Raw genomic sequence first — 54,776 nt, 5'->3', positions numbered from 1 at the left:
CGACCGGCAGTAAAGATCTGGCTATCTGGCGCGAAGGGTTGCCTGAAAAAACGCTGTTGGCGCGCGTCCTGCCTGTACCCGAGGTTATTCAGCAATGCGCGGACCTGGGATTTGGCGTCGGTGAGATTTTTGCATTGTGCGGGCCGTTTAGCGCCGAGTTCAACGCTGCGTTTTACCGCCAGTGTCAGGCTGATGTGGTGATCACTAAGGCATCCGGTGCGGAAGGTGGTTATCAGGAAAAAGTTCAACCCTGTCTGGATGCTGGTATCCCCTGCATCGTGATTACACGTCCGGCACCGTTGGTGACGGGAGAAGAGTTACTGGAAAGTCAGGCCGCCTTTGGGGCGCGTTTAACGCGCTGGCTGGCCGCTGCTTAAGGAGTTAGAGATGAAAAAGGCGCTTCTGGTGGTCAGCTTTGGCACCAGCTATCACGACACCTGTGAGAAAAATATTGTGGCTTGCGAGAGCGATCTCGCAGCCAGTTGCCCTGACCGCGACCTGTTCCGGGCGTTTACCTCCGGGATGATTATCCGCAAGCTCAAGCAGCGCGACGGCATTGAGATCGACACGCCGCTGCAGGCACTGCAAAAGCTGGCGGATCAGGGGTATCAGGACGTGGCTATTCAGTCGTTGCACATTATCAACGGTGATGAATACGAAAAAATTGTCCGCGAAGTGCAAAGCATGCGCCCGCTTTTTTCTCGCCTGACGCTGGGTGTTCCGCTGCTGAGCAGCCATGACGATTACGCCCAGCTGATGCTGGCGCTGCAACAGCAAATGCCGGTGCTTGGCGAAAATGAAAAAGTGGTGTTTATGGGACACGGTGCCAGCCATCATGCCTTTGCCGCCTATGCCTGCCTCGACCATATGATGACGGCACAGCGCTACCCGGCGCGGGTTGGGGCGGTGGAAAGCTACCCGGAAGTCGATGTGCTGATTGAAAGTTTGTCTCAGGAAGGGGTGACGGCGGTGCATCTGATGCCGCTGATGTTAGTTGCTGGCGATCATGCCATCAATGATATGGCCTCTGACGAAGAGGATTCCTGGAAAACATTGTTCAATGCGGCCGGGATACCGGCTACGCCGTGGCTCAGTGGTCTGGGTGAGAATCCGGCGGTTCGCGCTATGTTCGTGGCGCATTTACAACAGGCGCTTAATGTGGCGCTGGAGGAAGCAGCATGAGCGGAAAACTGTACGCATTAAGCACCGGACCAGGCGCTTCCGATCTTATCACCGTGCGGGCCGCACGCACGCTGGGTACGCTGGATATTCTCTATGCGCCCGCCGGGCGCAAAGGTGGCGACAGTCTGGCGCTGTCGATCGTACGTGAATATATCGGCGAGCAGACCGAAGTTCGCTGCTGCCATTTTCCTATGAGTGCTGACAGCGCCGAAAAAGAGGCGGTATGGGATGACGTTGCGGCCGCGCTAGTTCAGGAAGTCGAAGCGGGTAAGCAGGTGGGCTTTATTACACTCGGCGACGCCATGCTGTTCAGCACCTGGGTTTTTTTACTCCAGCGTATTGGCTGTCCTGACTGGTTAGAAATCGTCCCGGGCGTGACCTCTTTCGCTGCGATTGCCGCGCGTTCAAAAACGCCGCTCGCCATGGAGCAACAGTCACTGGCCGTGGTCTCCTGTACCGCGCCGGAAGCGGAAATCCAGCAGGCGTTAAAGCAGCATGACAGTCTGGTGCTGATGAAGGTATACGGTCGTTTTGCGCGCATCAAAGCGCTGCTGCAACAAGAGGGTTTGTTGGGCTGTGCATTGATGATGTCTGAAGCCACGCTGCCGGGTGAACAGTGCTGGCGTCATCTCGATGAGGTGAGCGACGATCAGCCGCTGCCTTATTTCTCGACCATTCTGGTCAATAAACAGTGGGAGTATGCACAATGAAGCTTGAACAACAGCTAAAACAGCTGTCTTTCAGCGGGTTGGCTGCGGCGCTATTACTGATGGTTGTTCCTGAACAAGCGTTCGCCATGCACATAATGGAAGGTTTCTTGCCGCCGATGTGGGCGCTGGCCTGGTGGCTGCTGTTTTTGCCGTGCCTGTGGTACGGGCTGGTGCGGCTGCGCCAAATCGTGCAGGAAGATAGTCACCAAAAAGTGTTACTGGCTTTGTGCGGCGCGTTTATTTTTGTGCTGTCGGCGCTGAAAATTCCTTCTGTTACCGGAAGTTGTTCGCACCCTACCGGGGTAGGCCTGGCGGTTATCCTGTTTGGACCGGGCGTGGTGGCAATCCTCGGGGCAATCGTCCTGCTGTTCCAGGCGCTGTTGCTGGCGCACGGTGGTTTGACAACGCTTGGCGCTAACGGCATGTCGATGGCGGTGATTGGCCCGGTAGTGGGTTACATGGTATGGAAAATGGCCTGCCGTGCGGGGTTGCGTCGTGATGTTTGCGTCTTCCTGTGCGCGATGCTGGCGGATCTCGTCACCTATTTCGTGACCTCGGTGCAACTGGGCGTGGCGTTCCCGGACCCATCCGCTGGTGCTACGGGTTCAATCATCAAGTTCATGGGGATTTTCTGCCTGACGCAGATCCCAATTGCGATAGCGGAAGGTCTGCTCACCGTAATGATTTATGACCAGTTAACCAAACGGCAGTTGATTACCGCTCAAGGACATTAACGATGAAAAAGACGCTGATTTTGTTAGGGATGGTAGTGGCGCTGGTGATCCTGCCGTTCTTTATCAACCATGGTGGAGAGTACGGCGGCTCAGACGGTGAGGCGGAGAGTCAGATTCAGGCAATTGCCCCACATTATGAGCCGTGGTTCCAGCCGTTGTATGAACCGGCAAGCGGTGAGATTGAAAGCCTGCTGTTTACGCTCCAGGGATCGCTGGGCGCAGCCGTGATTTTCTACATTCTGGGTTACACCAAGGGCAGGCAACGCCGTGATGACCGGGCTTGACAGGCTTAGCTATCAAAGCCGCTGGTTTCATGTCTCACCCGTGCGGAAATTTCTGCTCTGGCTGATGATGATGATTCTGGCGTTTACTCTGCCCCCGTTGGGGCAGGGTATTGAGCTGTTACTGATTGCCGCGCTGAGCTGCTGGCTGCTGCGCATTTCCTTCTGGCGCTGGTGTCGCTGGATGGCATTACCGTTTGGTTTTCTGACGGTCGGCGTCGTGACCATTCTGTTTAGTTTTAGCCGCGATCCGCAGACGCTGCTGGCCAGCATCCCCGTTGGAAGCTATTGGTTAGGCGTTAGCGATCCAGGGCTTGTCACCGCCAATGAAACCTTCTGGCGCAGCCTGGCTGCGCTGGCGGCGACGTTCTGGCTGGTCCTGAATCTGCCGTTTCCGCAATTAATTATCTTACTCAAACGCGCGCACGTTCCTCGCCTGCTCACTGAGCAGATCCTGCTAACCTGGCGCTTTATTTTTATCCTGTTAGACGAGGCGCTGGCTATTCATCGCGCACAAACGCTACGTTTTGGTTATCGTAGCTTGCCGTTGGGCTATCGCTCGCTGGCGATGCTGGTGGGATTGCTGTTTACCCGCGTGTTGATCCGCTACCAGCAAATGACCACCACACTGGATATCAAACTGTATCAGGGTGATTTTCACCTGTAAGGAAAAGTATGCTTGCCACTTCAGCGCTTTGGTTTCGCTATCAGGATGACCCAATCCTCAAAGGGCTAACGCTGGACTTTTCAACGCATGCCGTCACCGGGCTGGTAGGTGCTAATGGCTGCGGGAAATCCACGCTGTTTATGAACCTGAGTGGTTTACTGCGCCCGCAGGAAGGCGCGGTGATGTGGCAAGGCAAACCGCTGGATTACAGCAAGCGCGGCCTGCTGGCGCTGCGTCAGCAGGTGGCAACCGTATTTCAGGATCCCGATCAGCAAATTTTTTATACCGATATCGACAGCGATATTGCCTTCAGCCTGCGCAACCTTGGGGTGGATGAGACTGAAATCTCCCGCCGGGTGGATGATGCGCTCACGCTGGTCGATGCCCAGCATTTTCGCCATCAGCCTATTCAGTGTTTAAGCCACGGGCAAAAAAAACGTGTGGCGATTGCCGGGGCGTTGGTGTTGCAGGCGCAGTATTTGCTACTGGATGAGCCTACTGCGGGCCTTGACCCATCAGGTCGCACGCAGATGATTGAGATAATCAAACGCATCGTAGCGCAAGGAAACCACGTGGTTATCTCCAGCCATGATATCGATCTTATCTATGAAGTCAGCGATGCAGTGTACGTTTTACGCCGGGGTGAAGTGCTAACGCACGGCTCGCCGGGTGATGTGTTTGCCCGGACGGATCTTATTGAACAAGCGGGATTAACTCAGCCCTGGCTGGTGAAGCTGCATACCGAGCTGGGCTTCCCGCTGTGTAAAACAGAGGCTGAATTTTTTAGCTGTATGCGAGAGAACGCACTGAAGGAGGCGTCATGACGCAGGCAATAATGTTGCAGGGAACGGCATCTGATGTAGGTAAAAGCGTGTTGGTCGCCGGTCTGTGTCGAATTTTTTATCAGGATGGACTGCGTACCGCACCGTTCAAATCGCAGAACATGGCGCTGAACTCTGGCATTACGCCAGAGGGCAAAGAGATGGGCCGCGCGCAAATTTTTCAGGCTGAGGCCGCCGGTATTACGCCAGATGTGCGTATGAATCCGGTGCTGCTTAAGCCGACCAGCGATCGTAAAGCGCAGGTTGTGCTGATGGGCAAAGTGGCAACCGATATGGATGCGGTGAGCTACCACGAGTACAAACCGAAACTACGGGATCAAATCCTGTCTGTTTATAACAGTCTGGCGCAGGAGTTCGATGTGCTGGTACTGGAAGGGGCGGGAAGCCCGGCTGAGATTAACCTGCGCGATCGCGATATCGTCAATATGGGTATGGCTGAAATGGCGCAGTGCCCTGTCGTTCTGGTGGCGGATATCGACCGCGGCGGGGTGTTTGCCTCCATTTACGGCACGCTGGCGCTACTGCACGACCATGAACGCGCCAGGGTAAAAGGGGTGATCATCAATAAGTTTCGCGGTGATGTGGCGTTGCTGTATTCCGGGATTGAGCAAATTGAAGCGCTGACCGGCGTTCCGGTCCTGGGCGTCATGCCATGGCTGGACGTTGATCTGGAAGATGAAGATGGCGTTGCGCTGCAAAAGGGCAAATATTTGCGCACAGACAAACGCGACATCGATATCGCCGTTGTTCAGATACCACACATTTCTAACTTTACTGATTTCAATGCGCTTGCCGCACAGCCGGATGTGCGCGTGCGCTATGTTCGCCAGCCTGAAGAGTTGGCGGGGGCCGATCTGGTGATTCTGCCCGGCAGCAAAAACACCCTGGGCGATCTGGTGTGGCTGCGTGAAAGCGGGATGGCGCATGGCGTGGTGCAATTACATCGTAATAACGTACCCGTAGTGGGGATTTGCGGTGGCTATCAAATGCTCGGCGAAACCATCATTGATGAAGTTGAGTCAGGACTCGGTACGTTGCCGGGTCTGGGCTTGCTCGATACCGTAACGCATTTTGCCCAGCATAAAACCACGACCCTGGTTGAGGGACAAATGTCCTCCTCGCTGCCGGACTGGCTGGCGGGTACCGCGGGATTATCCGTTCGCGGTTATGAAATCCATATGGGCGAAACGGCATTAACCGAGGAATGCCGGTCGGTGATGACGCTGCGTAAAGACGGCGGTAACGTGGCTGATGGCGCGGTCACTGCCGATGGCCTGGCGTTCGGCACCTATCTTCACGGTCTGTTCGACAGCGATGAATTTACCCGTGCGCTGGTTAATGGCCTGCGAGAACGTAAAGGGTTAGCGCCGCTGGATTCCACCTTCCATTACGCGCAATATAAATCGCAGCAGTTTGATCTGCTGGCGGATGCGATGCGGCAACACATCGATATTGAGAAAATTTATACCATCATGCAGCAACACCGGGAGCCAGTATGATGATTCTGGTGACTGGCGGCGCGCGAAGCGGCAAGAGTCGGCATGCGGAAGCGCTGATCGCAGACTCTCCAAACGTTTTGTATATCGCGACTTCGCAGATTTTTGATGAGGAGATGGCTGCGCGAATTCAGCATCATCGTGACGGACGTCCTGCGCACTGGCGGACAGCCGAACGCTGGCAACATCTCGATGAACTGATTACGGCAGCAAACGATCCACAAGAAGCTATTCTGCTGGAGTGCATCACCACGATGGTGACCAACCTGCTGTTTGCGCTGGGCGGTGATAGCGACCCGGATAGCTGGGATTACGCGGCGATGGAGCAATCTATTGAGGATGAAATTCGTTCGCTGATTGCGGCCTGTCAGCGCTGTCCGGCCAGGGTTGTGCTGGTCACTAACGAAGTCGGAATGGGGATTGTTCCGGAGAACCGTCTGGCACGGCATTTTCGCGATATTGCAGGACGTGTGAACCAGCGACTGGCGGCGGCGGCTGATGAGGTCTGGCTGGTGGTATCAGGAATTGGAGTCAAAATTAAATGAGTAAGTTGTTCTGGGCAATGCTCTCTTTTATTAGTCGCTTGCCCGTTCCTGCTCGCTGGTCGCAAGGACTGGATTTCGAGCACTATTCACGTGGCATTGTGATGTTCCCGCTAATTGGCGTGGTGCTGGGAGGGCTGACGGGGCTGGTCTTTATGGCGCTGCAGCCCTGGTGTGGGGTGCCGTTGGCGGCCCTGTTTGCAGTCCTCACGCTGGCGTTATTGACCGGGGGATTTCATCTCGACGGTCTGGCGGATACCTGTGACGGTATTTTTTCGGCCCGTCGACGCGAGCGGATGCTGGAAATCATGCGTGACAGCCGGCTGGGGACTCACGGTGGACTGGCGTTAATTTTCGTGTTGCTGGCAAAAGTGCTGGTGGTGAGCGAACTGGCTTTGCGGGGCACGCCGATGCTGGCGGCGCTTGCAGCCGCTTGTGTCGCCGGGCGGGGTACCGCTGTTTTGCTGATGTATCGACATCGCTACGCCCGCGAAGAAGGGCTGGGCAACGTCTTTATCGGTAAAGTCACCGGGCGTCAAACCTGCGTCACGTTGGGATTTGCAGCGATCCTGGCTGCCGTGCTTCTTCCGGGCATGCGCGGCGTGGCGGCGCTGGTTGTTACGATGGTGGCGATTTTTATTCTTGGGCAGTTATTAAAACGCACGTTGGGTGGGCAGACCGGCGATACGCTGGGCGCAGCCATTGAACTTGGCGAGTTGATTTTCCTGCTGGCTCTGCTCTGAGTCAGCCAACATACTGGAACCCTTATGCAGACTTTAACCTCTTTACTCCACGCAATCCCTTCACCTGATAGTGCTGCGATGCTGCGTGCACAGCAGCATGTCGATGGCTTGCTTAAACCGCCGGGAAGTCTTGGTCGGCTCGAGTCGCTCGCCGTGCAACTGGCCGGAATGCCGGGTCTGAAGGGCGTACCACATGTGAATGGCAAAGCGATGCTGGTGATGTGCGCCGATCACGGTGTATGGGATGAAGGGGTTGCCGTTTCGCCTAAAATCGTCACGGCTATTCAGGCTGCTAATATGACGCGTGGGACGACAGGCGTTTGTGTGCTGGCCGCTCAGGCGGGGGCAAAGGTACATGTGATTGATGTCGGCATCGATGCTGAGCTTATCCCTGGCGTGGTGAATATGCGCGTGGCGCGCGGCTGCGGCAATATTGCACAAGGCCCGGCGATGAGTCGTTCGCAGGCCGAGGAGCTGCTGCTGGAGGTTATTCGCTATACCCATGAGCTGGCCAAAGATGGCGTAACGCTGTTTGGCGTCGGTGAACTTGGTATGGCAAATACGACGCCAGCGGCGGCAATCGTCAGCGTGCTGACCGGCAGCGATGCCGAGGATGTAGTAGGCATCGGCGCTAACCTGCCGCTTTCAAGAGTAGGCAATAAAGTCGATGTTGTGCGGCGAGCAATTGCCGTCAATCAACCGGATCGTAATGACGGTATCGATGTGCTGGCTAAGGTAGGCGGGTTTGATCTGGTCGGCATGGCGGGGGTGATGTTGGGGGCGGCCTCCTGCGGCCTGCCGGTCGTGCTGGACGGTTTTCTCTCTTATTCCGCTGCGCTGGCAGCCTGCCAGATTGCGCCGCAGATTAAACCTTACCTGATCCCGTCACATTTCTCCGCCGAGAAGGGGGCTCGCACCGCGCTGGCGCATCTTGAACTGGAGCCGTATCTCAATATGGGGATGCGTTTGGGCGAAGGCAGCGGGGCCGCGCTGGCGATGCCGATTGTTGAAGCCGCCTGTGCAATGTACAACAACATGGGGCAGCTTGCCGCCAGTAACATTGTGCTTCCGGATGGTAAGGAAGCATAGTTACGTGAGTTCCTGACCCCGCCTTATGGCGGGTTTTTTTATGCGGATTTTAGGCGTAACCCACTAAAACAGATAATAAAAGCTATAATTAACGGATATCTGCTGCGGCGAAGGAAAGGAAAAAGATGCGTCGTGTAAAACTGCTTTGTTCACTCATTATGCTGCTCGTGAGTCAGAGCGCGCAGGCGGTGAGTTATCCGCTCCCGCCTGAAGGCAGTCGCCTGGTGGGGAGCCCTTTGACCATTACGGTACCTTCAGGAAACACTCAGCCGTTGGAAGCTTTTGCCGCGCAGTACGGACAGGGGTTGAGCAATATGCTGGAGGCCAATCCCGGCGTGGATGTTTTTCTGCCTAAGTCTGGCTCTACGCTGGTTGTGCCACAGCAACTGATATTACCGGATACTGTACGCGAGGGGATCGTAATCAACGTCGCAGAAATGCGCCTTTACTATTATCCCGCTGGCAGCAATACGGTTGAGGTTTTACCCATTGGCATTGGCCAGGCGGGCAGAGAAACGCCGCGTAACTGGGTGACGGCGGTAGAACGTAAGCAGGAAGCACCAAGCTGGACGCCTACGCCGAATACCCGGCGCGAATACGCAGCACGTGGGGAAAGCCTGCCGGCGTTTGTTCCTGCCGGGCCAGATAACCCGATGGGACTGTATGCGATTTATATCGGCAGGCTTTATGCCATTCATGGCACAAATGCGAATTTCGGTATTGGTCTGCGGGTAAGTCAGGGGTGTATCCGTTTGCGTAATGACGACATTAAATATCTGTTTGATACCGTACCGGTAGGGACGCGTGTGCAACTGATAGACCGACCGGTGAAATACAGCGTAGAGCCGGACGGTAGTCGCTGGGTGGAAGTGCATGAACCACTGTCACGAAACCGGTCGGAATACGAGTCTGACAGAAAAGTTCCCTTGCCAGTCACCCCCGCGCTGCGTACCTTCATCAGCGGGAATGACGTGGATATGAGTCGCGGAAATCAGGCACTGGAAAGACGCTCCGGCATGCCGGTGAATATCAGTCTGACTCAGACCCATTACTAATTTTCAAGGCGACCCTGTGACCCTTAGCCTGAGTGGGGCGCTTTTTTAATTTGATACTGGCCCATTTTTACCACGCCAATATGGTCTGCCATTAGCTGCGCCTCGTGTTCGCTGTGTGTAACCAGCAGTGCCGTTTGCCCGGCGGCACGCAAAATATCCCGCACCTCGTTGCCAAGACGCTCACGCGTGCGCTTATCAAGGCTGGAGAAAGGCTCATCGAGCAGCAGGATTTCCGGATGCGGCGCCAGCGCGCGCGCAAGAGCGATACGCTGCTGTTGACCGCCGGACAGTTCATGCGGATAACGGCTGGCATGACTGTGCAACTCCACCATTTTTAACAGTTCCGCCACCCGGACCTGCTGCTGCTCACGCGGCATACGTCGTAACCCAAAGGCCACATTTTGTTGCGCCGTCAGGTGAGGGAATAACGCATATTCCTGAAAGACCATGCCGACATGCCGTTTTTCCGGCGGCAGATGAACACCGGAACCGGCAACGCGGCGCTGCGACACATAGATCTCTCCGCTTCGCAGCCGTTCAAATCCGGCAACTGCACGTAACACTGTGGTTTTTCCGCAACCTGAAGCGCCCAGTAGACAGGCGATCTCTCCTTTACGTACCGACATTGAAAACCCGCTCAGCACCGATTGCTGACTGTTGCCGTAGGCAACATGCACATCCTGGAGTCGTAATGCAATTTCTGACATTGTTACTCTCTTAACCACGGCGAGTCATCTGGTGACGCACCAACAAAATAACCGGTAGCGTGCCAGCTAAAACAATCATTAGCGCGGCGATAGCACCTTCTTCATAGGTTCCACGGGCGGCTTCTGCATACAGCAACGTAGCCAGCGTTTCGAAGTTTACCGGGCGCAACAGCAACGTTGTTGGCAGTTCTTTCATGGCATCGGCAAAAACCAGCAGGGCGCTACTCACTAACGCCGGGCGCAGCAATGGGAAATGAACCCGTGCAAATGTGCCGGCACCATTCTCACCCAACAGACGAGAAGCCTGCTCCAGCGAAGGCGGAATGCGGCCCAGGCCGGAATCCAGTGCGCCGATAGCAATCGCCTGGAAACGCATGGCACAACAAATTACCAGCAGGATCCCGGCAGACATCAGCGGCAGGCCGCGAACATCCAGTAAATCTGCCAGCCAGCGGTCGACTGCCATGGCGGGGGTTAAAAAACCAATCGCCAGAATTGTACCGGGAACCGCGTAGCCTAAAGAAGCCAGACGCATTACACCACGGCGAAATCCTGGCATCGCGTTGTCTGCGGCGCTATGCCGCGCGCTCCAGGCCACCAACATACTGACGCAAACCACCACCAACGTGGTTCCCGCGGCCAGTGATAACGTATTTTGTAATGCAGCCAGTAACGAGGAGGATATAGGGCTCTCGTCACCTATACGTTTGGCGCTTTCCCAGATTAAAAACAGCACCGGGGCCAGAAAGCCCAGCACAACTGGCAGCGAAATAACGACACCGAGTAGCCAGCCACGCCAGCCTTGCACGCGGGTGGGTTGAATTTCCCGCAGGCTACGGCTGCTGAATCCCTGTTTTCTGCGGCCATAAAATTCCAGCGTCAGAATAAAGAATATAAACATCAGCATCATGCAGGAGATTTGCGCTGCGGCAGATAAATCAGAGCGAGAGATCCACGTGGTGTATACGGTAACGGTTAACGTTTGTACCCCGAGAAATTCCGACGCGCCAATATCGTTAAGCGTCTCCAGCAGCGCCAGACTGATCCCGACGGCCAGTGCCGGGCGTGCCATGGGGAGTGCAACACGAAAAAAGGTCCCGGTTGTGCTGCAACCCAGCGTACGGGCAGCTTCCAACAGATGGGCCGGCTGGCTGATAAACATGGCGCGGGTTGTCAGGTACACGTAAGGATAAAGTACTAATCCGAGCAAGATTATTGCGCCGGAAAGGGAACGTAAATCGGGCAGACGGAACTGTCGCGGGCTGTCAAAGCCCAGTATAAAACGGATAAAGGTTTGCAACGGGCCAATCGGATGCAGCAGATCGAGCCATGCAAAGGCAACGATGTAGGTCGGCATTGCCAGCGGCAACAGCAGCGCCCAACTGAGAATTTTTCGCCCAGGGAAATCCCATGCCGTTACCGCCCATGCGCTGCCTACGCCAATGACGCCAACCATTATCGCGACACCCGCTAGCAACAGCACGGTGTTTTTGAGCGCTGAAGGCAGTACATATGTCATAAGATTATCCCAGTGGGATAAATCAGCCTGGGTGGCCTGCCAGATCAGCGCAACGATGGGGGTCAGGACGCCAAACGCGACGCACAATGCGCCAAGATGCAACGGCGTTAATAATGACTGCGGCCCGGAAACCAGGCCGCGTAACGTCGGAAACTGCAGCGGTTTATTGATCGAATCCAACTTTATCTACCAGCAAACTAGCTTGTTTACGATACTTCACGATCTCGGTGAGCGGCGTTTTATCGACGTCGATTTCACCGATTGTGGCGCTAATGACCGGGTCAAGCGTTACGCCTTTCAGTACTGGATATTCAAAGTTCGCTTTCGCATACTGCTGCTGGGCAGGCGCGGAAACCAGATATTCCATCAGCTTAACGGCATCGGCTTTATTTGGCGCATAGCGGGCAACGGCAGCGCCGCTGATGTTGACGTGCGTACCGCCATTTTCAAAGGTTGGTTTAACGACTTTAATGGCATCGCCCCACTGACGAGCATCGCTGCCTTCTTTGGCGTTTTTCATATGGCCGACATAATAGGAGTTTGCCAGGCCGATATCACAAATTCCACCGAGGATATCGCGGGCAACATCGCGATCGCCGCCGGTGGCTTTACGCGCCAGGTTAGCCTTCACGCCGCGCAGCCATTCTTCGGTTTTGGCTTCACCATGATGGGCAATCATCGCGGCGATCAGCGCCGTGTTGTAGGGGTGCTGACCGGAACGAATACAAACTTTACCTTTGTATTCTGGGCTGGCGAGCTGTTCGTAATGCCAGTTATCGATTGGCAGCGACTTCTCGGCATACAGTACGCGGGCGCGCATAGAAAGCGCAAACCACTGATTATCCGCGCCGCGCAGATTCGCCGGAATGGCGGCTTTCAGCGCTTCTGACTCTACCGGCTGGGTGACGCCGGCTTCAACTAAATCGATGAGATTTCCGGCATCGACGGTCATCAGCAGGTCGGCAGGGGAGTTTTTGCCTTCAGCCTTAACACGCTCAAGCATACCGTCTTTGATATAGACCGTACTTACTTTGATACCGCTGGTTTTAGTCCAGCTATCAAGTAAAGGCTGGATCAGGCCCGGTTCACGGGTGGTGTAAAGCGTTAACGTTTCCTGAGCGAAAGCCGGCAGGCTGACAGAGAAGAGGAGGGCAGAGGCAAGCGTGATACGGCGCAATCCGGTGCGAGTCAGAGCATTCATCGTTTTTATCCCAGAGTAATTGGAACATACAGTGAACCGAGTCGGGGCTCGTTCTTTTGGCTCGCGTACAATAAATGATAATCACTAGCACTTACAATAATTGCAAAGTTTAAACGATTTACATTTACACAACTTTAATCAACGATGTGATGCGGCATGGAATGGGGAGTTATGGCAGACTGAGCGCTTATAGAGGCAGCTTTTACACAGACGTTAAAAGCAAAAAGCCCGCTTAAGTTTCCTTAAGCGGGCTTCTTAAATTTGGCTCCTCTGACTGGACTCGAACCAGTGACATACGGATTAACAGTCCGCCGTTCTACCGACTGAACTACAGAGGAATCGTGTGAACGAGGCGCATATTACTGACCTCATCATGAGGTGTCAACAGTAAAATTAGCGCGTCATTTCAATTGGTTAATTAATCTTCAAATTCAGTGTTAATGCGTGTTTGGTGAGCGATAATCGTCGTCTCCCCGGGTATCGCGTAACCGCTCCATGGGGTTCTGGCGATAAAACTGGATGAAACGCTGCCATAAGGCAGGAAAACGCGGAGCAAATAATTCAGGAGCACTGAAAAAATACTCGGATAGCACGGCAAAGCATTCAGCAGGATCAGTCGCTGCGTAGGCATCTATACTGCACGCAGTTTCTCCAACCAGATCGATCTCATCCTGAATATTGTTCATTGCAGCATGCAGGTCGTGTTCCCAACCGGCTATATCGCGCAGGGGAATCGCCGGAATACCGCTGGCACGATCGCCATTACGCATATCAAGCTTGTGCGCCACTTCATGGATGATCAGATTAAAGCCGGAGGCATCAAAGGAATCCTGAATATCCAGCCAGTTGAGGATTATCGGGCCTTGTTGCCAACTCTGCCCGGACTGTACCACGCGTTGATTATGCACCAGCCCAATATCGTCTTCCCATTCATCGTCTACGACAAATGGGGCAGGGTAGATGAGAACTTCATGAAACCCGTCGAGCCACTCAATCCCCATTTCCAGAACAGGTAAACAGAATAGCAGAGCAATGCGCGCACTTTTTAGCGGGTCCAGCTCAAACCCCTGAAGAGCGACTAACCTTTTTTGTTGTAAAAAGCGCTCGGCCAGGGCAATAAGTCTGGCTTGTTCTTGCTCGGTGAGATTCACCAAAAGGGGAATAGCCAGGGCGTCGTCCCACGGCCAATCGTCACTCCGGGTTGCTTCTTGTTCTTTCCAGGGCCACTTAATCATCGTTTTGCTCGCAAACTCGTCACTTGAACGAAATTGACGGAACTGGGTCTGTTAAAATGCCAAATTACCTGGCATCATGGCAACCGCCAAAACGGAGAGATGCCAGAGCGGCTGAATGGACCGGTCTCGAAAACCGGAGTAGGGGTAACTCTACCGGGGGTTCAAATCCCCCTCTCTCCGCCACTATTCAAACACTTAGCACACTTCCTTTCAACGACTCATGTCACACTTGGTATAGTGTTGGTATATTCACTTGGTATAAAACTCGCCATCATCATCTTCTGATTTGCCCAATACTGGAAGATCCAGTGTGGGAGAAATTTTCACTTTTCTGTCATAAACCACAACCTGGCTTTCAGTTTTGTGACCTGAGAATAGTTGCTTGTCCTTAGTCGAGCCTTCGTAATCCGATATTCCCTTGGCTTTGAGATCATGAAAAGTACACGGCAGTTTTCTATCTGGTTTTTTTCCTGCTACAGATGACCGTTTCCCGTCCGTCCAAAGTCTTTGCAAGTTCGATGGTGTTATGAAGCCGTTCGGTCCAGACCTTTATTTGCTTAGTCCCGGTATTTCCTTGCTGAATAAAAATGCCTTCCTCGCTTACTTGCGACCATTTGAGTGAAAGAACATCCGATACGCGAGCTGCACATAAGTAAGACATTTCCATTCCAACCCGAAGAGCTGGCGCAGTTTCTTCATAAATTGCCTGATATTCTTCGTCTGTCACGTACACATCACGGGCTTTTAAAGAGAACTTGCGCACTCCCTTGTACGGATTTCCTTTCACATACCCTCGTTCATATCCCCATGAGAAAACACGCGATATCCCGCCGAATTCCTGGTTTGCCTGGTTCATACTGCGTTGGCCACGTTTATCCATATAGATCCTGACCATCTCAATTTTAATGTCATCTGCTCGCATATTCCCGAACACTGGGACAGGTTTTTTCATACGACCTGTAATCAGTCTGCGTCCGTGGAGCCAGTTCAGCAAAAGCTGGGTTGCTGGTGAATAACATCCATAATTTAGAAAATGTCATTACATCTGAACGTTTGTTTAAACAAATATTAATACCCCCTCTATGAGGAGGGGGAAACTATAATTCGTGATTTTTTTTCTGTGACGTAGGTGCAGTTAGATGGAATATTAGATTTAATAAATGACATTGCACCAATTTTGACATTGTCACCAATTTTCACAGAAAGACCAATGATGCATGTATTTGCACCTATGTCAACATTATTACCAATTGTTAACCTTAAAGATTTGCAATCCTTGTCTATTTGTCCTATTACGCAGTTTTGTCTGATAATAAAATTATCCCCAATGTCAACAGAGCCGTGAATAACGATGCCTGAATGGTGCGGGATCAATAAACCTTTGCCTATATTTGCACCCAATCCTATTTCACAGCCAAATCTCTCAATTATCTTGTTATTCAGCTTTATTGCTGCTCTTTTTTGGTATTTCCCACCATTTTTGTACATTTCATTGGCTAGGCGCCACCAAAAAAGGAAGTTTCTGTGTCTTAATTTCTTCTCGCGTAGTAATCTTATGATTGAAAAATACGGTCTCCTTATAATCTCACTCTTCCAATAATAGAATAGTTCTTGTGAACGCCCGAATATTACGAATTTTAAGGCGATAATGTATTTAATCATAAATTTCCTTTAAGTAACATTATGTTTTGTTGAATTATTTTTGTAACTTTAACTTACGCTTAGCTACGATATTTTGATCTGTGTCTATGCCTTAATAAAGGAGTTTAGTTTTTCTTGTGGACCTTCTCTTTCATGACGAAATTCAGATTGTGTTATACCTACCACTTTGTGATGTTTGTTGTACTATTGTTACAAATAATGTATTTGATAAGGGGAGGTTTTGCAACATGCCTGACAGTAAAAATACCGACAAGTCAAAGGCAGGCTTTTTCTTTCATGTCAAGGGGGAGCGAGAAGCTGATGGAGATTTTGGATCATATGAATGCAAAGGAAGTAAGGGGAGCGCTTTATTTCGCCGGTCAGGGTACCCAGCAACAGTGGGCAATTAAAAGAGAGATGCAGTCACCCCGATATACCACCCGCGATGAAGACCTGCTCCGGGTTAAGTAACAGGCTTAATTTAATCTGCCCCCTGATTTTTCACATTTCCGACGGCACGCGTTACGGCGTGCCATATAAATTTATCAGCCGGCACGACACCGTCAACTGCAATTTCCGCTGCTTCTTTCCCTCCAAGATCCTGCCTCATCCATTCGCGCGCGGCTTCCGGTAGCACTACCAACGGTTGTCTGTCGTAAATATCTACCAGTCCTTTGTCGGCCACTGTTTCAGACCGTGCGTTAATTAGCAGCGGTTTATACCACCACCTCGGGCGTATCCCCAAAGTACAGGGTCAAGGTGCAGTTGTTCATCACGTTCACTCAGCAGCAGAACTTTGATGGCAGGTGCCACGTTGAAACGTCCGATGGGTCTGGATCGTATGGAATGTCGCGTTCAGCGTATTCAGAGAGCAGGGCGAGATAGTCTTCACGCGTCATTTCAAGCAATTGCACGCCTTGCTTTCAACGACAGTTCTCATGGATGTCTTTTTCTTTGAGTATCCTCACAAGTTTATCGTTGTAATGCCCGTGTGGTAAAAAATACGCTTCGTATAAAGAAAAAGCCCGCTTTATAAAAAGCGGGCTTGCCTGTTTGTGCATCAATTAGAACTGATAGACTAAACCAACGGCAACGATGTCATCTGTCGCAATACCATTGCTTTCATAGAAGTTGTCGTCTTCGTCCAGCAGGTTGATTTTATAATCAACATAGGTGGACATGTTTTTATTGAAGTAGTAAGTCATCCCCACATCAACATATTTAACCAGATCTTTGTCGGTGTAGCGTGGATTGCCATTGCCGTCGTATTCCCAGCCACCTAAATCAACGCCTTTAGACATCAGGAAAGAAACTGCTGGGCGCAGACCAAAATCAAACTGATATTGAGCGGTCGCTTCAAAGTTTTGCGTTTTATTAGCGATACCGCCAGCAAGTCCATCACCTGAACCGTAATAGGTCATATTGCGAGTTTCAGAATACATGGCTGCCAGGTAAACGTTGTAGGCATCATATTTAGCGCCAACGGTCCAGGCATCTGCTGTTTCACCGCCAGCGTAGCTATTGACATGAGTACTATCGCCACGGCCACGGGAAACCTGGTCATTGGTACGGTCAGAGCTGGAGTATGCGGCACCCAGGCTCAAACCGAAGTCGAAGTCATAGGAGGTAGACATACCGAAACCGTCGCCATTTTCTTTCGCCAGTTTTCTACCTTTACTATTACCAGAACCTTCTTGATTTGCGCTGCTACCTTCGTTGTTACCCTGGTACTGCAAGGCAAAGTTCAGACCATCAACCTGACCAAAGAAGCCTTTATTACGGTAGGTAGCAACACCGTTGGTACGACCGGTCATATAGACGTCGGTCTGGGCATAAGTATCACCCCCAAATTCCGGCAGCATATCGGTCCAGGCTTCTACGTCATAGACGACGCCATAGTTACGACCGTAATCAAAGGTACCGTTCTCACCAAATCCAAAGCCCGCGAAAGCCAGACGAGTCCATGAATCGCCTTTGTCACCATCGGTGCCGTTGGCTTGAATGTTATATTCCCACTGACCATAGCCAGTTAGAATATCGTTGATTTGCGTTTCGCCTTTGAAACCCAGACGTGCATAGGTCTGATCGCCGTCGCTGCCTGCGTCGTCAGAGAAATAACGCAGAGCAGCAACTTTACCGTACAGATCCAGTTTATTGCCATTCTTATTATAAATTTCAGCCGCATTTGCTGCGCTTGCAGCTAATAAGGCAGGGAGAAGCAGTGCCAGTACTTTTCTTTTCATTATGTATTCCCTTTATATAATAATTAAAATGAATGTGTAACACTATCTGAAAGACTACATTTGAATACTATCTATGAAGTTCATTTAATTTTAAATATAATATGTAACAAATGTATTTAAGATATTTCAAAATGTTTCATCATTGCTTTTATATAATTAAAATCGCATGTCATTTGAATTGGCATTATCTATATAAATGTATTTTTATCATATAGTTATGATTTTTATCATTCTATCTTGTTAAATGTATATTATTGATATTCGTTATTTATTTTGAATGCGGTATTATAATTGAACTGCTTGTTTTGAATAATGGATTTATATATTCGTGAGGATAATAATTATTAAGTGAATAATATGTATTGATGATAAAAAAGCGTCGACGGTAGTCTGACATGAGAATTGTTGCTAAGGTGGTTTTCTTTCTGCGAAGAGCGAGAGTATGGAACTACAGTACTGGCAGTCGAAATTTGAAGCCTGGTTACGTGACAATCATTTCGGGCACGACGCTGCCCATGACATCTTTCATTTTCGTCGCGTCTGGATGACGTCACAAAAGTTGAGCATGGATGTGACCGTAGACTGGCTGGTGGTGCTGACGGCGTGCTACTTCCACGATCTCGTCAGTTTGCCGAAGAACCATCCCGATCGTCATCGTTCGTCGGTACTGGCAGCCCAGGAAACGCGTCGCGTTTTGATGCGTGATTTCCCTGATTTTCCACAACAACGATTACCTGCCGTGTGCCATGCTATTGAGGCGCACAGTTTCAGCGCCAAAATCGTACCAGAAACCCTTGAAGCCAAAATCGTGCAGGATGCTGACCGGCTTGAGGCGTTGGGCGCAATTGGTTTAGCACGGGTATTTGCCGTGTCCGGCGCGTTAGGCGTGGCGCTGTTTGATGCGGAAGATCCGTTTGCCCGACAGCGTAGCCTTGATGATAAACAGTACGCACTCGATCACTTCCAGACCAAATTGTTGACGCTGCCGCTGACGATGCAAACTGAACACGGTCGGCATTTGGCGCAACATAATGCTGACTTCTTACTGACGTACATGGCGAAGCTGAGTGCGGAGTTAAAAGGAGAATATGAAATGCTGGATCTTGACGCGATTCAACCCTTTAAGCTGCGTTAGTCGCCAGTACAGCCGCAACGTCAACCGCGCTAATTTATGTTAACCTGTCAGCTATCCATTTCGGCCGGTTAAATGTATGCAGGATAATTATTCAGTAGCAGGTTCCATGAACCCGATGACAGATGATAACGAGGCCGCCGCACAGGTGATTTTGGCTAAGTTGCTTGAAATATATGACGTGAAAACGCTGGTTGCTCATCTGAATGGTGTTGGCGAGAACCGCTGGAGTCCGGCCATCTTCAAGCGAGTGGTTGCCAATGAAACGTGGCATCGCCTCAGCGACGGTGAGTTGGCTCATCTGAACGACTTGCTGCCGAGGCCGCCTGCGCATCATCCACATTATGCTTTTCGCTTTATCGATCTTTTTGCCGGTATTGGCGGCATTCGTCGCGGCTTTGAGGCGATTGGCGGGCAGTGCGTGTTTACCAGTGAGTGGAACAAGCATGCGGTGCGCACCTACAAAGCGAATCACTACTGTAATCCTCACCAGCACCATTTTAATGAAGATATTCGCGATATCACCCTCAGTCATCATGATGGGGTGAGCGACCAGCAGGCGGCGGAACATATCCGCCAGCATGTTCCGCAGCATGACGTGCTGCTGGCGGGATTTCCTTGTCAGCCATTCTCTCTGGCCGGTGTATCAAAGAAAAACGCGTTAGGGCGGGCTCATGGCTTCGCCTGCGATACGCAAGGCACACTTTTTTTTGACGTGGTGCGCATCATTGATGCGCGTCGGCCGGCAATATTTGTGCTCGAAAACGTCAAAAACCTGAAGAGTCACGATCAGGGGAAAACGTTCCGCATCATTATGCAAACGCTGGATGAGCTGGGTTATGACGTGGCTGATGCACACGATAACGGGCCGGACGATCCGAAAATTATCGATGGGCAACATTTTTTGCCTCAGCATCGCGAACGTATTGTGCTCGTCGGCTTTCGCCGCGATCTGAATCTGAAATCAGACTTCACGTTGCGCGATATTGTCTCCCGCTATCCTCAGCGGCGTACGACGCTGGCGGAGCTACTTGAGCCGACCGTCGACGCAAAATATGTGCTCACGCCAGTGCTGTGGAAATATCTGTATCGCTATGCGAAAAAGCATCAGGCACGGGGCAATGGATTTGGCTATGGCATGGTGTATCCCGGCAATCCCGATTGCGTAACGCGCACATTATCGGCGCGTTACTATAAAGATGGGGCGGAGATCTTGATCGACCGCGGTTGGGATATGGCGCTGGGTGAAAAGGATTTTGATGATCCGCACAATCAGCGATACCGTCCGCGCAGGCTGACGCCCAGAGAGTGCGCGCGCCTGATGGGATTTGAATCACCTCAGGGCTATCAGTTCAGGATCCCGGTGTCAGACACACAGGCTTATCGTCAGTTTGGTAATTCGGTGGTCGTCCCGGCATTTGCGGCGGTTGCCAGACTGCTGGAGCCAAAAATCAAACAGGCGGTTGCTATTCGCGAGAAAGAGAAACTGCATGGCAGACGTTCACGATAAAGCGACGCGCAGTAAAAATATGCGGGCGATAGCAACCCGCGATACCGCAATTGAAAAACGCCTTGCCAGCGTACTGACAGAGCAGGGGGTAACGTTTCGTGTGCAGGATGCGACGTTACCTGGCCGTCCCGATTTCGTGGTGGATGATTATCGTTGTGTGATTTTTACCCACGGCTGTTTCTGGCATCATCACAACTGCTATCTATTCAAAGTCCCCGCAACACGAACAGCGTTCTGGCTGGAAAAAATAGGCAAAAATGTTCAGCGTGACGCGCGGGATTGCGAAAAATTGCAGGCTCTGGGCTGGCGCGTACTGATTGTCTGGGAGTGCGCCCTGCGTGGGCGCGAAAAGCTGGGGGATGACGCGTTGTCCGAACGCGTCATCGAGTGGATCTGCGGCGGTGGCGCAAGTGCGCAGATCGACACCCTCGGTATCCATTTACTGTAACGTCTTTTCCGACGGGGTCGCAACGGCGTCCGCTTTAACGGGAAATAGGTATTTACCGAGTGTGACCAGTACCACCGCAAATACAATCACGCCAAGCGCCAGCCATTCGATGGGCGCCAGACTTTCACCTCCTAGGCCGGTACCTAACAGTACGGCGACAACCGGATTAACGTAGGCATAGCTGGTGGCTAATGCCGGGCTGACGTTGCGGATCAAGTACATATACGCGTTGATGGCAATAATAGAACCAAACACGGCCAGATAGGCGACTGCCATAAAGCCTGAAAACGTCGGCATAGTGGTCAACTTTTCCCCGGAAATCAGCGAGGCGCACATCAGCACAATACCGGCGGCTAACATTTCAATGGCTCCGGCCATCATGCCAACGGGTAACGTTATGCGCGAGCCGTACACTGAGCCAAACGCCCAGCTTATCGAACCTATCAGGATTAAAATTGCTCCCCATGGATTACCGCTCAAATTACCACCGCTGTTCAGCATGATGATCCCCGCGAGTCCAATTGCGATCCCCATCCATTCAAGTTTGCGCGTTTTGATGCCAAAAAAGTGGCTAAAACACAGCGTAAACAGCGGGACGGTGGCGACCACCACGGCGGCAATACCGGAAGGCACGTTTTGATGTTCTGCGACGGTGACCAGTCCGTTACCGACAGCCAGCAGCAGGATACCAATTAACGCGGCGTTCAGGAGCACGCGCAGAGGCGGCAGCTTATGTCCGCGGATAAGTAAGAATGCTGTTAATAAAATCCCCGCAGAGAGAAAACGAACGCCAGCCATCATCAACGGCGGCCAGCTTTCAACGCCAATGCGAATAACGAAGTACGTGGAACCCCAAATGATGTACAGCGCGAAAAGCGCACTGAAAAGCGGTAGCAATTGCCTGAAACGCATAATCCCTCACGGTGGAAATAAAAAGGTGCAACATAGTAAACGTCAAAACTATCTTGCTGGCGAGATTTATAATTACGTGCTGATGTTAAAAATTTGTTGACCAGAAAGGTCAGTTTCAGCATTGCGTGTTTTACTTCATACTTATGACTGCAAAAAAATAATATTGAGGGTAAAAATTTTGGCAGGAAGTAGCTTATTGACCTTACTCGATGATATCGCCACTTTGCTGGATGATATCTCTGTCATGGGAAAACTGGCCGCGAAAAAAACCGCGGGTGTGCTGGGCGATGATCTGTCGCTTAACGCGCAGCAGGTGTCGGGTGTGCGGGCGAACCGCGAACTCCCGGTGGTCTGGAGCGTCGCGAAAGGATCGTTTGTTAACAAAGTTATCCTTGTGCCGTTGGCGCTATTGATAAGCGCCTTCATTCCCTGGGCGATCACCCCCTTATTAATGGTAGGCGGGGCGTTCCTCTGTTTTGAAGGTGTAGAAAAAGTTCTCCATACCCTGGAAGCGCGTAAGCACAAAGAAACCCCGGAAGAGCGTCAGCAGCGTCTGACATCATTGGCAGCACAGGATCCGCTCACCTTTGAGAAAGATAAAATCAAAGGGGCGATACGTACCGACTTTATTTTATCTGCTGAGATTGTCGCGATTACGCTGGGGATCGTAGCGGATGCGCCATTGTTGAATCAGGTGTTGGTGTTATCTGGCATCGCGTTAGTGGTGACAGTGGGGGTCTACGGCCTGGTCGGGATTATCGTTAAGCTCGATGATATCGGATACTGGTTGGCAGAAAAGCGCAGTACGCTGGCCCAGTCGCTGGGTAAAGGATTGCTGGTCGTTGCTCCCTGGCTTATGAAAACACTTTCCGTGGTCGGCACGCTGGCGATGTTTTTGGTTGGCGGCGGAATTGTGGTGCACGGAATAACACCGCTGCATCATGCGATTGAACATTTTGCCCAACAGCAAAGTGCATTGATTGCGCTGATGCTTCCGACCCTGCTGAATCTGGTGCTCGGATTTATCATTGGCGCAATAGTGGTGCTGCTGGTGAAAGGTGTCGCCAGAGTGCGCGGAGTTTCGCACTAATTGTCGCAGGGTTGATTACGCAAAACCCTTCTTTGTCGTCTAAGGTGTAAAGGTTTCTCTTGATACAGGAGGCAGGTATGGTCTTTTCTGTCAGTGAGGAAGTCACCTCCAAAGAGGGTGGCCCACGCATGATCGTTACCGGGTATGCCAGCGGAATGGTGGAGTGTCGCTGGTACGACGGCTTTGGCGTCAAACGGGAAGCATTCCGTGAAGATGAACTGGTGCCGGGCGAGCGAAGAAAGCTCTGCCAGGATGCCTGAACACCTGGGGTGCGCGTAACCGGGTGATCTTTCAATCATTAGTTATATTTATCATTTTGGTGAGAATTATTTACTTGTCAGGCAAAAAAATTGCAGATAAGGTTTGTTTCACATCAGATTTCCTGGTGTAACGAATTTTCAAGTGCTTCTTGCATAAGCAAGCTTGATCCCGACCCGATAAGGGCCGGGATTTTTTTCGCCCTCAGTCAGCGATTGATCTCCGACACGCTAAAATCATGGATATCAAGCTCGAACGCGTCGGCCAGTTCATGCCACGTGTGGTAATCACGTCCGTCGACGCTGACGCGTTCAGGGTCATCCTGACTGCGATGAATTTCACTCTCGCAGATTTCGTTGATTGCCTTCAGTAGCGCGTCCACATCGACGCTGACTTCACGTTTGGCCGTATCGCTGTACTCTTTCGCGGTTTTCATCCTCATACCTCTCAACCGTTAAGGATACCGGGGGAGCGCATCCAAACATCAGATACGCACAACTTAAGTATAGACCGTCGATAAAACCCGCAATCGCGCGAGGCGGGCGCTGCCAGAAAAAGGAAATTGTTCTACACTGGCACAAAGCCACAGGAGGAAAACTATGAAGGTGAATGATCGGGTCACAGTCAAAACGGACGGCGGTCCTCGTCGACCGGGCGTGGTACTGGCTATCGAAGAGTTTAGTGAAGGCACCATGTACCTGGTTTCGCTGGAAGACTACCCGCTCGGTATCTGGTTCTTTAATGAAACAGGTCATCAGGATGGTATCTTCGTGGAAAAAGTAGAATAAGGTGAGTTTTGCTGCATGATCCTGACTGGTGGATTCGCCACCAGTCAGAACGTGTTAGCGCGTATTCACAAAGATACCATTGGTAACGTTATCGGTGAGTCTCACAACGTGATAGATAACTTGCTTATTATGCGTCTTTATCTTTCGTTTTATATTCCCCTTATGGGATGACACGGTCTTGGCCTTGATATTCATTTGGTCGGATATCTGTATTGTTCCCTGACCCTCCATCCACATGCGTAGCATGCTGGACTCGGTACGGCTCAATGATAATGTCGGTAGATTCACATCAATGACAAAATCTACTTCTTTTTTCAGAATATCGCCAAGGAGTTCATCCAGTGAATCTGGTTTAATCGACTTAGAACTAATCAATAAATTTTTTCTGACTAATAGATACTCATCAAAATGCACGTTGGCAATTGCCATAAACACAATAAATAATGTGCCGGGATGCTGATTAATGATTTGCTTTATTTGCTGGCTATTAGCAGGATCGTGGATAAAGCAGTCCTCATTAATAAACACCACAGTGGGCTGTTGAGAGACACAGGCGAGACTGAGCTCCTCAACGTTGGAAATGTTGTTGATTTCCCTTTTCTTCACCCCCCGACTTACCAGATATCCGGTCAACCCTAGCCGGGTGTAACTGCACAAATCCATAATAATCGTTGACATGGCATACCCTCACTCAATGCGTAACGATAATTCCCCTTACCTGATTATTTTCATCACAACTAAACGGAATAATAACGACCCAAGATGACGCTTTCGCTGTTTTTCAGGCGAAATTACTATCCCGTAAAGTTGCGTATAATTTGCCAGGAAACATCTTAAAGTAAAGTAAATGTTGCGTTATGTGAGTGAGTCAATAATAAATAAACCGCGACAGAGATATCCTGGTGGATGTTGTCACTTTTTAAATTTAGGACAATCCTTAGTAAAACAGGGTAAAAATTAAGGGTTATTATTTTCCGGGCATTTCGCTGACAATATCAGCCAACAAATTAAAAATTTCGCTGAATAATCGCTCGCAGAATGGCGCAATTAATGGCATCAGGGCTGCCATTAATGAAATACCCACGGCGAGGGTGAGTGGAAAACCGATGACGAAAATCGACAGCTGAGGAGCCATGCGATTCAGCAGACCGAGTGCGAGGTTTAGGGTGAGTAGCAGCGTCATTATCGGCAGGGCCAACATTAGCCCGTTGAGGAAAATCAGGCTACCCGCCCGCGCCAGCGCGAGAAACGCATTGCTGTTCACCGGATTGCCGCCGATTGGCAAGGTATGAAATGTATCCACCAACAGCGAAATAAGCCACAAATGGCCGTTAAAAGTCAGGAATAACAGCATGGCGAGCATGTCGATCAGTCTCGCCAGTACCGGCATATTCAGACGGCTGCCGGGATCAAAGAAGGTTGCGAAGGAGAGACCCATTTGCAGACCAATCAATTCCCCGGCGGTACGTACTGCCGCGAAGGCAAACTGCATAGTGAAGCCCAGAGCGATGCCGATCAGGATTTGTTGCATTGCCTGCCATAGCGCCACGATAGAAAAGATAGGGACGTCTACCGGGGGAATCGACGGAGCGATAACGACGGTTATCATTAACCCCAGCCCCAGTTTTACTCGTTTGGGGATCGCGCGCTCGCTGAGAATTGGAGCCGTTGAGATGAGCGCCAGGATGCGCAGCAAAGGCCAGAAGTAAAGATTCAGCCAGTGGAGCCACTCAACGCTGGTCACCTGCAGCATAATGTCATCTACCCGATGATGTAGGGGATATTGCTGAACAGCGTACGCACGTAGTCGAGCAGCAGGTTAAGCATCCACGGGCCGGCAACAATGATGGCAATAAAAACCGCGACAATTTTGGGAATGAAGGACAGCGTCATTTCGTTTATCTGGGTCGCCGCCTGCAAAATACTGATGATAAGACCTGTGACGAGGGCGACCAACAGCAAAGGCGCGGCAAGGGCCAGGGCGACTTTCATCGCCTCTGTGCCCATCATCATGACCGATTCAGGTGTCATTTCGCGCCTCTAACTGTAAAAGCTTTGAGCTAGCGAGCCGACAAGCAACTGCCAACCGTCTACCAACACAAACAGCATCAGCTTGAACGGTAGCGCGATCGTGGCCGGGGGGACCATCATCATCCCGAGCGCCATCAGCACGCTGGCGATGACCAGGTCGATAATCAGAAACGGAATAAAAATGGTAAAGCCTATCTGGAATGCCGTCTTCAGCTCGCTGGTGACATAGGCTGGAAGCAAAATCCGCATCGGTACGGCTTCTGGTCCCTGTAGGGGACCGCTGTTTGCTAAGCGCGCGAAGAGTGCCAGATCGGCTTCACGGGTCTGGCGCAACATAAACTCGCGCAGCGGCTGTGCGCCTTTCTCCATGGCTTCCTGCATAGAGATTTTCTCTTCGCTGAACGGCTGATATGCGTCGACGTAGATTTTGTCGATTACCGGCGACATGATGAAAAAGGTCAAAAATAGCGCCAGGCCCAGTAGCACCTGGTTCGGGGGGGCCGAAGGGGTTCCCAGCGCATTTCGTAACAGACCGAAAACGATGATGATGCGGGTGAAGCTGGTCATCATCAATAAAATGGCGGGCAGGAACGTCAGCGAGGTGATAAACACCAGCGTTTGCACGGGCAAAGACCAGCTTTGTCCGCCGCCAGGCAGCGGCTGGCTAACCAGACCCGGGAGCTGGGCGAGGGCTACTGGGCTGAAAAGCCATAAGCCTGCCAGCGTGATGGATAACAAACGGCGCATCAGGATCTCCCGGGACGCTTAAGCAAACTCTTCATCATGGCCTGGAAATCCGCGGGGGAGGCCGGTTTTTCTTCTGCATCAGCAGGCGCCGGGGGCAGGGTGTGCAGCACGTTAATTTGCGAGGCCGTGACGCCCAGTACCAGGCGCGCATCTTCAACCTCAACAATCACCACGCGCTCACGTGGACCCAGTGAGGTACTTGCCGCAACTTTCAGTCCGCGCGTACCGGCGCTTTTGGGGGCAAACCCCATACGCTTAATCACCCAGGCTGCAGCCAGGATCAATACGATGATCCCAAGCAGCGCGCCGCTTACCTGAACCAGCGGTGAGCCGGGTACGGCGGCTGGCTGAGAAACTGTAGCCTGGGTATTCATGATTAACGGCTCAGACGGCGCATGCGTTCAGATGGGGTAATAATGTCAGTGATACGTACGCCGTATTTGTCTGCGACAACCACCACTTCACCCTGGGCAATCAGGTAACCGTTGATCAGGATATCCAGCGGCTCGCCCGCCAGACCATCCAACGCGACGACCGAACCCTGTGTCAGACGCAGCAGCTCTTTGATGGTCATACGGGTTCGGCCCAATTCGACGGTCAGTTTGACCGGAATGTCCATGATCAGGTCGATGTCCTGCAAGGCACCGCTGACGTCGCCGCCACCTAACTGCTGGAATACCGCATCGGCCGCACTTTTGGTGGGGGTGGTTTTTTGCTCGTTTAACGCGTCAGCCCACAGATCGTCCAATGCACCAGTGTTCTCATCGGACGGATTATTCATATCACTCATTTGGGCTGTTCCTCATTCAGCGAATTCAAAATCGGGTTTATCAGATGTTCTACGCGTAACGCATACTGACCGTTCACCGTGCCATACTGGCTGGTCAGTACAGGCACGCCGTCCACATGAGCAATAATGCGGTCGGGTTTTTCAATCGGCAGTACATCGCCGGGTTTCAGTTTTAAAATCTGGGATAGCCGCAGCGGAATGTCAGCAAAGTTTGCCACCAGCTCCAGCTCAGAATGCTGAACCTGACGCACCAGATTATTGCGCCAGTTCTGATCTTCATTACGCGAGTTTTCCAGCGGCGGGTTCACCAGCAGCTCACGCAACGGTTCAATCATGCTGAATGGCAGACAGATGTTAAATTCACCGGTCAGGTTGCCAATTTCAACGTGGAATGGGGTATTGACCACGATGTCGTTAGGAGACGTGGTGATATTGGTAAATTTCACCTGCATCTCGGAACGAACGTATTCCACTTCCAGCGGATTGATGGCCTTCCACGCGTCGCTGTAGCTTTCCAGCGCCAGCTTCAGCATGCGGTTGATAACGCGCTGTTCGGTATGGGTAAATTCACGGCCTTCCACTTTCGTCGGGAAGCGGCCATCACCGCCGAACAGGTTATCGACGGCGATAAATACCAGACTCGGTGAGAACACCACCAGACCCGTACCGCGCAGCGGCTTCAGGTGGATTAAGTTCAGGTTGGTCGGAACCGGTAAGTTGCGCGCAAACTCGTGGTATGGCTGGATACGGATCGCACCCACGGTAATATCCGGGCTACGGCGCAACAGGTTAAATAACCCCATACGGAACTGGCGCGCGAAGCGTTCGTTAATGATCTCCAGCGCCTGTAAACGCTCACGTACCACGCGGCGCTGGGTGTTGGGATCGTAAGGACGAATATCGCTTTCTTTTGCGATACCGGAAATGGGTTCGTCTTTAGTTTCGCTATCGCCATTAAGCAATGCGTCGATTTCAGCCTGAGAAAGAATACTGTCGCCCATGTCTTTACCGCAGAATAAAAGCTGTATAAAGAACGTCGGTGACAACCTGTTTGGGTTGCCCAACAACGAGCGGAGTCGCGAGCGTCTCTTTGATGGCGGCAATGAGCTGTTGCTTACCTTCTTCGGTGGCGAGCGTAGCCGCGTTCTGACGAGAGAACAGCAGCAGCAAGCGGCTGCGCACTTCCGGCAGATATTCGTTAAGACGTGAACGCGTTGCCTCGTCTTTCATGCGCAGCGTGATACCGATATACAGTACACGGTCCGCATCACCCAGATTGACGGTAAAGGTATCCAGCGCAAAGAATACCGGGGCTGGCGGCGGAGCCGGTTCCGCTTTGACGCTGGCGGACGGCTGCTGCTGCATGCGCCAGTAGCTATAACCCGCAGTTGCGCAGGCGGCGAGGGTAATCAATACCAGCAGAGGGATCCAAATAGCGCGTTTACTTTTTTTGTTAATCGCGGAGTCAGTCATCAGATACGGGCTTCCTGTTTCGGTACAGCTTATGGGCTGATTATCCCGTGTCCTGTCCACGACAAAGCGTGGAAAAGACGCGGATAATCATGCTACCTCTGGCGTTAGGCGAAGATGTCTACTGCTCCATCACCGCGTGCTGCGGCTTGCAGTGAGGCTGGCGCTGCCAGTACGGCGTCATCTTCAGCGGCAAAAATGTCTTGTCCCTGAGCGCGACCCGCCTGCTGTTGCTGCCCGGAAGACTGCTGATTACCGGCAAAGCTTTCACTGCTGATACTGCTTTGTCCAAGCTGGATCCCGCTTTCAGCCAACTGCGTACGCAGCATCGGTAATGCAGCTTCCAGCGCAGCGCGCACGTGACTGTGTGGCGATACCATTTGCAACTGCGCGAGATTGTCATCCAGCTTGAGGGAAATGTGCACCTGGCCCAGATCCTGTGGATGCAGACGCAGTTCTGCGCTTTGCTGGCCCTGGCGAGTAAACAGAGTGACGTGCTGGCTCAGTGATTGCTGCCATTCCTGGCTACCCAATGGTGCGCTTAGCACAGGTGCGGCGGTCGGTAACGGTTGAGCGTGGGACTGCGGGCCACTTAACGGCGCTGTCGTCATGCCAATGCTGGTCGGCGAAGGGGAGCTTTCAATTTCCGCTCTGGTCGTCGCCGCTGCCGTCAACGGGGTTAATGTCGGATTGTTTGTCTGATCTACGCTGCTGGCAGGCGTTGCAATATCCGCTTTGCCTTTTTTGGCATCACCTGGCAGCAATTCGCCAGCATTATCGGCGATAGCGCTGTGTACCGAACCTCGTGACAACGCCGAAAGCGTCGCATCAACGGGGGCTGGCGCGCTGTCGACGGCAGGCGTGGTCTGCGGTTGTCCTGGCAGCATGGCGAACAACGCGCTCAGGTTGGCGAGATCCTCATCGCTCAGTGCGGTGTTTTTTTCATCCTGCTGAGCGACTTTGCCCAGTGTCGTCAGGGCATTAACTTTCAGTGAGGGCGTGAGGGCAGACAAAAGTTGCTGAGCGTCTGTCATGTCGACAAGAGAAGTATCAGTGTGCATCTCTTTTTGCGCCAGTAGTTCGGTCAACTTGAGCGACGGTGCTGAATCGCCATTTTTTTGCAATAACCCTTTTTGCAGTTTGCTACCGGCCGCCTGTAAGTCGGCAAACGACAGCGGGGCGTCTTTACCCTGCGCGTTGTCCGCACCTAATGCACCAGCCAGCAGCGCTAAAAAATCCTCGGGTGAATCAACCGCTTTGCCTGACTGAAGACCTGCGGCTACGTCGGTGTCGGTGGTAATCAGTTGGGGTAAAGTAATCATTCGGGTTTCCTCATAGCTGCGCGCTGAGCAAATTCATCCATTTTTTTCTGATCCAGGCGGTTTTCGGCCAGTAACGCCGCCGAGGTTTGTCTGTCCTGCAGAGTCTGCCACGCCTGTAAACGTTGTTTTTTGTCGCGCCAACTGTTCAATGCCTGGTCTACTTTCTGCGTCCACTGATTGAGCTGTTGGCGGTGTTGCTCAATCGCTTTTTCCAGCGTCTGAATAAATTGTTGGTAATTGATCCAGCGATTACTGGTAATACCCTGACCCATGTCACTGTTCAGATTGTTGCGGTACTCATGCTGATAATCGATCAGCATTTTCAACTGCTCTTCCGCCTGCTGACAGCCACGACGCATCTCTCCCAATAAGACAGCGGCGTCATCTACCTCTTTTTCAGCCAGGTCTTTCAGTGTGGCTAATGCACCATGTTGTGCCATGACCTATGCTCTCCTGCTTACTCACACACCAGGGAAAATCAGTTCTAACGCGTGCAGAGAATCTTCCCAGTCCGCTCGTTCAAAAATGCCTTGCTGCAAGAATGCTTCCAGCTGTGGCCATAGGGCGATGGCTTTATCCAGCATGGGATCGCTGCCTTTGGCATACGCCCCCACGCTGACCAGATCGCGGTTGCGCTGGAAGCTGGATAGCAGCTGTTTAAAGTTACGTACCCGCGCATAGTGTTGTTCACTAATAAGCGCGGTCATGGCGCGACTGATCGAGGCTTCAATATCGATGGCCGGATAGTGACCCGCTTCGGCCAGATGACGGGACAGCACAATGTGGCCGTCCAGAATCGCGCGCGCGGAATCCGCAATGGGGTCCTGCTGGTCGTCACCTTCGGTCAGTACCGTGTAAAACGCGGTAACGGAACCGCCGCCGTGAATACCGTTCCCGGCACGTTCGACCAGCGCTGGCAATTTGGCGAATACTGAGGGGGGATAACCTTTCGTTGCCGGCGGCTCTCCGATCGCCAGGGCGATCTCACGTTGTGCCATCGCGTAGCGGGTGAGGGAATCCATAATCAGCAATACGTGCTGTCCACGATCGCGAAAATCTTCGGCGATACGCGTGGCATAGGCCGCACCTTGCATACGTAACAGCGGCGAGACATCTGCGGGAGCGGCAATCACCACCGAGCGTGCACGACCGTCGGTACCGAGAATATTTTCAATAAAATCTTTAACTTCGCGACCACGTTCGCCAATCAGACCTACGACGATAACATCGGCTTGGGTATAGCGCGCCATCATGCCGAGCAGAACGCTTTTACCGACACCGGAGCCCGCGAAAAGTCCCATACGCTGACCGCGACCGACGGTTAACAACGCGTTGATGGGACGTACGCCGGTATCCAGGACGTGTTCAATCGCGGTGCGTTGTAGCGGGTTAAACGGCGGCGTAATCAGCGCCCCGGTTTCGGTGGTATCCGGGGCGGGCAGACCGTCGAGCGGTTTTCCGCTACCGTCAAGCACACGACCCAGCAATGCAGGGCCAAGCGGTAATTGCTTCCCGCTTTGCAGACCTTCTCCGGCAATGTTTTTTGCGTACACGCGTGCGCCGGGCAGAACGCCTTCAACCTCTTCGAGGGGCATCAGAAACAGACGCTGACCGTTAAAGCCCACGACTTCACTTTCGACCTCCTGGGTTTCGTTGCCGTCCTGGCGTTCAATAACGCAGGTGGCGCCCAGAGGCAACTGTAATCCAGTGGCCTCCAGCACCAGCCCAGTGGCGCGGGTCAGGCGACCGTAACGGCGCACCGCAGGCAGCAGCGACATTTTCTCTTCGAAGCTGTCCAGCGTGTTGAGCCAGCGAGTCAGGCGAGTGGTCATTACACGACTCCCGGCGCTGCCAGACGGCAGAGTTCTTGCCAGCGCGTGGCGACGCTGGCATCCAGATCGCCTTCATCGGCAGAGACTTTACAGCCGCCGTGATGCAGCGTCGGATCACCGCGCAGCCGCCAGCCGTGCAGGCTGAGGGTCGCACCGAGCATCTCCTCCACACGCTGGAGATCGTCCGGATGTACGCGTAGCTGCGGCTTACCGCTAAACAGCGGTTCTTGCTGCAACAGCTGTTGGATTTGTTTAATCAGCGCAGCGTTATCCACAATAGGCGTCTGACCTATAACCTGACGCGCAGCTTCCAGCGCCATTTGCATCAGACGCGAGGCAATTACGCTGTCCAGTGCGTCCAGCGTATTCTGAAACTCGCTCACCAGTTGCTGCATGCGGGCATGGATCGGCGCATGCTGAGCGCGCGCCTGGTTCTGGCCTTGCTCCAGCCCCTGACTCAGGCCTTCCTGATAACCTTGTTCGTGGCCTTTTTGTCGACCTTCCGCCAGACCCGCGTTATAACCTTGCTCATGGGCCTGCAGTTGCAGCTGTGCGAGCTGCTGTTCAAGCTGTTGCTCTGCGGAAAGCTCTGGTTCTGCTGTTTCTTCTGACAGCGGGTTTTCGCTGTGCTCAGCCAGTACGAACTCCGCCATCGGTGGGGCGAGGTCGTCCGGGGTCCAGACTTTCCACGGCAGTTCGTTAGACATAGGTATCCTCGCCGCTGCCTATCACCATCTCGCCGGTTTCCGCCAGACGACGCACAATAAGCAGAATGGCTTTCTGTTCGTTTTCCACCTGCGACAAACGCACCGGACCGCGGTTGGCGAGGTCGTCGCGCAGAATATCGGCAGCACGTTGCGACATGTTGCGCAGGAACTTCTCGCGCAGCGGCTGTTCGGCACCTTTCAGGGCAATCAGCAACGATTCGGAATCCACTTCCTGCAGCAGGCGCTGGATACTGCGATCGTCGACATCCACCAGGTTCTCGAACAGGAACATCTCGTCGATAATTTTCTGCGCCAGCTCGCCGTCGAATTCGCGTACGGCGGTAATAACCGCTTCTTCCTGCTGGGTTTTCATCAGGTTGATAATTTCTGCCGCCGTTCTCACGCCGCCCATTTTGCTGCGCTTGAGGTTCTGGCCATCGAGCAGGCCGTTGAGAACCTCGGTCAGTTCTGCCAGCGCGGCAGGCTGTACGCCGCCAAAGGTGGCGATACGCAGCATCACGTCGTGACGTAAACGCTCGTCGAACAGTGCCAGAATATCGGCAGCCTGGCCCCGCTTGAGGTGCACCAGAATGGTGGCGATAATCTGCGGATGCTCGTCGCGGATAAGGTCGGCGGCGCTTTGCGGCTCCATAAAGTTAAGCGTTTCAATGCCGCTGGTGGTATCGCGGGTTTCCAGAATATCTTCCAGCAGACTGGAGGCACGTTCTTCGCCCAGCGCTTTCACCAGCACGGAGCGCAGATATTCGTTGGCGTTGATATTCAGCGCGGCAAACTGTTCGGCTTCTTGTTCAAATTCGGCCAGCACTTCCGTCAACTGCTTGTTGGAAATCTGGCGTACATTCGCCATCGCCGTACTGAGCGCCTGAACTTCGCGCGTGGAAAGGTGCTTAAACACCTCCGCCGCGCGATCTTCGCCAATGGTCATCAGCAGGATGACGCTTTTATCGGTACCGGTAAGATTACTCATGATCGTTGCTCATCCACTGGCGAATGACCAGCGCCACGACGCGCGGATCGTTATCTGACATTTCACGAATACGCTGACTCATGACTTCTGCTCCCAGACGCTGATTAGTACGACGCTGCTGGGTTTGTTCGTCTTTGCTGAGGCGAACTTCTACCGCTTCTTCGGTTTCCTGACGGACACGCGTTTGTTCTTGTACGGCTTTCGCTTCTTCGCTGCGACGGACCAACTGCGGACGAACGGCTTTCCGCCACAGGATCCACGCCACCAACAGAACCAGCAACCAACGACCTGCGGACATTAACTGGTCAATAAAGAACGGCTGTTTCCAGAACGGTAGCTCGCCCATGGAATCGTCGGTCGCCGTGAAGGGAGAGTTCACCACGTTCAGGGTATCGCCACGCTTGTCGGAGAATCCCATCGCTTCGCGGGTCAGATCCTCAATCTGTTTCATCTGCTCGGCGGTTAACGGCAACGGTTTGCCGTCTGGTAACGTTTTGTAGTTGACCACGACAGCCACCGAGAGACGCTGCACATCGCCAACGTTCATTTTGGTATGGCGAATAGTGCGGTCAACTTCATAGTTGCTGGTTTCATTGCGCTGAGTATTGCGCGGGCCGGCATTATTACTGTTATTCGCCGTCTGTGCGTTTTGCGTATTTTGCGCGTTTTGCTGATTAGCGGGTGGGTTGGCGATTGGCGCAGTATTTGCCGGAGCGGGCTGATTTGACAACGCGCCCGGTACGCCGCCAGGTGCTCCGCTACCGACCTGCTCACTGACGTTCAACTGACGAGAACGCAGCACGGCCTGGGACTCATCACCGTTTGGACGGTACTGTTCTTCGGTTTGCTCTTTGTTGGCAAAATCCAGCTGCGCGGTAACCTGCGCATGTACGTTACCGTTGCCGACAATCGGCGACAGAATCGATTCGATACGACGCTGAACGCGGCCTTCGACGTCGCTGGCGTATTTCAGCTGCGCATCGTTAAGATCGCGGCTACTGGTATTCGACTGGGTTAACAGATGCCCCGCCTGGTCGACCAGCGTAACGTTGCCCGGCGGCAAGCCTGCAACAGCGCTGGAAACCAGATGCGTGACCGCACTGATCTGACCTTCATCCAGCGCGCGACCCGGCTCCAGGTTGACGGTGACGGAGGCTGAAGGCGCTTTTTGCTCACGCACAAACAGCGACGGTTTCGGCATAGCCAGATGCACGCGGGCGCGTTTTACCGGTCCCAACGTTTCAATCGTACGGGCTAATTCACCTTCCAGCGCGCGCTGGTAGTTGACCTGCTCGCTAAACTGGCTGATACCAAACTTTTCCTGATCCAGCAGTTCAAAACCCACCGCGCCGCCTTTGGGCAGACCTTGCTGCGCCAGACGTAAACGCAGTTCGTGGACTTTATCGGCAGGAACTTCAATGGCGCCGCTTCCCTCAGTAAAACGGTAGGGAACGTTCATCTGCGTCAGTTGGGTGACGATCGCGCCACCATCCTGATCGGAAAGATTGCTGAACAGCGTGCGGTAGTCAGGTGCTTTGGCCCACAGGACCATCGCCACGATGATCGCGACGGCAGCGGCTCCCGCCACAATCAGAGGAATTTTGGGATTCGCGCGCAGGCGGTTTAACCACTCGAGAGGTTTAAGCTGGGTTGCAGTCGATGCTGTCGCACTCATCTCGCACCTCGTGGCTTATCGTGGACGGCGTTTTTTGCAAAGTGGAACAAGACTCACTCCCGGGTCAGCAAACTCGAAAAATTGACGGTCTCATTATTTGCGGTTTCGAATTTTTCTATGCGTTAAAAACCGTGGTTTTTTATCGTTATTTAACGCCTTTATCTTATTGACTAACTGGTAATCTCAACTACGTAAAAAATTATCCAGGGGATCAGAATGTCGGCAATACAGGGGATTGAAGGGGTCATCAGCCAGCTACAGACCACGGCGATGTCAGCAAAAATGCAGGATATGCAGCCACAACCGACCGTGAGCTTTGCCGGTCAACTGCATGCGGCGTTAGACAGGATCAGCGATGTACAAACCGCGTCCCGTGTGCAGGCTGAGAAATTTACCCTCGGTGAACCGGGTATTGCGCTGAACGATGTGATGACCGATATGCAAAAAGCGTCGGTATCGATGCAGATGGGGATCCAGGTGCGCAACAAACTGGTGTCGGCGTATCAGGAAGTGATGTCGATGCAGGTGTAGCAAGCGGAACATTCTCCCGCTGCGTCGGGCAACGGGAGAATTGCATTACTTCTGAATCAAATAACGAATCGTTGGACCATCCTGCTGAATATCCAGCACCGTATAGCCGTGATTACGCGCATCCAGTGGAATATTGTTGATTGACTGCGGGCAATCGCTCACCACTTCCAGAATCTCACCTTTCTTCAATTGCGGCATCGCTTCCAGTGTGGCGACAGCCGGGTACGGACACGGCTCGCCGACCATATCGAGGCGATAATCAGGCACGATATTTTTCATACAGACTCCTTGGCAGGCGTCAGCCCAGCGCGACGGAAGAAGCGTTTTTCCCAGCCGATGATGAGCATCAGCGCGGTAAATAACAGCAGATAGGTTACCAGCAGGCCACCGAGCGGGCCGAAGGTGTTGAGCAGATTCACTTTGTCCCAACTGGTGGCAAGCGCGGGAGCAAAATCATCCCAGTAGTAGGCCAGAATGGTCGAGCCAATAACGTTGCCCAGTCCCACCCACCAGTAATGCACCTGGCCTTCAACGGCGCGGTACATCCAGCCCGTTTCACACCCGCCCGCCAGAACAATGCCGAAGCCGAACAGCAAGCCGCCGATCACCGCATTCGGACCTGCCCACATGATTTTAGGCTCGACGCCCAGTTGTACGTAGCTAAAGATACCGATGGCGCTGACCGCCATCCCGAAGATGATCGCTTTCGCCATATGGGTGCGACCGGAAATCCACAGATCGCGGAAGGCGGAGGTGAAGCAGATTTGCGCCCGTTCAATCAGCAGCCCGAACCCGACGCCAAACAGCATGGCCAAACCAAGTTTGGGCTTATCCATCGCAGTGAGGAGCGCCCAGCCGATCATGGCGATAAACACCAGCATGCCGAGGCGGAAACGGCGACGGGCCTGATCTGGCTTTTGCGTTAACGGAGAAGCGGCGGAGACTTTCTGCATTTTGACCGGAATACGAAACATCGGCAGCAGGGTAAAGCGTGCGCCAAACCATGAGCCAATAGCCGTTGCCAGGGCGAAAAACCAGGCGTGTAGCGAGAACTGTGGAATACCGGTGAAGAATGCGGCCAAGTTACAGCCCATTGCCAGCCGGGCGCCGAATCCGGCAATCATCCCGCCGACGATCGCCTGCATAATGCGCACCCGACTGCGCGGCATGCGTAATTTGACGTTGTTTGCCCACAATGCGGCAGCAAAACAGCCCCCGAACATACCGAGGATCATCATGCCGTCAATGCGGGTCAGGGGTGAGCCTTCGAGATGGATCAGCTTGTAGTATCCCCATTCTTCGGCGTGAACGCCGAACAGTTGCAGGATTTGACCACCCCAGCGAGTGAATTCGCCGGTAACGGCCCAGAAGGTTCCCGTAATGCCGAAATAGTAGGTAGAGAGAATACCCGCTGCGATGACCGCAGGGGCGGGGGCCCAAAATTTAATTAACCAGGCCTGTTTGAAGTGTTGCCATGACATGCGTTGTGCCTCTGAACTCAGAAGGTATGTAACAAGAAGTGTGGATACTACACCGATCAGAATTTTTGACTATGAGTAATAAGAGGTAACACCGTCTGGATCAATCTTTCTCGACACTGCCGAAAGGCTGGCGACATCAGGCCTTTAATGCCACAATCCCATTTTCTTCGCATGCAGGATGAATGATGAAAAAATTAGCAATCGTTGCTGTATTTCTGGCGCTTACCGGATGCGCCGAAGTAGAAAATTATAACGACGTGGTGAAAACGCCAGCGCCAGCCGGTCTGGAAGGATACTGGCAGTCAAAAGGTCCGCAACGCAGTCTGGTGAGCCCGGAAGCGATTGCCAGCCTGGTGGTAACAAAAGAGGGCGACACGCTGGATTGTCGCCAGTGGCAGCGAGTGATCGCGCTGCCGGGGAAACTGACGATGATCTCTGGCGATCTCACCAACGTGACGGTGAAACGCGAGCTGTATGAGATTGAGCGGGAAGGCAATACGCTGGAATATGACGGTATGACGCTGCAGCGGGTCGACCGCCCGACGCAGGAATGTGCTGACGCGTTAAAGAAAACGCCGCTGGCCACGCCATTGCCATAAGCTATACGCCCCGGTAGCCAACGGCCACCGGGGTTGAGCTTTATAACACGTCTTCAATCACCCACACGCTGACGCTACCGCCGTTACAATAAAACGTCGCTTCACCGTTTTCATCGGTGACCACGCTTTCTTCGCGATTTCCCAGATAGTCGCGCCAGGTTTTATTCCCGTAATTCGCACCGAGATTGATGGTCTTTTCCCCGTCATCGCCGTTAGACAGAACAACCACACAGCCGGGATCGTCGTCCGTTCCGCTGCGGCTAAAAGCGATACAGTTAGGGTGATCAAAAAAGAGCGTCTGTACGCCGTGCGCGAAGCGCTGGCGCGCGAGGATCAGTTCATCAAGCTGTTCAATGATCGGCATGTCGATAGGATAGGTTTCGCCATCGCCGCCGGTGTCTTCGTAATGCGCCCCGTAGAGGTCAGGATAAAACACTGACGGCACGCCGTTTTCGCGCAACAGGATCAGCGCATAGGCCAGCGGCTTAAACCATGGCTCGACAGGGGCTTCCAGCGCCTGCAAGGGCTGAGTGTCGTGGTTGGCCACCAGCGTGACGGCATGAAACGGATCGGCTTCCACCAGGGTGTCGGTGAAAATCTGACTCATGTCGTAATCGCGTCCCTGACGAGAGGCCTCGTGGAATTTCATCTGTAAAGGGGCGTCGAATAACATGGTTTTCCCCTCCACCTGATTAATGTAGGTTTGCAGCTTGTCGACTTCATGCGACCAGTATTCCGCGACGATAAACAGCGGCTTGGGGGCGACTTCCTGCACATGCTCAATCCACTCTTTATAAAACCATGCCGGAATATGTTTCACGGCATCTAACCGAAAGCCGTCACACTGGGTTTGCTCCATCACCCAACGCGCCCAGTATTTGATCTCTTCGGTGACCGCGTGATTGCGAAAATCGATGTTTTCGCCCATCAGATAATCAAAATTACCCAACTCATCATCAACCTGATCGTTCCAGCCTTCGCCGGTGTAGTCGTTCACGATTTTAAAAATGCCGTCTTCGGTTGGGTTTTCGATATGGTCAATACCGCTGAAGCATTTAAAGTCCCAAATGAATTGCGAGTACTGGCCCGCGCGGGCAGGGAAGGTGTAGCGCGTCCAGCCTTCGCATTCGACGATCTCATCGTCTATTTGCGTGCGGTCCTCGGCGTTAACCCGCTGGACACGAATATGCTCTTTTTCATCTGCACCCATCTTGTGGTTAACCACCACGTCGAGCAGTACGGCAATATCATTGTGTTTTAGCGCGTCTATCGCCGCCAGCAGCTGGTTTTTATCGCCATATTTGGTGGCGACGGTTCCCTTTTGGTCGAATTCGCCCAGATCAAAAAGATCGTAGGAGTCGTAGCCAACGGAATAGCCGCCGGAAGCGCCTTTATAAGCGGGAGGTAACCACACCATATTGATGCCGATGTCATTGAGTCCACCTGCGCGTTCGGCAAGTTCGGGCCAGAGTTGACCGCCCTCGGGGTAATACCAGTGAAAATACTGCAATAACGTGGGATTTTTCATCTTCCGTGCTCCAGAAGTCGTTTGGCCGACCTCTGGAGTATGGAAGATTATTCAGACGAGACGGGAAATTATTGTGGGGCAGTGGGGGCGTCGGGAACTAACAGCATGCCGGAAAGACGGCCATAGGCGTTATTTAGCGTCTTTTGGCGCGTCGACTGACCGATGAGATTGCTGAGTTCATCCAGACGCTGCTGCAACAATGTTTTAAGCAGTTGTTCGTTATCCAGCGTCTGTTTAATGTACCCGGCCACTAAATCCTGAATACTTCGCGTAATGCCTGGTGGAGTTTGCTCTTCCATGACCACTTCAATACTTTGCAGATAGGTAACTTCCTGTTCCAGTAAAAGGTCCCATTCACCGCGCTGCGCCAGTTCCAGCAGTGAGTGACTGAGCAGCGCGATGCGCTGCCAACGGTTGATAAACTCCACGGCTGAGGTCATTAACGAGACTCCTGGGAAGATGCTTTCGGTGAGATCTGTTTCCAGGCATCTGCAATGTTGCCGAGTAACCCTTCGACTTCTTCAATGGCCTGACAATCATTACGCAAGTTAGCTTGCAGTAAACGGCGAATCATATAGTCGTACAGTGAAGACAGATTGGTGGCGATTTCGCCGCCATTCTCTTGATCAAGTCCTGCCTTCAGGCCATTGTCGATAATATTAATGGCTTTACTTAACGCCTCACCTTTGGCGACGATATCACCCTGTTGCATAAACAGGCGAGCGCGCACCAGGGCGCTGTTCGCGCCGTCAAACAACATTTCAATCAGCTGATGTGGGCTGGCGCTCATCACGGCGCTTTCCACGCTGACCTGTGCATAGGCTTTGGTACCGCTCGCGGTATACATGCTTACCTCGTGTTATCAGGATTTATTCATCGCTGTAAATTGTTGGCCCAGATAGGTACTGGTGTTATTCAGTTTGCTCATCATGCTATCAAGCTGGGTAAACTGCGCCGTATAACGCGCAACCATGTCGTCAATGCTGGCGCTAACTGACAGATATTGTTTGGTCAGTTTTTTCAGCGTGGCGTTAATGCTGTCTTGCGCATTGTCGATAATGCCGTCATCGGCGAGATAGCTTTTTACTTCAGCGGCAATTTTGGTGGTGATGCCGGTTTCTTTGCCGTCGCCAGCCAGCAGTTCGCGAACAGAGGCGGTGTTTTCATCCAGCGCTTTTTTCAGCTTGGTATCATCGATGGACATCTTGCCGGTTTTGCCATCTTGTTTGATGCCGATTTCATTCAGTGTCTTAAAAGCACCTTCAGCACCGGAGTTAGCAAACTGTGCACGAATGCCTGTCTGAATCGTACGTACTACGCTGTCACCGACCAGCGCGCCGTTGTCTTTGTCCTGACCTTCCGCACCTGCATCTACGGCTTTATATTTGGTCAGCGTATTAAAGGTATCGATCAGTGAGTTATAGGCATCCACCCAACCTTTAATCGCTTCCGTGGCTTTCTCATTGCTTTTCGTCACCGTTACGCGCGCGTCGGTAACTTTTTTGGTCAGTTCCAGCGTAACACCCTGCGGGGCATCGGTGACTTTGTTGCTTTGACGTTCAATATCGATACCGTTCATCGTGAGCTTGGAGTTCTGGGCCTGAACCAGCTCAGTCATTTTTCCTGTACCGGTCGTGCTGTCGTAAGCCAGCATATCGTTAAGCTTGCTGTCGCCCTCAACAGAGATGGTCATCTTGCTGTCCATACCTTCGGCTGCGGTCAGCACCAGTTTGAACTCGCCGTCTTTCACCTTCACGATACTGGCGGAGATACCGCTATCGGTATCGTTAATTGCCTTGCTGATATCATCCAGCGTGGTCTTATCTTGGGAGAGTTTAATCTCCAGCGGCTCTTTACGGCCCGGCTGCTCAATTTTAATGGTACGCGTGGCGGAGCCATCACCCAGAGCCTCTTTGTTTGAGGCCACCGATGTGGTGCTCAGCGATTGTGCCTGCGCCAGTTGCGTGACGCTGATGGTATAAATACCCGGTGCCGCGCCTGCTTCGGTGGTGACTTTCAGGTCTTCAGTACTGCTCGTCACATTACTGCTTCTGAACAACTCCGGTTTATTTAACGCGGTATTGGCCGTCTGGAACTTTTCCAGCGCACTCTTCAGCGTACCGTAAGCCGTCAGACGGGCAGTATTGTCGGTCTGTTGCTGAGTAATTGGATTTAGACGTTTTTTCTCAGCAATAGTCAGGTTGTTTAGCAACGTGTCCAGTGGTAAGCCTGAGCCTACGCCTAATGATGTAAATGAAGCCATGCCCGATTCCTTGTGATTGCAAACAATTGTTATGCGGGTTATCGGCAATCTGCGCGCAAAGTTTAATGATAGTTTTGTCAAAATAATGCGCGGAATAGTGGTGCATATAGAGGGTATTTCGTGGGCTAAGAAAAAAAACGACAGAAAGTAAAAATTTTCTAAAGTTCGAAATTAAGGTGCCGATACATGGGTTACGGTGAGAAACCGTGGGCAACAGCCCAATAACATCAAGTTGTAATTGATAAGGAAAAGATCATGGCACAAGTCATCAATACAAACAGCCTGTCGCTGTTGACCCAAAACAACCTGAACAAATCTCAGTCCGCTCTGGGCTCCGCTATCGAGCGTCTGTCTTCTGGTCTGCGTATCAACAGCGCGAAAGACGATGCGGCTGGTCAGGCGATTGCAAACCGTTTCACTTCTAACATCAAGGGTCTGACTCAGGCTTCCCGTAACGCCAACGACGGTATCTCCGTTGCACAGACCACTGAAGGCGCGCTGTCTGAAATCAACAACAACCTGCAGCGTGTTCGTGAACTGTCCGTACAGGCAGCAAACGGTTCTAACTCTAGTTCTGACCTGACTTCGATTCAGGACGAAATTAATCAGCGCCTGGCAGAAATCAACCGTGTTTCCGAGCAAACTGACTTCAACGGTAAAAAAGTCCTGAACCAGGACGGTCAGTTGACTATTCAGGTTGGTGCAAAAGACGGTGAAACTATTACAATTGATTTGAAGAAAATTGATAGTACGACTCTTGGTTTATCTGGCTTTAGTGTGACCGACACCACAAAATCTGTTGCAAACGGTGAAAAGGCAACAATTTCGCATACCCTTGTTAAAGGGGACTTTTCTGATAAAAAAGCAGGTGGCGTTGACTTCACAGCGGCTACTGCACTGGCATTAGTTAAAGACGATACAGGTAAGTATTTTGCGACAGCAGACGGTACTGATTTCTATGCTGCGAAGCTAGATGAAAAAACAGGTAAAGTCGAGATTGATAGCGCAACGGGTACTGTAACACCAGCACAGAAGAACGCTGTGGCGTCAATTGGTAAAGAAGTAACTCTGGATACAGCCGCGCTGACAGCTGATCAACATTTAGTAAGTTACAAAGACAGTGCAGGTAAGATTTCTTATGCTATTCAGAATGTCGATCCGACTACTCAAGCGGTGACTTATAAAGGCGCTAAAATCGATGATGCAGGTGCTGTAACTGTAGATGCAGCTGTTGATTTAACCTTGGGTACTAAAGATCCTCTGGCCAAGATTGATGATGCTTTATCAACAGTCGATCAATTCCGTAGCTCCCTGGGTGCTATTCAGAACCGTTTTGAATCTGCAATTACTAACCTGGGTAACACTGTAAACAACCTGTCTTCTGCTCGTAGCCGTATCGAAGACTCCGATTATGCAACTGAAGTGTCTAACATGTCTCGTGCGCAGATCCTGCAGCAGGCGGGTACTTCCGTCCTGGCACAGGCTAACCAGACCACGCAAAACGTACTCTCTTTACTGCGTTAATCCACCGATTGGGTTACTCAGTCGTTAGAGACAATAAAGGCAGCGAAAGCTGCCTTTTTTCTATACTGGAGTCTGAAGAATGCAAGAAATTACCGTTACTGAACCCAATTTTGTGACTACGTTTCAGTGCACCGGCACACAATGTCGCGATCATTGCTGTAAAGGCTGGAATATACATCTGGATAAGGCAACGGTGAATAAATATGTCTCCAGTAAAAATGAGATCATTAAGAATATTGCCAAAGAGAATATTATTCTGCTTAAAAAAGATATTGCGCAATGGGGGGTAATTAAACTTGCCGATGGCACTGGAAACTGTCCTTATCTGACCGAAGAGAGTCTGTGTCAGGTACAAAAAACATTGGGAGCCCAGGCGCTAAGTACGACCTGTCAAACATTCCCGCGTGTTGAGCGTGTTTATAAAAATGATGTGAGAAAATCGCTAAATTTATCGTGCCCTGAGGTTGTTGGTATTGTATTAACAGATCCTAATGCGATGATATTGAATGAAAAAAGTACCGTGAAACCGCAGGCTAATGTTAAACCCGCCCTTACACCACAGCAAAAGCTGTTGAATCTTTTTTGTTTAAGCCTTGTGGATCAAGCTGGACGTGATATCAACGTCGGATTTTATTCTCTGATTAAGTTAACACTGTTTATCGAGAAATTTCAGTCGGTTGATAACGCCGCGTTGTCAGAGATTGAACCCGTTTATCATGCACTGTTAGCTCAGCTTCAATCGGGAGAGTTAAGAAAGGAGCTGTCAGATTTTTCAGCGGATAGAAATATCAAATTATCCTTAGTGCTTTTGCTGCAGGACTATTTTCGCAGTAATTCAGGGAGCAGAGGGAGTGGCGTACTGAATTATTATATTCAGTGCTTGCTGAGGACGCTAACTCAGGACGATACTTATTCCGTAGATGAGGGCATTGCCAGACTTGAGGCGACCTGGGAGAAGGTTTATGAACAGCAGGGTGAGTCTGGGTTCGATCTTAAAAATTTCATTTTATATAAAATTTGGGAAAACAACTTTCCTAATCAAAAGAACGTAGACCCGCTACGTTCTTTATACATGATAAGTGTTGAATACTACTTCATCAAAATGTTGATCGCCGCGAGTGCCTACGAAAGAACGTACCTGGAGAAGGAGGATGCGATCAATATCGTCTATAGCTTTCATTCGCGAAGCCAGCATAATCCTACCGTGCATGAGAACTTCCACAAGCACATCGAGACCGTCAGAACAGGTGATGACCTGTCGATGATTCATCTCTTGACATAATTTTAACGGGGATGCGTGAAAACGCATCCCTCGCAGGCTAACTATTTGATTTATTCTTGATTATTTCTTATTCGAAATAACGCCATCAGCTACATAAGTGAAATAACCCTTCTTTTATAGTCTTATTCCTCCGATAGAACCCCCTGCAGAAACGGATAATCATGCCGATAACTCATTTAACGCAGGGCTGTTTATCGTGAATTCACTGTATACCGCTGAAGGTGTAATGGATAAACACTCGCTGTGGCAGCGTTATGTACCGTTGGTGCGTCACGAAGCATTGCGCCTTCAGGTGCGTTTGCCGGCGAGCGTAGAACTGGATGACCTGCTACAAGCGGGCGGCATCGGGTTATTGAATGCAGTCGACCGATATGACGCTTTGCAAGGAACGGCATTTACCACTTACGCAGTGCAGCGTATTCGTGGAGCGATGCTGGACGAACTACGTAGCCGGGATTGGGTGCCGCGTAGCGTTCGGCGCAATGCTCGCGAAGTGGCACAGGCGATGGGGCAACTGGAGCAGGAATTAGGGCGTAACGCGACGGAAACCGAAGTGGCGGAGCGTCTGGCTATTCCTGTGCAAGAGTATCGTCAGATGTTGCTTGATACCAATAATAGCCAACTCTTCTCCTACGACGAGTGGCGGGAAGAGCATGGCGATAGTATTGAGCTGGTGACGGAAGAACATCAGCAGGAAAACCCGTTACAGCAGCTACTTGAGGGTAACCTCCGCCAGCGCGTGATGGACGCGATCGAAGCGTTGCCGGAACGCGAAAAGCTGGTGTTAACGCTGTACTACCAGGAAGAGCTGAATCTGAAAGAGATTGGCGCGGTACTGGAAGTGGGGGAGTCACGGGTTAGCCAGTTGCACAGTCAGGCCATCAAACGTCTACGCACCAAGCTGGGTAAGCTATAGGGGTACATCATTACCCCTGAACAATGCCGCATTACGAATTGACTACCAGGAGTTCTCATGACGGTGCAGCAATCAAAAAGACGGCCTCTAAGCCGCTACCTCAAAGATTTCAAACACAGCCAGACGCATTGCGCCCATTGCTTTAAGTTGCTCGACAGGATCACACTGGTTCGCCGCGGGCAAATTGTGAATAAAATCGCCATCGCCCGACTGGACACGTTGCTGAATGAAGCAGAGTGGGAACAGGAGAAAAAAGAGTGGGTGGCGCTGTGTCGTTTTTGTGGTGATTTGCACTGCAAAGAGCAGAGCGACTTTTTTGACATTATCGGCTTCAAGCAATTTTTATTCGAGCAGACCGAAATGAGTCACGGCACGGTACGCGAATACGTTGTGCGCCTGCGTCGCCTCGGGAATCATCTGACCGAACAAAATATCTCTCACGATCTGCTGCAGGAAGGGTTTCTCGACGAAAACCTTGCCCCGTGGCTGCCGGAAACCAGCACCAACAATTACCGCATTGCCTTGCGTAAGTATGAGCAGTTTAAAGCCCATACGCATATGGGACATATGCAGAAATCCTCCTGGACAGCCAGTTCTGATATATATTAAAAACGAATAAGGTGTAACAGAGTCGTGTTTGTGGATCACGGCAAACGCTTTACACTGTAGTCATAAATGATAGTCACTAATGACAATATTCGGGGTAACTATGAAATTAGCACTTCTGGGACGTCAGGCTCTGATGGGTGTAATGGCTGTTGCACTTGTCGCCGGAATGAGCGTGAAGACTTATGCAGATGAAGGTCTGTTAAATAAAGTTAAAGAGCGCGGCACGCTGCTGGTGGGCCTGGAAGGGACCTATCCCCCGTTTAGTTTTCAGGGCGATGACGGCAAGCTGACCGGTTTCGAAGTGGAGTTTGCCGAGGAACTGGCCAAGCATCTCGGAGTGAAAGCCACACTGAAGCCGACCAAATGGGACGGTATGCTGGCTTCTCTTGATTCCAAACGCATTGACGTGGTCATCAACCAGGTGACTATCTCTGATGATCGTAAGAAAAAATACGATTTCTCTACCCCGTATACGGTCTCTGGTATCCAGGCGCTGGTGAAGAAAGGCAATGAAGGCGTTATTAAGACTGCTGCCGATCTGAAAGGTAAAAAAGTCGGCGTGGGTCTGGGAACCAACTATGAAGAGTGGCTGCGCCAGAACGTGCAGGGCGTGGATATTCGTACCTATGATGATGACCCGACCAAATATCAGGATCTGCGCGTAGGTCGTATCGACGCCATCCTGGTTGACCGTCTGGCCGCGCTGGATCTGGTGAAAAAAACCAAGGATACGCTGGCCGTTACCGGTGAAGCATTCTCCCGCCAGGAGTCCGGCGTGGCGCTGCGTAAAGGCAATGAAGATCTGCTGAAAGCGGTGGATGCAGCCATTGCTGAAATGCAGAAAGACGGTTCGCTGAAAGCCCTGTCTGAAAAATGGTTTGGAGCAGATGTGACGAAATAATCGTCATCTGATGAAAAAAGGCGCCTTTAACAGCGCCTTTTTTTATTTCATTGCGCCTGAACGTGCATAATAAAAGAACATCACAATAACGAATACCGGAGGCTGTATGCCGCTGCATAATTTAACGCGCTTTCCACGTCTGGAATTTATTGGCGCGCCAACGCCACTCGAATATCTTCCGCGCCTCTCAGATTACCTCGGGCGTGATATTTTCATTAAACGCGATGACGTCACGCCGATGGCTATGGGCGGCAATAAGCTGCGTAAGCTGGAGTTTCTGGCCGCAGACGCGCTGCGTGAAGGCGCGGATACGCTGATAACCGCGGGTGCGATTCAGTCTAACCATGTTCGCCAGACGGCGGCGGTCGCCGCTAAGCTTGGCCTGCACTGCGTGGCGCTGTTGGAAAATCCGATAGGCACCACTGCCGAAAACTATCTCACCAATGGCAACCGTCTGCTGCTGGATCTGTTTAATACGCAGATTGAAATGTGCGATGCGCTGACCGATCCGAATGCACAGCTGCAGGAGCTGGCGACGCGGATTGAAGCGCAAGGGTTCCGCCCGTATGTGATCCCGGTTGGGGGTTCCAATGCACTGGGTGCGCTGGGCTATGTGGAAAGCGCGCTGGAAATTGCCCAACAGTGTGAAGGGGCCGTCGCGCTCTCTTCCGTAGTGGTGGCCTCGGGCAGTGCGGGAACGCACGCCGGACTGGCCGTGGGCCTGGAGCAATTGATGCCAGACGTCGAACTTATCGGCGTGACCGTCTCACGCAGCGTGGCGGATCAAAAGCCCAAAGTTGTTGCACTGCAGCAGGATATTGCCCGGGAGCTGGAACTGACGGCCTCAGCGGAAATCCTGTTATGGGACGATTATTATGCGCCGGGCTACGGTACGCCAAACGAAGAGGGCATGGAGGCGGTAAAACTGCTGGCGCGCCTGGAAGGCATTTTGTTGGATCCGGTGTATACCGGCAAGGCGATGGCGGGTCTGATTGATGGCATTAGCCAGAAGCGCTTCAAAGATGAAGGGCCAATTCTCTTTATTCATACTGGTGGGGCGCCTGCGCTGTTTGCCTACCATCCTCACGTGTAACGACCAGGTAGAAAAACGCTAATGCATGAAAGTATCCAACTGGTGATTGATTCTCTGCCGTATCTGCTCAAGGGCGCAGTTTTTACGCTGCAACTGAGTATCGGTGGGATGTTCTTTGGTCTCGTGCTGGGTTTTATCCTGGCGCTGATGCGTCTGTCGCCGCTGCTGCCTGTGCGCTGGCTGGCGCGCTTTTATATCTCTATCTTTCGCGGAACGCCGTTGATTGCCCAGCTGTTCATGATCTATTACGGTCTGCCGCAGTTTGGTATTGAGCTTGATCCTATTCCGGCGGCGATGATTGGCTTATCGCTTAATACGGCGGCCTACGCTGCGGAAACGCTGCGTGCGGCAATCTCCTCCATCGACAAAGGGCAGTGGGAAGCGGGTGCCAGTATTGGTATGACGCGGTGGCAAACCATGCGCCGGGCAATCCTGCCGCAGGCTGCGCGGGTTGCGCTCCCGCCGCTGAGTAACAGCTTTATCAGCCTGGTGAAGGACACCTCTCTGGCCGCGACTATTCAGGTACCGGAACTGTTCCGTCAGGCGCAGTTGATTACCTCGCGTACGCTGGAGGTATTCACGATGTATCTGGCAGCCTCGTTGATTTATTGGGTGATGGCGACGGTGCTTTCTGCACTGCAAAACTATTTTGAAGAGCAACTGAATCGCCAGGAGAGAGAGCCGAAATGAGTGCTATCGAAGTCAGAAACCTGGTCAAAAAATTCCATGGGCAAACGGTGCTGCATGGGATCGATCTTGACGTCAAACCCGGTGAAGTTGTGGCGATTATCGGGCCGAGCGGCTCGGGCAAAACTACGCTGCTGCGCAGCATTAATTTGCTGGAGCAACCGGAGGCGGGCACCATTAAGGTGGGTGAGATTACCATTGATACCGCGCGTTCGTTAACTCAGCAGAAGGGTCTGATTCGTCAGTTGCGCCAGCACGTGGGCTTTGTGTTCCAGAACTTTAATTTGTTCCCGCATCGCACGGTGCTGGAAAACATTATTGAAGGTCCGGTGATTGTTAAAGGCGAACCGAAAGCCGAAGCGACAGCCCGAGCGCGCGAACTGCTGGCGAAAGTCGGGTTAGCTGGTAAAGAAACCAGCTATCCGCGGCGTTTGTCCGGCGGGCAGCAGCAGCGCGTGGCTATTGCCCGGGCGTTGGCGATGCGACCTGAGGTTATTCTTTTTGATGAACCGACCTCCGCGCTTGATCCTGAACTGGTTGGTGAGGTACTTAATACCATCCGTCAACTGGCGCAGGAAAAACGCACCATGGTGATTGTGACGCATGAAATGAGCTTTGCGCGCGACGTTGCCGATCGGGCGATATTTATGGATCAAGGACGGATAGTGGAGCAGGGGCCAGCTAAATCCTTATTCACGCATCCGCAGCAACCGCGAACCCGTCAGTTTCTTGAAAAGTTTCTGATGCAATAAATAGTGCATGCAGCACTCGTCGAAATTGTTTTTTGGCGAGTGCTGTTCGCATAACTATTTATAATTATTGCTTTATTATTAACTCCCAATACTGTTACTTCCTGCCGTTGTTGAGTAATGCTCAAGTAATTGTTCATTTGTCCGATAATTTGCATATATAAAATACATTTATGTGTTAGCTTGTTTCATATGTTTGGATGATTATCAATCTCAGGGGTATTACCACTTAGTATGCAGGGTCATGATTTCTTCACCTGGCGACGGAGCATGCTGTTACGCTTTCAGGAAATGGCGACGGCAGAGGATGTCTATAATGAATTACAACAACAGACGCAGCATTTAGAGTTCGATTTTTACGCGCTCTGTGTTCGTCATCCCGTACCTTTTACCCGACCTAAAACGTCGCTTCACACGACCTATCCTAAAGCATGGGTGGCGCATTATCAGTCCGAGAATTATTTCGCTATTGATCCGGTGCTGAAGCCTGAAAACTTCAGTCAGGGGCATTTACCCTGGAACGATACCTTATTTCGCGATGCACAGCCCCTGTGGGATGCCGCGCGCAATCACGGTTTACGTAAAGGGATGACGCAATGCTTAATGTTGCCTAATCGGGCGTTGGGTTTTTTATCGGTATCGCGTGCGAGTGTCCGTAATAGTCGCTTTGCAAACGATGAGGTAGAGCTCAGGATGCAACTGCTGGTGCGGGAAAGCTTGTCGGTACTGACGCGGCTGCAAGATGACATGGTCATGGCGCCAGAGATGCGCTTTAGCAAGCGGGAAAAAGAGATATTGAAATGGACGGCAGAGGGGAAAACCTCTTCAGAGATAGCGATAATTCTGTCGATTTCTGAAAATACCGTTAACTTTCACCAGAAAAATATGCAAAAGAAATTTAATGCACCCAACAAAACGCAGATCGCCTGTTATGCTGCGGCAACCGGGCTGATCTGAGTAAATTATCGTTCTGAGTGTCAGACGCAAACCCGGCTGAGAGCATCGCTGTCAGCCGGGTTCTTATTACTGGCGGTAGGCCTGTTTAATTTGCTTAACAGTGCTGGAAAATACCGCAGCCTGTGATTGATCTTCAATCAGCGCGATCTGTTTTTCCATTTTAAGAATCACGCGCCCTGCATCGGCTTGGCCCATTGCCTGCAGCATCAGCGTTAACATGGCTTTCAGGCAGGTGACTTCGTTGGCCAGTTCCTGGTTATTCTCAGCAGTGGAAAAGTCAGGCGTACTCATTTATTTTCCTCGTTATGTTTCAATGAAAAAGTGCGATGTCAAATCTTAAGGCGCCGGAGTATACCATAAGCGAGGCTAAAAATATCAGCGGTTGTTTTCTGCGCAAACCTAAGTCGCGGACATTAAAATAAACAACATGTTGCGCTGCATATATTTTCTCCACCTGTTGTTTATTTCGAGTATTTTACTCGTTAATTATTGTTACAACTTTAGCTGCCTATTTTGCATTCAACGGACGAATATGAATTTTTTGTCACTATTCTGAAACAGCTATGCAGATATAACCGTGGCAAAAGGTTGCCATAACAGAAAGTTTCCACTCGTCGTACCTTCTAATTTCCAAAAACGAGAGCAAAATCGAAAGACGGCGATTTTTACATTTCAAAGTTGAGATAAAACCCGTTAACATAGGACCGATTAACTATCGGTAGCGTTATCCCTATTCTGGAGATATTCCTTTGATCAACGTTTTTCTTGTTGATGACCACGAACTGGTGCGCGCAGGGATACGACGCATTCTTGAAGATATAAAAGGCATTAAAGTTGTCGGCGAGGCGTGCTGCGGTGAAGATGCGGTAAAATGGTGCCGCTCAAATTCCGTTGACGTTGTGCTGATGGACATGAATATGCCCGGTATTGGTGGCCTTGAGGCAACGCGTAAAATTGCGCGTTCAACGGCTGACATTAAAGTGATCATGCTGACTGTCCATACCGAAAACCCGTTACCTGCAAAAGTCATGCAGGCGGGAGCCGCGGGCTATCTCAGTAAGGGGGCTGCGCCCCAGGAGGTCGTGAGTGCGATTCGTTCGGTTTATTCTGGCCAACGTTATATTGCCTCCGATATCGCTCAGCAGATGGCGCTTAGCCAGATTGAGCCTGAGAAAACGGAAACCCCGTTTGCCAGTTTGTCTGAACGTGAGTTGCAGATTATGCTGATGATCACCAAAGGTCAGAAGGTCAATGAGATCTCAGAGCAACTGAATCTTAGTCCTAAAACGGTGAACAGCTATCGCTATCGAATGTTCAGTAAATTAAACATTCACGGCGATGTTGAGCTGACTCACCTGGCAATTCGCCATGGCCTGTGTAATGCGGAGACATTAACAAGCCAGTGACCGATCAGTTTGATGCCAAAGCGTTCCTGAAAACCGTGACCAGTCAGCCCGGCGTTTATCGTATGTATGATGACGCCGGGACGGTCATCTACGTCGGGAAAGCGAAAGACCTGAAAAAAAGGCTTTCCAGCTACTTCCGTAGCAACCTCGCATCGCGTAAGACCGAAGCACTGGTCGCGCAAATACAGCAGATTGATGTCACGGTAACGCACACCGAAACCGAGGCGTTATTGCTTGAGCACAACTACATCAAGCTGTATCAGCCGCGTTATAACGTTTTGCTGCGCGACGATAAATCCTATCCTTTTATTTTCCTCAGCGGCGATACCCATCCTCGCCTGGCAATGCATCGCGGGGCCAGGCATGCCAAAGGCGAGTACTTTGGACCGTTTCCTAACGGCTACGCCGTACGCGAAACGCTGGCGTTGCTGCAGAAAATCTTCCCTATTCGTCAGTGCGAAAATAGTGTTTATCGCAATCGCTCACGGCCCTGTCTGCAATATCAGATTGGCCGCTGCCTCGGTCCGTGTGTGGCGGGCCTTGTGAGTGAGGAAGAGTATGCGCAGCAGGTTGATTACGTTCGTCTGTTCCTGTCCGGGAAAGACGATCAGGTATTAACGCAGCTGATCGCCCGGATGGAAAAGGCCAGCCAAAATCTCGAGTTTGAAGAGGCTGCCCGCATTCGTGACCAAATTCAGGCCGTACGCCGCGTGACCGAAAAACAGTTTGTCTCTAATACCGGAGACGATCTGGACGTCATCGGCGTGGCGTTTGACGCCGGCATGGCGTGTGTGCACGTGCTGTTTATTCGCCAGGGTAAAGTGTTAGGCAGTCGTAGCTATTTCCCGAAAGTCCCAGGTGGAACAGAACTCGGCGAGGTCGTTGAAACCTTTGTCGGACAGTTTTATCTGCAGGGAAGTCAGATGCGCACCTTACCCGGTGAGATCCTGCTCGATTTTAATCTTAGCGATAAAACCCTGCTGGCAGACTCTTTGTCTGAGCTGGCCGGGCGGAAGATCAACGTTCAGACGAAACCGCGAGGCGATCGCGCGCGGTATCTGAAGCTGGCGCGTACCAACGCGGCGGTGGCGTTAACCACAAAACTTTCCCAGCAGTCGACCATTACTCAACGCCTGACGGCGCTGGCATCAGTACTCAAGTTACCCGCAGTGAAACGCATGGAGTGCTTTGATATCAGCCACACGATGGGCGAGCAGACGGTAGCCTCCTGCGTGGTATTCGATGCCAATGGACCACTGCGCGCCGAGTATCGCCGCTATAACATCACGGGTATTACGCCGGGTGATGATTATGCGGCAATGAATCAGGTTCTCCGCCGGCGCTACGGTAAGGCAATTGAAGAAAGTAAGATTCCGGACGTCATATTGATCGATGGCGGGAAAGGTCAACTGGGGCAGGCGAAAGCCGTGTTTGCTGAACTGGACGTGCCCTGGGACAAACAGCACCCGCTTTTGTTGGGCGTGGCAAAAGGGGCCGATCGTAAAGCTGGTCTGGAAACGCTGTTCTTTGAGCCGGAAGGTGAGGGCTTTAGCCTACCGCCGGATTCGCCTGCATTGCACGTTATCCAGCATATCCGCGATGAATCTCACGATCATGCGATTAGCGGGCACCGTAAAAAACGGGCGAAGGTGAAAAGTACCAGCACGCTGGAGACTATTGAAGGTGTCGGGCCGAAGCGTCGGCAGATGTTGTTGAAATATATGGGCGGTTTGCAAGGTCTTCGTAACGCGAGTATTGAAGAAATTGCAAAAGTGCCGGGTATTTCGCAAGCTCTGGCAGAAAAGATCTTCTACTCGTTGAAACATTAGGCCCTCTGTAGCAACATAGGGGTAATTTTACTGACAACAGATAGTTATCCGTCATATGCAATTTAATATCCCTACGTTGCTCACGCTGTTTCGCGTCATCCTGATCCCATTCTTTGTATTGGCTTTTTATCTGCCATTCACCTGGGCTCCCTTCGTTTGTGCGCTGATATTCTGTATTGCGGCGGTCACCGACTGGTTTGACGGCTATCTGGCGCGTCGCTGGAACCAAAGCACGCGTTTTGGCGCCTTCCTCGATCCGGTGGCTGATAAGGTACTGGTGGCTATCGCGATGGTGCTGGTGACCGAGCACTATCACAGCTGGTGGGTAACGCTTCCTGCCGCCACGATGATCGCGCGTGAAATTATTATCTCTGCGCTGCGTGAGTGGATGGCTGAACTGGGTAAACGTAGCAGTGTGGCGGTGTCCTGGATCGGCAAAGTGAAAACCACTTCGCAAATGGCCGCGCTCGCATGGCTGCTGTGGCGTCCAAATATTTGGGTAGAGTACGCCGGGATCGCACTTTTCTTCGTCGCCGCGATACTGACGTTGTGGTCAATGTTCCAGTATTTGAGCGCTGCGTGGGGAGATTTGCTTGAACAGTGATCGTTTCGGCGCAAATTTCAGCAAACGATCGTCAGTGGTGAAAAATATCGTTGACTCATTGCGTCAGGTAAGTAGAATGCAACGCATCGAACGGCAGCACTGATTGCCAGACGATAACAAAATCAAGTGATTAACAAAGTTACTTGGTGATGCGGGAATAGCTCAGTTGGTAGAGCACGACCTTGCCAAGGTCGGGGTCGCGAGTTCGAGTCTCGTTTCCCGCTCCAAAT

Annotated in this window: 62 protein-coding genes, 3 tRNA genes and 3 pseudogenes (1 of these 68 running past the window's edge); 35 read left to right on the top strand and 33 right to left on the bottom strand. The window is 51.8% G+C overall.

Going from position 1 to position 54,776, the window contains the following annotated elements:
• The 12 genes from OGW44_RS20700 to ldtA all read left to right on the top strand — a co-directional run.
• Positions 1 to 377, top strand: partial view of a cobalt-precorrin-6A reductase gene (locus OGW44_RS20700; RefSeq protein ID WP_016156865.1) — the 3' portion only. 409 nt of this gene lie to the left of the window's left edge; 377 of the gene's 786 nt are visible here — the last part of the coding sequence; its start codon lies off the left edge, out of view; the stop codon is at positions 375 to 377.
• Positions 378 to 387: 10 nt separating this feature from the next.
• Positions 388 to 1,182 (top strand): sirohydrochlorin cobaltochelatase, encoded by a 795-nt coding sequence (gene cbiK / locus OGW44_RS20695; protein WP_016156864.1) that lies wholly within the window; start codon positions 388 to 390, stop codon positions 1,180 to 1,182.
• Positions 1,179 to 1,892, top strand: coding sequence for a cobalt-factor II C(20)-methyltransferase (locus OGW44_RS20690; protein ID WP_016156863.1), 714 nt, complete (start codon positions 1,179 to 1,181; stop codon positions 1,890 to 1,892). The genes cbiK and OGW44_RS20690 overlap by 4 nt, the downstream gene beginning before the upstream one ends.
• Positions 1,889 to 2,626: a cobalt ECF transporter S component CbiM gene (gene cbiM / locus OGW44_RS20685; RefSeq protein WP_016153516.1), complete on the top strand. Its 738-nt coding sequence runs from the start codon at positions 1,889 to 1,891 to the stop codon at positions 2,624 to 2,626. The genes OGW44_RS20690 and cbiM overlap by 4 nt, the downstream gene beginning before the upstream one ends.
• A 2-nt stretch (positions 2,627 to 2,628) precedes the next feature.
• A complete protein-coding gene (locus OGW44_RS20680) occupies positions 2,629 to 2,910 on the top strand; it encodes an energy-coupling factor ABC transporter substrate-binding protein (protein WP_006683999.1) in 282 nt (93 codons plus the stop codon).
• The gene (locus OGW44_RS20675) at positions 2,897 to 3,574 is read left to right on the top strand and encodes an energy-coupling factor ABC transporter transmembrane protein (protein ID WP_185654880.1); all 678 of its coding nucleotides are present in this window, start codon (positions 2,897 to 2,899) and stop codon (positions 3,572 to 3,574) included. The genes OGW44_RS20680 and OGW44_RS20675 overlap by 14 nt, the downstream gene beginning before the upstream one ends.
• A gap of 8 nt (positions 3,575 to 3,582) precedes the next feature.
• Positions 3,583 to 4,398 carry an energy-coupling factor ABC transporter ATP-binding protein gene (locus OGW44_RS20670; protein ID WP_016153514.1) on the top strand — a complete coding sequence of 272 codons (816 nt, stop codon included), beginning with the start codon at positions 3,583 to 3,585 and terminating at the stop codon, positions 4,396 to 4,398.
• On the top strand, positions 4,395 to 5,915 hold the full coding sequence (locus tag OGW44_RS20665; RefSeq protein WP_049270773.1) for a cobyric acid synthase: 1,521 nt from the start codon (positions 4,395 to 4,397) through the stop codon (positions 5,913 to 5,915). Before OGW44_RS20670 ends, OGW44_RS20665 begins: the two co-directional genes overlap by 4 nt.
• Positions 5,912 to 6,457 carry a bifunctional adenosylcobinamide kinase/adenosylcobinamide-phosphate guanylyltransferase gene (gene cobU / locus OGW44_RS20660; protein ID WP_016153512.1) on the top strand — a complete coding sequence of 182 codons (546 nt, stop codon included), beginning with the start codon at positions 5,912 to 5,914 and terminating at the stop codon, positions 6,455 to 6,457. The genes OGW44_RS20665 and cobU overlap by 4 nt, the downstream gene beginning before the upstream one ends.
• Positions 6,454 to 7,197, top strand: coding sequence for an adenosylcobinamide-GDP ribazoletransferase (gene cobS / locus OGW44_RS20655; protein ID WP_016153511.1), 744 nt, complete (start codon positions 6,454 to 6,456; stop codon positions 7,195 to 7,197). Before cobU ends, cobS begins: the two co-directional genes overlap by 4 nt.
• 24 nt (positions 7,198 to 7,221) lie before the next feature.
• Positions 7,222 to 8,286, top strand: a complete 1,065-nt coding sequence (gene cobT / locus OGW44_RS20650; protein ID WP_016156857.1) for a nicotinate-nucleotide--dimethylbenzimidazole phosphoribosyltransferase — start codon at positions 7,222 to 7,224, stop codon at positions 8,284 to 8,286.
• Between the two features lie 125 nt (positions 8,287 to 8,411).
• Positions 8,412 to 9,341: a L,D-transpeptidase gene (ldtA, locus tag OGW44_RS20645; protein ID WP_185654816.1), complete on the top strand. Its 930-nt coding sequence runs from the start codon at positions 8,412 to 8,414 to the stop codon at positions 9,339 to 9,341.
• 23 nt (positions 9,342 to 9,364) lie between these two features.
• On the opposite strand, the gene OGW44_RS20640 is transcribed toward ldtA, so the two are convergent.
• The 5 genes from OGW44_RS20640 to mtfA all read right to left on the bottom strand — a co-directional run bounded on the left by OGW44_RS20640 (position 9,365) and on the right by mtfA (position 14,003).
• Positions 9,365 to 10,048, bottom strand: coding sequence for an ABC transporter ATP-binding protein (locus OGW44_RS20640; RefSeq protein ID WP_185654815.1), 684 nt, complete (start codon positions 10,046 to 10,048; stop codon positions 9,365 to 9,367).
• Between the two features lie 10 nt (positions 10,049 to 10,058).
• A complete protein-coding gene (locus OGW44_RS20635; RefSeq protein ID WP_185654814.1) occupies positions 10,059 to 11,747 on the bottom strand; it encodes an ABC transporter permease in 1,689 nt (562 codons plus the stop codon).
• Complete coding sequence (locus OGW44_RS20630) at positions 11,731 to 12,768, bottom strand: extracellular solute-binding protein (protein ID WP_047499042.1); 1,038 nt, start codon at positions 12,766 to 12,768, stop codon at positions 11,731 to 11,733. The genes OGW44_RS20635 and OGW44_RS20630 overlap by 17 nt, the downstream gene beginning before the upstream one ends.
• A 262-nt stretch (positions 12,769 to 13,030) precedes the next feature.
• Positions 13,031 to 13,106 (bottom strand) — tRNA-Asn (locus tag OGW44_RS20625).
• Positions 13,107 to 13,205: 99 nt separating this feature from the next.
• The gene (gene mtfA / locus OGW44_RS20620; RefSeq protein ID WP_047357950.1) at positions 13,206 to 14,003 is read right to left on the bottom strand and encodes a DgsA anti-repressor MtfA; all 798 of its coding nucleotides are present in this window, start codon (positions 14,001 to 14,003) and stop codon (positions 13,206 to 13,208) included.
• A gap of 93 nt (positions 14,004 to 14,096) precedes the next feature.
• On the opposite strand from mtfA, the gene OGW44_RS20615 reads away from it, so the two are divergent.
• A tRNA-Ser gene (locus tag OGW44_RS20615) sits at positions 14,097 to 14,186 on the top strand.
• Between the two features lie 66 nt (positions 14,187 to 14,252).
• Here the strand turns inward: OGW44_RS20615 and OGW44_RS20610 are convergent.
• Together OGW44_RS20610 and OGW44_RS20605 are read right to left on the bottom strand one after the other, a co-directional pair.
• Positions 14,253 to 15,058, bottom strand: a pseudogene (locus tag OGW44_RS20610) (site-specific integrase); the annotation flags it as partial.
• Between the two features lie 25 nt (positions 15,059 to 15,083).
• On the bottom strand, positions 15,084 to 15,665 hold the full coding sequence (locus OGW44_RS20605; protein ID WP_047416060.1) for a serine acetyltransferase: 582 nt from the start codon (positions 15,663 to 15,665) through the stop codon (positions 15,084 to 15,086).
• Positions 15,666 to 15,950: 285 nt separating this feature from the next.
• Between OGW44_RS20605 and OGW44_RS20600 the strand changes: the two are divergent.
• Positions 15,951 to 16,115: pseudogene (locus OGW44_RS20600) on the top strand (DUF4113 domain-containing protein); the annotation flags it as partial.
• A 10-nt stretch (positions 16,116 to 16,125) separates the two neighbouring features.
• Here the strand turns inward: OGW44_RS20600 and OGW44_RS20595 are convergent.
• Both OGW44_RS20595 and ompC read right to left on the bottom strand, forming a co-directional pair.
• A pseudogene (locus tag OGW44_RS20595) lies at positions 16,126 to 16,543 on the bottom strand (SOS response-associated peptidase family protein).
• Between the two features lie 165 nt (positions 16,544 to 16,708).
• The gene (ompC, locus tag OGW44_RS20590; protein WP_101701032.1) at positions 16,709 to 17,887 is read right to left on the bottom strand and encodes a porin OmpC; all 1,179 of its coding nucleotides are present in this window, start codon (positions 17,885 to 17,887) and stop codon (positions 16,709 to 16,711) included.
• A 442-nt stretch (positions 17,888 to 18,329) separates the two neighbouring features.
• Between ompC and OGW44_RS20585 the strand changes: the two genes are divergently transcribed.
• The 3 genes from OGW44_RS20585 (at position 18,330) to OGW44_RS20575 (ending at position 20,977) form a co-directional block, all read left to right on the top strand.
• Positions 18,330 to 19,022: a phosphohydrolase gene (locus OGW44_RS20585; RefSeq protein ID WP_185654813.1), complete on the top strand. Its 693-nt coding sequence runs from the start codon at positions 18,330 to 18,332 to the stop codon at positions 19,020 to 19,022.
• 76 nt (positions 19,023 to 19,098) lie between these two features.
• A complete protein-coding gene (locus OGW44_RS20580; protein ID WP_185654812.1) occupies positions 19,099 to 20,529 on the top strand; it encodes a DNA cytosine methyltransferase in 1,431 nt (476 codons plus the stop codon).
• Positions 20,510 to 20,977, top strand: a complete 468-nt coding sequence (locus OGW44_RS20575) for a very short patch repair endonuclease (protein ID WP_049269529.1) — start codon at positions 20,510 to 20,512, stop codon at positions 20,975 to 20,977. Before OGW44_RS20580 ends, OGW44_RS20575 begins: the two co-directional genes overlap by 20 nt.
• On the opposite strand, the gene yedA is transcribed toward OGW44_RS20575, so the two are convergent.
• Entirely contained in the window at positions 20,969 to 21,889 is a 921-nt protein-coding gene (yedA, locus tag OGW44_RS20570) for a drug/metabolite exporter YedA (protein ID WP_047502067.1), read from the bottom strand. The genes OGW44_RS20575 and yedA overlap by 9 nt on opposite strands.
• 178 nt (positions 21,890 to 22,067) lie before the next feature.
• Between yedA and OGW44_RS20565 the strand changes: the two genes are divergently transcribed.
• Positions 22,068 to 22,979 carry a DUF808 domain-containing protein gene (locus tag OGW44_RS20565; RefSeq protein ID WP_016156847.1) on the top strand — a complete coding sequence of 304 codons (912 nt, stop codon included), beginning with the start codon at positions 22,068 to 22,070 and terminating at the stop codon, positions 22,977 to 22,979.
• Between the two features lie 77 nt (positions 22,980 to 23,056).
• The gene (locus OGW44_RS20560; protein WP_016153498.1) at positions 23,057 to 23,239 is read left to right on the top strand and encodes a YodC family protein; all 183 of its coding nucleotides are present in this window, start codon (positions 23,057 to 23,059) and stop codon (positions 23,237 to 23,239) included.
• A 206-nt stretch (positions 23,240 to 23,445) separates the two neighbouring features.
• On the opposite strand, the gene yodD is transcribed toward OGW44_RS20560, so the two are convergent.
• The gene (gene yodD, locus OGW44_RS20555) at positions 23,446 to 23,673 is read right to left on the bottom strand and encodes a YodD family peroxide/acid resistance protein (protein ID WP_003030417.1); all 228 of its coding nucleotides are present in this window, start codon (positions 23,671 to 23,673) and stop codon (positions 23,446 to 23,448) included.
• Between the two features lie 163 nt (positions 23,674 to 23,836).
• Here yodD and dsrB point away from each other — a divergent pair, with 163 nt between their 5' ends.
• Positions 23,837 to 24,025, top strand: a complete 189-nt coding sequence (dsrB, locus tag OGW44_RS20550) for a protein DsrB (protein WP_016156846.1) — start codon at positions 23,837 to 23,839, stop codon at positions 24,023 to 24,025.
• Positions 24,026 to 24,079: 54 nt separating this feature from the next.
• Here dsrB and rcsA read toward each other — a convergent pair whose 3' ends face one another.
• The 14 genes from rcsA to fliF all read right to left on the bottom strand — a co-directional run bounded on the left by rcsA (position 24,080) and on the right by fliF (position 35,587).
• The gene (gene rcsA / locus OGW44_RS20545; protein ID WP_016156845.1) at positions 24,080 to 24,703 is read right to left on the bottom strand and encodes a transcriptional regulator RcsA; all 624 of its coding nucleotides are present in this window, start codon (positions 24,701 to 24,703) and stop codon (positions 24,080 to 24,082) included.
• A gap of 289 nt (positions 24,704 to 24,992) precedes the next feature.
• Complete coding sequence (gene fliR / locus OGW44_RS20540) at positions 24,993 to 25,778, bottom strand: flagellar biosynthetic protein FliR (protein ID WP_016153496.1); 786 nt, start codon at positions 25,776 to 25,778, stop codon at positions 24,993 to 24,995.
• A gap of 8 nt (positions 25,779 to 25,786) precedes the next feature.
• Positions 25,787 to 26,056, bottom strand: coding sequence for a flagellar biosynthesis protein FliQ (fliQ, locus tag OGW44_RS20535; RefSeq protein ID WP_003030425.1), 270 nt, complete (start codon positions 26,054 to 26,056; stop codon positions 25,787 to 25,789).
• A gap of 9 nt (positions 26,057 to 26,065) precedes the next feature.
• Entirely contained in the window at positions 26,066 to 26,803 is a 738-nt protein-coding gene (fliP, locus tag OGW44_RS20530; protein WP_006684053.1) for a flagellar type III secretion system pore protein FliP, read from the bottom strand.
• Entirely contained in the window at positions 26,803 to 27,180 is a 378-nt protein-coding gene (fliO, locus tag OGW44_RS20525; RefSeq protein WP_029139581.1) for a flagellar biosynthetic protein FliO, read from the bottom strand. The genes fliP and fliO overlap by 1 nt, the downstream gene beginning before the upstream one ends.
• The gene (fliN, locus tag OGW44_RS20520; RefSeq protein ID WP_003030433.1) at positions 27,180 to 27,593 is read right to left on the bottom strand and encodes a flagellar motor switch protein FliN; all 414 of its coding nucleotides are present in this window, start codon (positions 27,591 to 27,593) and stop codon (positions 27,180 to 27,182) included. The genes fliO and fliN overlap by 1 nt, the downstream gene beginning before the upstream one ends.
• Positions 27,590 to 28,594 carry a flagellar motor switch protein FliM gene (gene fliM / locus OGW44_RS20515; protein ID WP_003030434.1) on the bottom strand — a complete coding sequence of 335 codons (1,005 nt, stop codon included), beginning with the start codon at positions 28,592 to 28,594 and terminating at the stop codon, positions 27,590 to 27,592. Before fliM ends, fliN begins: the two co-directional genes overlap by 4 nt.
• 4 nt (positions 28,595 to 28,598) lie before the next feature.
• Complete coding sequence (gene fliL, locus OGW44_RS20510; RefSeq protein WP_016153493.1) at positions 28,599 to 29,066, bottom strand: flagellar basal body-associated protein FliL; 468 nt, start codon at positions 29,064 to 29,066, stop codon at positions 28,599 to 28,601.
• A gap of 104 nt (positions 29,067 to 29,170) precedes the next feature.
• Complete coding sequence (gene fliK / locus OGW44_RS20505) at positions 29,171 to 30,385, bottom strand: flagellar hook length control protein FliK (RefSeq protein WP_137367477.1); 1,215 nt, start codon at positions 30,383 to 30,385, stop codon at positions 29,171 to 29,173.
• Positions 30,382 to 30,825 carry a flagellar export protein FliJ gene (fliJ, locus tag OGW44_RS20500; RefSeq protein WP_016153491.1) on the bottom strand — a complete coding sequence of 148 codons (444 nt, stop codon included), beginning with the start codon at positions 30,823 to 30,825 and terminating at the stop codon, positions 30,382 to 30,384. The genes fliK and fliJ overlap by 4 nt, the downstream gene beginning before the upstream one ends.
• 21 nt (positions 30,826 to 30,846) lie before the next feature.
• Positions 30,847 to 32,217 carry a flagellar protein export ATPase FliI gene (gene fliI, locus OGW44_RS20495; protein ID WP_016153490.1) on the bottom strand — a complete coding sequence of 457 codons (1,371 nt, stop codon included), beginning with the start codon at positions 32,215 to 32,217 and terminating at the stop codon, positions 30,847 to 30,849.
• Entirely contained in the window at positions 32,217 to 32,924 is a 708-nt protein-coding gene (gene fliH, locus OGW44_RS20490; protein ID WP_094761578.1) for a flagellar assembly protein FliH, read from the bottom strand. The genes fliI and fliH overlap by 1 nt, the downstream gene beginning before the upstream one ends.
• Positions 32,917 to 33,912, bottom strand: a complete 996-nt coding sequence (fliG, locus tag OGW44_RS20485) for a flagellar motor switch protein FliG (protein ID WP_016153488.1) — start codon at positions 33,910 to 33,912, stop codon at positions 32,917 to 32,919. The genes fliH and fliG overlap by 8 nt, the downstream gene beginning before the upstream one ends.
• Positions 33,905 to 35,587 carry a flagellar basal-body MS-ring/collar protein FliF gene (gene fliF, locus OGW44_RS20480; protein ID WP_185654811.1) on the bottom strand — a complete coding sequence of 561 codons (1,683 nt, stop codon included), beginning with the start codon at positions 35,585 to 35,587 and terminating at the stop codon, positions 33,905 to 33,907. The genes fliG and fliF overlap by 8 nt, the downstream gene beginning before the upstream one ends.
• 216 nt (positions 35,588 to 35,803) lie before the next feature.
• Between fliF and fliE the strand changes: the two genes are divergently transcribed.
• On the top strand, positions 35,804 to 36,118 hold the full coding sequence (fliE, locus tag OGW44_RS20475) for a flagellar hook-basal body complex protein FliE (RefSeq protein ID WP_016153486.1): 315 nt from the start codon (positions 35,804 to 35,806) through the stop codon (positions 36,116 to 36,118).
• Positions 36,119 to 36,163: 45 nt separating this feature from the next.
• Here the strand turns inward: fliE and yedF are convergent, their stop codons facing one another.
• Complete coding sequence (gene yedF / locus OGW44_RS20470; RefSeq protein ID WP_000790504.1) at positions 36,164 to 36,397, bottom strand: sulfurtransferase-like selenium metabolism protein YedF; 234 nt, start codon at positions 36,395 to 36,397, stop codon at positions 36,164 to 36,166.
• Positions 36,394 to 37,656, bottom strand: a complete 1,263-nt coding sequence (gene yedE / locus OGW44_RS20465) for a selenium metabolism membrane protein YedE/FdhT (RefSeq protein ID WP_323579337.1) — start codon at positions 37,654 to 37,656, stop codon at positions 36,394 to 36,396. Before yedE ends, yedF begins: the two co-directional genes overlap by 4 nt.
• A gap of 128 nt (positions 37,657 to 37,784) precedes the next feature.
• Between yedE and yedD the strand changes: the two genes are divergently transcribed.
• Positions 37,785 to 38,198 carry a lipoprotein YedD gene (gene yedD / locus OGW44_RS20460; RefSeq protein WP_016153484.1) on the top strand — a complete coding sequence of 138 codons (414 nt, stop codon included), beginning with the start codon at positions 37,785 to 37,787 and terminating at the stop codon, positions 38,196 to 38,198.
• Between the two features lie 40 nt (positions 38,199 to 38,238).
• Here the strand turns inward: yedD and amyA are convergent, their stop codons facing one another.
• From amyA to fliD, 4 genes are all read right to left on the bottom strand, one after another.
• Positions 38,239 to 39,726 (bottom strand): alpha-amylase, encoded by a 1,488-nt coding sequence (amyA, locus tag OGW44_RS20455; RefSeq protein ID WP_142417420.1) that lies wholly within the window; start codon positions 39,724 to 39,726, stop codon positions 38,239 to 38,241.
• A 68-nt stretch (positions 39,727 to 39,794) separates the two neighbouring features.
• Positions 39,795 to 40,166, bottom strand: a complete 372-nt coding sequence (gene fliT, locus OGW44_RS20450; RefSeq protein WP_003030458.1) for a flagella biosynthesis regulatory protein FliT — start codon at positions 40,164 to 40,166, stop codon at positions 39,795 to 39,797.
• Complete coding sequence (gene fliS / locus OGW44_RS20445; protein ID WP_046669996.1) at positions 40,166 to 40,573, bottom strand: flagellar export chaperone FliS; 408 nt, start codon at positions 40,571 to 40,573, stop codon at positions 40,166 to 40,168. The genes fliT and fliS overlap by 1 nt, the downstream gene beginning before the upstream one ends.
• 15 nt (positions 40,574 to 40,588) lie before the next feature.
• Complete coding sequence (gene fliD, locus OGW44_RS20440) at positions 40,589 to 41,989, bottom strand: flagellar filament capping protein FliD (RefSeq protein ID WP_103928336.1); 1,401 nt, start codon at positions 41,987 to 41,989, stop codon at positions 40,589 to 40,591.
• Between the two features lie 255 nt (positions 41,990 to 42,244).
• Here fliD and OGW44_RS20435 point away from each other — a divergent pair, with 255 nt between their 5' ends.
• The 9 genes from OGW44_RS20435 to sdiA all read left to right on the top strand — a co-directional run bounded on the left by OGW44_RS20435 (position 42,245) and on the right by sdiA (position 50,707).
• Positions 42,245 to 43,513, top strand: a complete 1,269-nt coding sequence (locus OGW44_RS20435) for a FliC/FljB family flagellin (protein WP_185654810.1) — start codon at positions 42,245 to 42,247, stop codon at positions 43,511 to 43,513.
• Between the two features lie 79 nt (positions 43,514 to 43,592).
• Entirely contained in the window at positions 43,593 to 44,795 is a 1,203-nt protein-coding gene (fliB, locus tag OGW44_RS20430) for a flagellin lysine-N-methylase (RefSeq protein WP_185654809.1), read from the top strand.
• A 196-nt stretch (positions 44,796 to 44,991) separates the two neighbouring features.
• Complete coding sequence (gene fliA, locus OGW44_RS20425) at positions 44,992 to 45,711, top strand: RNA polymerase sigma factor FliA (RefSeq protein ID WP_016153479.1); 720 nt, start codon at positions 44,992 to 44,994, stop codon at positions 45,709 to 45,711.
• 57 nt (positions 45,712 to 45,768) lie between these two features.
• Entirely contained in the window at positions 45,769 to 46,320 is a 552-nt protein-coding gene (gene fliZ / locus OGW44_RS20420; protein WP_016153478.1) for a flagella biosynthesis regulatory protein FliZ, read from the top strand.
• A gap of 100 nt (positions 46,321 to 46,420) precedes the next feature.
• A complete protein-coding gene (tcyJ, locus tag OGW44_RS20415) occupies positions 46,421 to 47,221 on the top strand; it encodes a cystine ABC transporter substrate-binding protein (RefSeq protein ID WP_016156835.1) in 801 nt (266 codons plus the stop codon).
• A gap of 106 nt (positions 47,222 to 47,327) precedes the next feature.
• Complete coding sequence (dcyD, locus tag OGW44_RS20410) at positions 47,328 to 48,314, top strand: D-cysteine desulfhydrase (RefSeq protein WP_185654808.1); 987 nt, start codon at positions 47,328 to 47,330, stop codon at positions 48,312 to 48,314.
• A 21-nt stretch (positions 48,315 to 48,335) separates the two neighbouring features.
• Positions 48,336 to 49,004 (top strand): cystine ABC transporter permease, encoded by a 669-nt coding sequence (gene tcyL, locus OGW44_RS20405; RefSeq protein ID WP_003030474.1) that lies wholly within the window; start codon positions 48,336 to 48,338, stop codon positions 49,002 to 49,004.
• Positions 49,001 to 49,753 (top strand): L-cystine ABC transporter ATP-binding protein TcyN, encoded by a 753-nt coding sequence (tcyN, locus tag OGW44_RS20400; protein WP_003030477.1) that lies wholly within the window; start codon positions 49,001 to 49,003, stop codon positions 49,751 to 49,753. Before tcyL ends, tcyN begins: the two co-directional genes overlap by 4 nt.
• Positions 49,754 to 49,984: 231 nt before the next feature.
• Positions 49,985 to 50,707 carry a quorum-sensing transcriptional regulator SdiA gene (gene sdiA, locus OGW44_RS20395; RefSeq protein ID WP_016156833.1) on the top strand — a complete coding sequence of 241 codons (723 nt, stop codon included), beginning with the start codon at positions 49,985 to 49,987 and terminating at the stop codon, positions 50,705 to 50,707.
• Between the two features lie 66 nt (positions 50,708 to 50,773).
• Here the strand turns inward: sdiA and OGW44_RS20390 are convergent, their stop codons facing one another.
• Together OGW44_RS20390 and OGW44_RS25855 are read right to left on the bottom strand one after the other, a co-directional pair.
• A complete protein-coding gene (locus tag OGW44_RS20390; RefSeq protein WP_016153474.1) occupies positions 50,774 to 50,998 on the bottom strand; it encodes a DUF2594 family protein in 225 nt (74 codons plus the stop codon).
• 19 nt (positions 50,999 to 51,017) lie between these two features.
• Complete coding sequence (locus OGW44_RS25855; protein WP_422651153.1) at positions 51,018 to 51,161, bottom strand: hypothetical protein; 144 nt, start codon at positions 51,159 to 51,161, stop codon at positions 51,018 to 51,020.
• A gap of 295 nt (positions 51,162 to 51,456) precedes the next feature.
• On the opposite strand from OGW44_RS25855, the gene uvrY reads away from it, so the two are divergent.
• From uvrY to OGW44_RS20370, 4 genes are all read left to right on the top strand, one after another.
• Positions 51,457 to 52,113: a UvrY/SirA/GacA family response regulator transcription factor gene (gene uvrY / locus OGW44_RS20385; RefSeq protein ID WP_006684079.1), complete on the top strand. Its 657-nt coding sequence runs from the start codon at positions 51,457 to 51,459 to the stop codon at positions 52,111 to 52,113.
• Positions 52,110 to 53,942 carry an excinuclease ABC subunit UvrC gene (gene uvrC, locus OGW44_RS20380; protein WP_046274973.1) on the top strand — a complete coding sequence of 611 codons (1,833 nt, stop codon included), beginning with the start codon at positions 52,110 to 52,112 and terminating at the stop codon, positions 53,940 to 53,942. The genes uvrY and uvrC overlap by 4 nt, the downstream gene beginning before the upstream one ends.
• Before the next feature lie 55 nt (positions 53,943 to 53,997).
• The gene (gene pgsA, locus OGW44_RS20375; protein WP_016153472.1) at positions 53,998 to 54,546 is read left to right on the top strand and encodes a CDP-diacylglycerol--glycerol-3-phosphate 3-phosphatidyltransferase; all 549 of its coding nucleotides are present in this window, start codon (positions 53,998 to 54,000) and stop codon (positions 54,544 to 54,546) included.
• 151 nt (positions 54,547 to 54,697) lie between these two features.
• Positions 54,698 to 54,773 (top strand) — tRNA-Gly (locus tag OGW44_RS20370).
• Positions 54,774 to 54,776: the final 3 nt, after the last annotated feature.

This window comes from Citrobacter sp. Cb023 (assembly GCF_030336805.1).
Lineage (GTDB): Bacteria > Pseudomonadota > Gammaproteobacteria > Enterobacterales > Enterobacteriaceae > Citrobacter > Citrobacter braakii.
The sequence above is the reverse complement of the archived record's forward strand: the minus strand, read 5'-3'. Positions and strand labels throughout refer to the sequence as shown.

Excerpts from the sequence above, each read along its gene's own strand:
- cbiK (WP_016156864.1), top strand. The coding sequence starts at position 388 with ATGAAAAAGGCGCTTCTGGTGGTCAGCTTTGGCACCAGCTATCACGAC.
- OGW44_RS20690 (WP_016156863.1), top strand. The coding sequence starts at position 1,179 with ATGAGCGGAAAACTGTACGCATTAAGCACCGGACCAGGCGCTTCCGAT.
- cbiM (WP_016153516.1), top strand. The coding sequence starts at position 1,889 with ATGAAGCTTGAACAACAGCTAAAACAGCTGTCTTTCAGCGGGTTGGCT.
- OGW44_RS20680 (WP_006683999.1), top strand. The coding sequence starts at position 2,629 with ATGAAAAAGACGCTGATTTTGTTAGGGATGGTAGTGGCGCTGGTGATC.
- OGW44_RS20675 (WP_185654880.1), top strand. The coding sequence starts at position 2,897 with ATGACCGGGCTTGACAGGCTTAGCTATCAAAGCCGCTGGTTTCATGTC.
- OGW44_RS20670 (WP_016153514.1), top strand. The coding sequence starts at position 3,583 with ATGCTTGCCACTTCAGCGCTTTGGTTTCGCTATCAGGATGACCCAATC.
- OGW44_RS20665 (WP_049270773.1), top strand. The coding sequence starts at position 4,395 with ATGACGCAGGCAATAATGTTGCAGGGAACGGCATCTGATGTAGGTAAA.
- cobU (WP_016153512.1), top strand. The coding sequence starts at position 5,912 with ATGATGATTCTGGTGACTGGCGGCGCGCGAAGCGGCAAGAGTCGGCAT.
- cobS (WP_016153511.1), top strand. The coding sequence starts at position 6,454 with ATGAGTAAGTTGTTCTGGGCAATGCTCTCTTTTATTAGTCGCTTGCCC.
- cobT (WP_016156857.1), top strand. The coding sequence starts at position 7,222 with ATGCAGACTTTAACCTCTTTACTCCACGCAATCCCTTCACCTGATAGT.
- ldtA (WP_185654816.1), top strand. The coding sequence starts at position 8,412 with ATGCGTCGTGTAAAACTGCTTTGTTCACTCATTATGCTGCTCGTGAGT.
- OGW44_RS20640 (WP_185654815.1), bottom strand. The coding sequence starts at position 10,048 with ATGTCAGAAATTGCATTACGACTCCAGGATGTGCATGTTGCCTACGGC.
- OGW44_RS20630 (WP_047499042.1), bottom strand. The coding sequence starts at position 12,768 with ATGAATGCTCTGACTCGCACCGGATTGCGCCGTATCACGCTTGCCTCT.
- mtfA (WP_047357950.1), bottom strand. The coding sequence starts at position 14,003 with ATGATTAAGTGGCCCTGGAAAGAACAAGAAGCAACCCGGAGTGACGAT.
- OGW44_RS20605 (WP_047416060.1), bottom strand. The coding sequence starts at position 15,665 with ATGATTAAATACATTATCGCCTTAAAATTCGTAATATTCGGGCGTTCA.
- ompC (WP_101701032.1), bottom strand. The coding sequence starts at position 17,887 with ATGAAAAGAAAAGTACTGGCACTGCTTCTCCCTGCCTTATTAGCTGCA.
- OGW44_RS20585 (WP_185654813.1), top strand. The coding sequence starts at position 18,330 with ATGGAACTACAGTACTGGCAGTCGAAATTTGAAGCCTGGTTACGTGAC.
- OGW44_RS20580 (WP_185654812.1), top strand. The coding sequence starts at position 19,099 with ATGCAGGATAATTATTCAGTAGCAGGTTCCATGAACCCGATGACAGAT.
- OGW44_RS20575 (WP_049269529.1), top strand. The coding sequence starts at position 20,510 with ATGGCAGACGTTCACGATAAAGCGACGCGCAGTAAAAATATGCGGGCG.
- yedA (WP_047502067.1), bottom strand. The coding sequence starts at position 21,889 with ATGCGTTTCAGGCAATTGCTACCGCTTTTCAGTGCGCTTTTCGCGCTG.
- OGW44_RS20560 (WP_016153498.1), top strand. The coding sequence starts at position 23,057 with ATGGTCTTTTCTGTCAGTGAGGAAGTCACCTCCAAAGAGGGTGGCCCA.
- yodD (WP_003030417.1), bottom strand. The coding sequence starts at position 23,673 with ATGAAAACCGCGAAAGAGTACAGCGATACGGCCAAACGTGAAGTCAGC.
- dsrB (WP_016156846.1), top strand. The coding sequence starts at position 23,837 with ATGAAGGTGAATGATCGGGTCACAGTCAAAACGGACGGCGGTCCTCGT.
- rcsA (WP_016156845.1), bottom strand. The coding sequence starts at position 24,703 with ATGTCAACGATTATTATGGATTTGTGCAGTTACACCCGGCTAGGGTTG.
- fliR (WP_016153496.1), bottom strand. The coding sequence starts at position 25,778 with ATGCTGCAGGTGACCAGCGTTGAGTGGCTCCACTGGCTGAATCTTTAC.
- fliQ (WP_003030425.1), bottom strand. The coding sequence starts at position 26,056 with ATGACACCTGAATCGGTCATGATGATGGGCACAGAGGCGATGAAAGTC.
- fliP (WP_006684053.1), bottom strand. The coding sequence starts at position 26,803 with ATGCGCCGTTTGTTATCCATCACGCTGGCAGGCTTATGGCTTTTCAGC.
- fliN (WP_003030433.1), bottom strand. The coding sequence starts at position 27,593 with ATGAGTGATATGAATAATCCGTCCGATGAGAACACTGGTGCATTGGAC.
- fliM (WP_003030434.1), bottom strand. The coding sequence starts at position 28,594 with ATGGGCGACAGTATTCTTTCTCAGGCTGAAATCGACGCATTGCTTAAT.
- fliL (WP_016153493.1), bottom strand. The coding sequence starts at position 29,066 with ATGACTGACTCCGCGATTAACAAAAAAAGTAAACGCGCTATTTGGATC.
- fliK (WP_137367477.1), bottom strand. The coding sequence starts at position 30,385 with ATGATTACTTTACCCCAACTGATTACCACCGACACCGACGTAGCCGCA.
- fliJ (WP_016153491.1), bottom strand. The coding sequence starts at position 30,825 with ATGGCACAACATGGTGCATTAGCCACACTGAAAGACCTGGCTGAAAAA.
- fliI (WP_016153490.1), bottom strand. The coding sequence starts at position 32,217 with ATGACCACTCGCCTGACTCGCTGGCTCAACACGCTGGACAGCTTCGAA.
- fliH (WP_094761578.1), bottom strand. The coding sequence starts at position 32,924 with ATGTCTAACGAACTGCCGTGGAAAGTCTGGACCCCGGACGACCTCGCC.
- fliG (WP_016153488.1), bottom strand. The coding sequence starts at position 33,912 with ATGAGTAATCTTACCGGTACCGATAAAAGCGTCATCCTGCTGATGACC.
- fliF (WP_185654811.1), bottom strand. The coding sequence starts at position 35,587 with ATGAGTGCGACAGCATCGACTGCAACCCAGCTTAAACCTCTCGAGTGG.
- fliE (WP_016153486.1), top strand. The coding sequence starts at position 35,804 with ATGTCGGCAATACAGGGGATTGAAGGGGTCATCAGCCAGCTACAGACC.
- yedF (WP_000790504.1), bottom strand. The coding sequence starts at position 36,397 with ATGAAAAATATCGTGCCTGATTATCGCCTCGATATGGTCGGCGAGCCG.
- yedD (WP_016153484.1), top strand. The coding sequence starts at position 37,785 with ATGAAAAAATTAGCAATCGTTGCTGTATTTCTGGCGCTTACCGGATGC.
- amyA (WP_142417420.1), bottom strand. The coding sequence starts at position 39,726 with ATGAAAAATCCCACGTTATTGCAGTATTTTCACTGGTATTACCCCGAG.
- fliT (WP_003030458.1), bottom strand. The coding sequence starts at position 40,166 with ATGACCTCAGCCGTGGAGTTTATCAACCGTTGGCAGCGCATCGCGCTG.
- fliS (WP_046669996.1), bottom strand. The coding sequence starts at position 40,573 with ATGTATACCGCGAGCGGTACCAAAGCCTATGCACAGGTCAGCGTGGAA.
- fliD (WP_103928336.1), bottom strand. The coding sequence starts at position 41,989 with ATGGCTTCATTTACATCATTAGGCGTAGGCTCAGGCTTACCACTGGAC.
- OGW44_RS20435 (WP_185654810.1), top strand. The coding sequence starts at position 42,245 with ATGGCACAAGTCATCAATACAAACAGCCTGTCGCTGTTGACCCAAAAC.
- fliB (WP_185654809.1), top strand. The coding sequence starts at position 43,593 with ATGCAAGAAATTACCGTTACTGAACCCAATTTTGTGACTACGTTTCAG.
- fliZ (WP_016153478.1), top strand. The coding sequence starts at position 45,769 with ATGACGGTGCAGCAATCAAAAAGACGGCCTCTAAGCCGCTACCTCAAA.
- tcyJ (WP_016156835.1), top strand. The coding sequence starts at position 46,421 with ATGAAATTAGCACTTCTGGGACGTCAGGCTCTGATGGGTGTAATGGCT.
- dcyD (WP_185654808.1), top strand. The coding sequence starts at position 47,328 with ATGCCGCTGCATAATTTAACGCGCTTTCCACGTCTGGAATTTATTGGC.
- tcyL (WP_003030474.1), top strand. The coding sequence starts at position 48,336 with ATGCATGAAAGTATCCAACTGGTGATTGATTCTCTGCCGTATCTGCTC.
- tcyN (WP_003030477.1), top strand. The coding sequence starts at position 49,001 with ATGAGTGCTATCGAAGTCAGAAACCTGGTCAAAAAATTCCATGGGCAA.
- sdiA (WP_016156833.1), top strand. The coding sequence starts at position 49,985 with ATGCAGGGTCATGATTTCTTCACCTGGCGACGGAGCATGCTGTTACGC.
- OGW44_RS20390 (WP_016153474.1), bottom strand. The coding sequence starts at position 50,998 with ATGAGTACGCCTGACTTTTCCACTGCTGAGAATAACCAGGAACTGGCC.
- pgsA (WP_016153472.1), top strand. The coding sequence starts at position 53,998 with ATGCAATTTAATATCCCTACGTTGCTCACGCTGTTTCGCGTCATCCTG.